General features: G+C 44.0%; 58 protein-coding genes (1 of these 58 running past the window's edge). 12 read left to right on the top strand and 46 right to left on the bottom strand.

Going from position 1 to position 57671, the window contains the following annotated elements; genetic code table 11:
- The 3 genes from ACMX2I_RS03920 to ACMX2I_RS03910 all read right to left on the bottom strand — a co-directional run.
- Positions 1 to 1007: the 5' portion of a glycoside hydrolase family 13 protein gene (locus ACMX2I_RS03920; RefSeq protein ID WP_414956232.1), read on the bottom strand. Its footprint begins 763 nt before the window's first position; the window shows 1007 of its 1770 coding nt (coding positions 1-1007); the start codon lies at positions 1005 to 1007; its stop codon lies beyond the left edge, outside the window.
- A 112-nt stretch (positions 1008 to 1119) separates the two neighbouring features.
- Positions 1120 to 2070, bottom strand: a complete 951-nt coding sequence (locus ACMX2I_RS03915; protein ID WP_414956231.1) for a LacI family DNA-binding transcriptional regulator — start codon at positions 2068 to 2070, stop codon at positions 1120 to 1122.
- Between the two features lie 245 nt (positions 2071 to 2315).
- Entirely contained in the window at positions 2316 to 2891 is a 576-nt protein-coding gene (locus ACMX2I_RS03910; RefSeq protein WP_414956230.1) for a TIGR00730 family Rossman fold protein, read from the bottom strand.
- A gap of 117 nt (positions 2892 to 3008) precedes the next feature.
- Between ACMX2I_RS03910 and ACMX2I_RS03905 the strand changes: the two genes are divergently transcribed.
- Positions 3009 to 3329 (top strand): MazG nucleotide pyrophosphohydrolase domain-containing protein, encoded by a 321-nt coding sequence (locus ACMX2I_RS03905; RefSeq protein WP_414956229.1) that lies wholly within the window; start codon positions 3009 to 3011, stop codon positions 3327 to 3329.
- A gap of 25 nt (positions 3330 to 3354) precedes the next feature.
- Here ACMX2I_RS03905 and ACMX2I_RS03900 read toward each other — a convergent pair whose 3' ends face one another.
- Both ACMX2I_RS03900 and ACMX2I_RS03895 read right to left on the bottom strand, forming a co-directional pair.
- On the bottom strand, positions 3355 to 4956 hold the full coding sequence (locus tag ACMX2I_RS03900; RefSeq protein ID WP_414956228.1) for a SulP family inorganic anion transporter: 1602 nt from the start codon (positions 4954 to 4956) through the stop codon (positions 3355 to 3357).
- An 18-nt stretch (positions 4957 to 4974) separates the two neighbouring features.
- Positions 4975 to 5568: a beta-class carbonic anhydrase gene (locus tag ACMX2I_RS03895; protein ID WP_087993784.1), complete on the bottom strand. Its 594-nt coding sequence runs from the start codon at positions 5566 to 5568 to the stop codon at positions 4975 to 4977.
- A 392-nt stretch (positions 5569 to 5960) separates the two neighbouring features.
- Here ACMX2I_RS03895 and ACMX2I_RS03890 point away from each other — a divergent pair, with 392 nt between their 5' ends.
- Positions 5961 to 6938: a 2-hydroxyacid dehydrogenase gene (locus ACMX2I_RS03890; RefSeq protein ID WP_414956227.1), complete on the top strand. Its 978-nt coding sequence runs from the start codon at positions 5961 to 5963 to the stop codon at positions 6936 to 6938.
- A 33-nt stretch (positions 6939 to 6971) separates the two neighbouring features.
- Here the strand turns inward: ACMX2I_RS03890 and ACMX2I_RS03885 are convergent, their stop codons facing one another.
- From ACMX2I_RS03885 to psdR, 4 genes are all read right to left on the bottom strand, one after another.
- A complete protein-coding gene (locus tag ACMX2I_RS03885; protein WP_414956226.1) occupies positions 6972 to 8918 on the bottom strand; it encodes an FtsX-like permease family protein in 1947 nt (648 codons plus the stop codon).
- Complete coding sequence (gene psdA, locus ACMX2I_RS03880; protein ID WP_414956225.1) at positions 8893 to 9672, bottom strand: lantibiotic ABC transporter ATP-binding protein PsdA; 780 nt, start codon at positions 9670 to 9672, stop codon at positions 8893 to 8895. The genes ACMX2I_RS03885 and psdA overlap by 26 nt, the downstream gene beginning before the upstream one ends.
- An 82-nt stretch (positions 9673 to 9754) precedes the next feature.
- The gene (locus tag ACMX2I_RS03875; protein WP_414956224.1) at positions 9755 to 10825 is read right to left on the bottom strand and encodes a HAMP domain-containing histidine kinase; all 1071 of its coding nucleotides are present in this window, start codon (positions 10823 to 10825) and stop codon (positions 9755 to 9757) included.
- Positions 10819 to 11532: a two-component system response regulator PsdR gene (gene psdR, locus ACMX2I_RS03870; RefSeq protein WP_253268589.1), complete on the bottom strand. Its 714-nt coding sequence runs from the start codon at positions 11530 to 11532 to the stop codon at positions 10819 to 10821. The genes ACMX2I_RS03875 and psdR overlap by 7 nt, the downstream gene beginning before the upstream one ends.
- 150 nt (positions 11533 to 11682) lie before the next feature.
- Between psdR and ACMX2I_RS03865 the strand changes: the two genes are divergently transcribed.
- Positions 11683 to 11892 carry a hypothetical protein gene (locus tag ACMX2I_RS03865; protein ID WP_148962687.1) on the top strand — a complete coding sequence of 70 codons (210 nt, stop codon included), beginning with the start codon at positions 11683 to 11685 and terminating at the stop codon, positions 11890 to 11892.
- 35 nt (positions 11893 to 11927) lie between these two features.
- Here the strand turns inward: ACMX2I_RS03865 and ACMX2I_RS03860 are convergent, their stop codons facing one another.
- From ACMX2I_RS03860 to ACMX2I_RS03745, 24 genes are all read right to left on the bottom strand, one after another.
- Positions 11928 to 12695 (bottom strand): arylamine N-acetyltransferase family protein, encoded by a 768-nt coding sequence (locus ACMX2I_RS03860; RefSeq protein WP_414956223.1) that lies wholly within the window; start codon positions 12693 to 12695, stop codon positions 11928 to 11930.
- Complete coding sequence (locus ACMX2I_RS03855; protein WP_003219835.1) at positions 12696 to 12953, bottom strand: HPr family phosphocarrier protein; 258 nt, start codon at positions 12951 to 12953, stop codon at positions 12696 to 12698.
- A gap of 23 nt (positions 12954 to 12976) precedes the next feature.
- Positions 12977 to 13927: a DNA-binding protein WhiA gene (gene whiA, locus ACMX2I_RS03850; RefSeq protein WP_333518095.1), complete on the bottom strand. Its 951-nt coding sequence runs from the start codon at positions 13925 to 13927 to the stop codon at positions 12977 to 12979.
- Between the two features lie 22 nt (positions 13928 to 13949).
- Entirely contained in the window at positions 13950 to 14903 is a 954-nt protein-coding gene (gene mgfK, locus ACMX2I_RS03845) for a gluconeogenesis morphogenetic factor (RefSeq protein ID WP_289349163.1), read from the bottom strand.
- Between the two features lies 1 nt (position 14904).
- Positions 14905 to 15792, bottom strand: coding sequence for an RNase adapter RapZ (rapZ, locus tag ACMX2I_RS03840; protein WP_087993775.1), 888 nt, complete (start codon positions 15790 to 15792; stop codon positions 14905 to 14907).
- A gap of 25 nt (positions 15793 to 15817) precedes the next feature.
- Positions 15818 to 16285: an 8-oxo-dGTP diphosphatase gene (locus tag ACMX2I_RS03835; RefSeq protein ID WP_087993774.1), complete on the bottom strand. Its 468-nt coding sequence runs from the start codon at positions 16283 to 16285 to the stop codon at positions 15818 to 15820.
- A gap of 328 nt (positions 16286 to 16613) precedes the next feature.
- The gene (trxB, locus tag ACMX2I_RS03830) at positions 16614 to 17564 is read right to left on the bottom strand and encodes a thioredoxin-disulfide reductase (RefSeq protein WP_087993773.1); all 951 of its coding nucleotides are present in this window, start codon (positions 17562 to 17564) and stop codon (positions 16614 to 16616) included.
- 218 nt (positions 17565 to 17782) lie between these two features.
- Positions 17783 to 19180, bottom strand: coding sequence for an NlpC/P60 family protein (locus tag ACMX2I_RS03825; RefSeq protein WP_414956222.1), 1398 nt, complete (start codon positions 19178 to 19180; stop codon positions 17783 to 17785).
- A gap of 380 nt (positions 19181 to 19560) precedes the next feature.
- Positions 19561 to 21015 (bottom strand): tetratricopeptide repeat protein, encoded by a 1455-nt coding sequence (locus ACMX2I_RS03820; protein WP_414956221.1) that lies wholly within the window; start codon positions 21013 to 21015, stop codon positions 19561 to 19563.
- A 125-nt stretch (positions 21016 to 21140) separates the two neighbouring features.
- A complete protein-coding gene (gene bmrA, locus ACMX2I_RS03815; RefSeq protein WP_414956220.1) occupies positions 21141 to 22910 on the bottom strand; it encodes a multidrug resistance ABC transporter ATP-binding protein/permease BmrA in 1770 nt (589 codons plus the stop codon).
- Positions 22911 to 23077: 167 nt separating this feature from the next.
- Positions 23078 to 23437 carry a hypothetical protein gene (locus ACMX2I_RS03810; RefSeq protein WP_289348325.1) on the bottom strand — a complete coding sequence of 120 codons (360 nt, stop codon included), beginning with the start codon at positions 23435 to 23437 and terminating at the stop codon, positions 23078 to 23080.
- Between the two features lie 14 nt (positions 23438 to 23451).
- The gene (locus ACMX2I_RS03805; RefSeq protein WP_414956219.1) at positions 23452 to 25359 is read right to left on the bottom strand and encodes a DUF6792 domain-containing protein; all 1908 of its coding nucleotides are present in this window, start codon (positions 25357 to 25359) and stop codon (positions 23452 to 23454) included.
- Between the two features lie 5 nt (positions 25360 to 25364).
- Positions 25365 to 26087: a lipoprotein YvcA gene (locus ACMX2I_RS03800; protein WP_087993989.1), complete on the bottom strand. Its 723-nt coding sequence runs from the start codon at positions 26085 to 26087 to the stop codon at positions 25365 to 25367.
- 443 nt (positions 26088 to 26530) lie between these two features.
- Entirely contained in the window at positions 26531 to 27226 is a 696-nt protein-coding gene (locus ACMX2I_RS03795; RefSeq protein ID WP_414956218.1) for a lipoprotein YvcA, read from the bottom strand.
- Positions 27227 to 27355: 129 nt separating this feature from the next.
- Complete coding sequence (locus ACMX2I_RS03790) at positions 27356 to 28066, bottom strand: lipoprotein YvcA (RefSeq protein ID WP_414956217.1); 711 nt, start codon at positions 28064 to 28066, stop codon at positions 27356 to 27358.
- A gap of 79 nt (positions 28067 to 28145) precedes the next feature.
- The gene (locus ACMX2I_RS03785) at positions 28146 to 29645 is read right to left on the bottom strand and encodes a DUF2339 domain-containing protein (RefSeq protein WP_414956216.1); all 1500 of its coding nucleotides are present in this window, start codon (positions 29643 to 29645) and stop codon (positions 28146 to 28148) included.
- 445 nt (positions 29646 to 30090) lie between these two features.
- Positions 30091 to 30714, bottom strand: coding sequence for a bifunctional phosphoribosyl-AMP cyclohydrolase/phosphoribosyl-ATP diphosphatase HisIE (hisIE, locus tag ACMX2I_RS03780; RefSeq protein ID WP_414956215.1), 624 nt, complete (start codon positions 30712 to 30714; stop codon positions 30091 to 30093).
- A complete protein-coding gene (hisF, locus tag ACMX2I_RS03775) occupies positions 30711 to 31469 on the bottom strand; it encodes an imidazole glycerol phosphate synthase subunit HisF (RefSeq protein WP_414956214.1) in 759 nt (252 codons plus the stop codon). The genes hisIE and hisF overlap by 4 nt, the downstream gene beginning before the upstream one ends.
- Positions 31466 to 32203, bottom strand: coding sequence for a 1-(5-phosphoribosyl)-5-[(5-phosphoribosylamino)methylideneamino]imidazole-4-carboxamide isomerase (gene hisA / locus ACMX2I_RS03770; protein WP_414956213.1), 738 nt, complete (start codon positions 32201 to 32203; stop codon positions 31466 to 31468). The genes hisF and hisA overlap by 4 nt, the downstream gene beginning before the upstream one ends.
- The gene (gene hisH, locus ACMX2I_RS03765; RefSeq protein WP_414956212.1) at positions 32200 to 32838 is read right to left on the bottom strand and encodes an imidazole glycerol phosphate synthase subunit HisH; all 639 of its coding nucleotides are present in this window, start codon (positions 32836 to 32838) and stop codon (positions 32200 to 32202) included. The genes hisA and hisH overlap by 4 nt, the downstream gene beginning before the upstream one ends.
- The gene (gene hisB, locus ACMX2I_RS03760; RefSeq protein ID WP_394715177.1) at positions 32839 to 33423 is read right to left on the bottom strand and encodes an imidazoleglycerol-phosphate dehydratase HisB; all 585 of its coding nucleotides are present in this window, start codon (positions 33421 to 33423) and stop codon (positions 32839 to 32841) included.
- Positions 33420 to 34703, bottom strand: coding sequence for a histidinol dehydrogenase (gene hisD / locus ACMX2I_RS03755; protein ID WP_414956211.1), 1284 nt, complete (start codon positions 34701 to 34703; stop codon positions 33420 to 33422). Before hisD ends, hisB begins: the two co-directional genes overlap by 4 nt.
- A complete protein-coding gene (gene hisG / locus ACMX2I_RS03750) occupies positions 34700 to 35341 on the bottom strand; it encodes an ATP phosphoribosyltransferase (protein WP_003219799.1) in 642 nt (213 codons plus the stop codon). Before hisG ends, hisD begins: the two co-directional genes overlap by 4 nt.
- Positions 35334 to 36509 (bottom strand): ATP phosphoribosyltransferase regulatory subunit, encoded by a 1176-nt coding sequence (locus tag ACMX2I_RS03745; RefSeq protein WP_148962673.1) that lies wholly within the window; start codon positions 36507 to 36509, stop codon positions 35334 to 35336. The genes hisG and ACMX2I_RS03745 overlap by 8 nt, the downstream gene beginning before the upstream one ends.
- 248 nt (positions 36510 to 36757) lie before the next feature.
- On the opposite strand from ACMX2I_RS03745, the gene ACMX2I_RS03740 reads away from it, so the two are divergent.
- Positions 36758 to 37504 (top strand): C39 family peptidase, encoded by a 747-nt coding sequence (locus ACMX2I_RS03740; RefSeq protein WP_414956210.1) that lies wholly within the window; start codon positions 36758 to 36760, stop codon positions 37502 to 37504.
- A gap of 254 nt (positions 37505 to 37758) precedes the next feature.
- Entirely contained in the window at positions 37759 to 38424 is a 666-nt protein-coding gene (gene pelC, locus ACMX2I_RS03735; RefSeq protein WP_414956209.1) for a pectate/pectin lyase PelC, read from the top strand.
- A gap of 21 nt (positions 38425 to 38445) precedes the next feature.
- Here pelC and hprF read toward each other — a convergent pair whose 3' ends face one another.
- From hprF to hprK, 5 genes are read right to left on the bottom strand one after another with little or no spacing between them, the layout of a single operon-like run.
- Positions 38446 to 38964 (bottom strand): heptaprenylglyceryl phosphate O-acetyltransferase, encoded by a 519-nt coding sequence (gene hprF / locus ACMX2I_RS03730; protein WP_087991506.1) that lies wholly within the window; start codon positions 38962 to 38964, stop codon positions 38446 to 38448.
- 3 nt (positions 38965 to 38967) lie between these two features.
- Positions 38968 to 39618, bottom strand: a complete 651-nt coding sequence (ppaX, locus tag ACMX2I_RS03725) for a pyrophosphatase PpaX (protein ID WP_414956208.1) — start codon at positions 39616 to 39618, stop codon at positions 38968 to 38970.
- Positions 39615 to 40553 (bottom strand): nucleoside recognition domain-containing protein, encoded by a 939-nt coding sequence (locus tag ACMX2I_RS03720; RefSeq protein WP_148962668.1) that lies wholly within the window; start codon positions 40551 to 40553, stop codon positions 39615 to 39617. The genes ppaX and ACMX2I_RS03720 overlap by 4 nt, the downstream gene beginning before the upstream one ends.
- A 23-nt stretch (positions 40554 to 40576) precedes the next feature.
- Positions 40577 to 41386 carry a prolipoprotein diacylglyceryl transferase gene (gene lgt, locus ACMX2I_RS03715; RefSeq protein WP_414956207.1) on the bottom strand — a complete coding sequence of 270 codons (810 nt, stop codon included), beginning with the start codon at positions 41384 to 41386 and terminating at the stop codon, positions 40577 to 40579.
- A 13-nt stretch (positions 41387 to 41399) separates the two neighbouring features.
- Entirely contained in the window at positions 41400 to 42332 is a 933-nt protein-coding gene (hprK, locus tag ACMX2I_RS03710) for an HPr(Ser) kinase/phosphatase (protein WP_010328731.1), read from the bottom strand.
- A gap of 181 nt (positions 42333 to 42513) precedes the next feature.
- Here hprK and nagA point away from each other — a divergent pair, with 181 nt between their 5' ends.
- Genes nagA through nagR form a run of 3 tightly spaced genes read left to right on the top strand, consistent with a single transcriptional unit; the run spans position 42514 to position 45178 of the window.
- A complete protein-coding gene (gene nagA, locus ACMX2I_RS03705; protein ID WP_414956206.1) occupies positions 42514 to 43704 on the top strand; it encodes an N-acetylglucosamine-6-phosphate deacetylase in 1191 nt (396 codons plus the stop codon).
- Positions 43701 to 44429 (top strand): glucosamine-6-phosphate deaminase, encoded by a 729-nt coding sequence (gene nagB, locus ACMX2I_RS03700; protein ID WP_414956205.1) that lies wholly within the window; start codon positions 43701 to 43703, stop codon positions 44427 to 44429. The genes nagA and nagB overlap by 4 nt, the downstream gene beginning before the upstream one ends.
- A gap of 17 nt (positions 44430 to 44446) precedes the next feature.
- Entirely contained in the window at positions 44447 to 45178 is a 732-nt protein-coding gene (nagR, locus tag ACMX2I_RS03695; RefSeq protein ID WP_414956204.1) for an N-acetylglucosamine utilization transcriptional regulator NagR, read from the top strand.
- 18 nt (positions 45179 to 45196) lie between these two features.
- Here the strand turns inward: nagR and ACMX2I_RS03690 are convergent, their stop codons facing one another.
- Positions 45197 to 49066 (bottom strand): metallophosphoesterase, encoded by a 3870-nt coding sequence (locus ACMX2I_RS03690; protein ID WP_414956203.1) that lies wholly within the window; start codon positions 49064 to 49066, stop codon positions 45197 to 45199.
- Positions 49067 to 49230: 164 nt separating this feature from the next.
- On the opposite strand from ACMX2I_RS03690, the gene ACMX2I_RS03685 reads away from it, so the two are divergent.
- Complete coding sequence (locus tag ACMX2I_RS03685) at positions 49231 to 49704, top strand: MarR family transcriptional regulator (protein WP_414956202.1); 474 nt, start codon at positions 49231 to 49233, stop codon at positions 49702 to 49704.
- A 38-nt stretch (positions 49705 to 49742) separates the two neighbouring features.
- Here ACMX2I_RS03685 and cypX read toward each other — a convergent pair whose 3' ends face one another.
- The gene (gene cypX / locus ACMX2I_RS03680; RefSeq protein ID WP_414956201.1) at positions 49743 to 50960 is read right to left on the bottom strand and encodes a pulcherriminic acid synthase; all 1218 of its coding nucleotides are present in this window, start codon (positions 50958 to 50960) and stop codon (positions 49743 to 49745) included.
- Positions 50961 to 50974: 14 nt separating this feature from the next.
- Positions 50975 to 51721, bottom strand: coding sequence for a cyclo(L-leucyl-L-leucyl) synthase (gene pchC / locus ACMX2I_RS03675; protein ID WP_414956200.1), 747 nt, complete (start codon positions 51719 to 51721; stop codon positions 50975 to 50977).
- Positions 51722 to 52157: 436 nt separating this feature from the next.
- On the opposite strand from pchC, the gene ACMX2I_RS03670 reads away from it, so the two are divergent.
- Positions 52158 to 52667: a MarR family transcriptional regulator gene (locus tag ACMX2I_RS03670; protein WP_148962659.1), complete on the top strand. Its 510-nt coding sequence runs from the start codon at positions 52158 to 52160 to the stop codon at positions 52665 to 52667.
- Between the two features lie 20 nt (positions 52668 to 52687).
- Positions 52688 to 53899: an MFS transporter gene (locus ACMX2I_RS03665; protein WP_414956199.1), complete on the top strand. Its 1212-nt coding sequence runs from the start codon at positions 52688 to 52690 to the stop codon at positions 53897 to 53899.
- Positions 53900 to 53926: 27 nt separating this feature from the next.
- Here ACMX2I_RS03665 and ACMX2I_RS03660 read toward each other — a convergent pair whose 3' ends face one another.
- Genes ACMX2I_RS03660 through ACMX2I_RS03645 form a run of 4 tightly spaced genes read right to left on the bottom strand, consistent with a single transcriptional unit; the run spans position 53927 to position 55938 of the window.
- On the bottom strand, positions 53927 to 54286 hold the full coding sequence (locus ACMX2I_RS03660) for a phage holin family protein (protein ID WP_414956198.1): 360 nt from the start codon (positions 54284 to 54286) through the stop codon (positions 53927 to 53929).
- 1 nt (position 54287) lies between these two features.
- Positions 54288 to 54485 carry a PspC domain-containing protein gene (locus ACMX2I_RS03655; RefSeq protein ID WP_414956197.1) on the bottom strand — a complete coding sequence of 66 codons (198 nt, stop codon included), beginning with the start codon at positions 54483 to 54485 and terminating at the stop codon, positions 54288 to 54290.
- A gap of 4 nt (positions 54486 to 54489) precedes the next feature.
- Complete coding sequence (locus ACMX2I_RS03650) at positions 54490 to 55587, bottom strand: DUF4097 family beta strand repeat-containing protein (protein WP_087991525.1); 1098 nt, start codon at positions 55585 to 55587, stop codon at positions 54490 to 54492.
- Positions 55588 to 55611: 24 nt separating this feature from the next.
- Complete coding sequence (locus ACMX2I_RS03645) at positions 55612 to 55938, bottom strand: hypothetical protein (protein ID WP_333518067.1); 327 nt, start codon at positions 55936 to 55938, stop codon at positions 55612 to 55614.
- Between the two features lie 217 nt (positions 55939 to 56155).
- Here ACMX2I_RS03645 and ACMX2I_RS03640 point away from each other — a divergent pair, with 217 nt between their 5' ends.
- Positions 56156 to 56386, top strand: a complete 231-nt coding sequence (locus ACMX2I_RS03640; RefSeq protein ID WP_414956196.1) for a hypothetical protein — start codon at positions 56156 to 56158, stop codon at positions 56384 to 56386.
- Between the two features lie 188 nt (positions 56387 to 56574).
- On the opposite strand, the gene hag is transcribed toward ACMX2I_RS03640, so the two are convergent.
- Positions 56575 to 57480: a flagellin Hag gene (hag, locus tag ACMX2I_RS03635; protein ID WP_414956195.1), complete on the bottom strand. Its 906-nt coding sequence runs from the start codon at positions 57478 to 57480 to the stop codon at positions 56575 to 56577.
- Positions 57481 to 57671 lie beyond the last annotated feature (191 nt).

Here is a 57671-nt window from a genome sequence, read left to right as displayed (position 1 = left end):
ACGTGATCCACTTCATTTGCCACATCCAAACGCCAGCCGTCAATGTCAAATTCGCGAATCCAGTACAATGCAATATCTAGCAAGTATCTCTGTACTTCGGGATTAGCCGTATTTAGCTTCGGCATATCGGGTGTAAACGCAAACCTATCATAATTGTCTTCTTTGACAGGAAAAGAGTGAATATGAAACCAGTCTTTATAACGTGATTGAGCTCCGTTTTTCACGACATCCTGCCACTGCGGAGAAGCGCTTCCTATATGGTTAAAAACAGCATCAAGCATCATTCTCATCCCCCGCTGATGAAGCTGGCTGACCAATGTGCGAAAAAGCTCCGGATCTCCAAAATGCGGATCAATAGAATAGTAATCCAGCGTGTCGTATTTGTGATTAGAAGGCGCGGAAAAGATCGGCGTTAAATAAATCCCGTTCACCCCTAAATCCTCTAAATAATCAAGCTTGTCAATAATCCCCTGCAAATCTCCTCCAAAAAAATCATTGACGTCCGGATCCTTGCTTCCCCACGGCAATGCATTCTCCGGTGACAAGTCTTCTCTTCCATTCGCAAAACGCTCGGGAAAAATTTGATACCAAACCGTTGATTTGGCCCACTGAGGCGCTTGGAATGTATCAGCCTCGTGAACAAATGGAAATTTAAAATAATAATGGATCGTCTCTAGCGTTTTTTCGTTATAAGGGCATACACCTGAACTTCCGAAAAAGATGTCTTCATGACGGTCTGTAACAATAAACGCATATTGCAGACGCCTAAATGGCGGCACCACTTCAGCAAACCAATAATCATGCCTGTCTGTTGCGGCAATTTTCCTCATCGGCTGCTCGTTTGCCGACCATCTGCCGCCGTTGTACTCATAAGGATCACCCCAAATGAATCGAATGTGATCTGCATCACCTTTTTTTGTCCGAATCTTGATATGCACCGTCCGCCCGTCATAAGAATAAGCATCAGAACTGAACGGCTGATGATGAATCGCTGCATATTCCATCATGTTTCCCCCTTTGAATTCCGTTGTAATTAGGCCGGCTCTTAGCTTGAAAGTATCATGATGAAATATCAGGAACAATCCTTTTCACCTTGTTACCGATAACAGAATAATTCGCTTACAGTGTTGATTCCCGTACAATCAACTCCGGCTCAAAAAATAGATTTCCTTGAGCAGCACCGTCTTCATTCATTTTTTTCAGTAACATTCTCGCACAGGCTTCCCCCATTTCAACAACAGGCTGTCTGACCGTAGTCAACCGGGGCGAGGAGATGCGATCAAGAAAAACACCGTCATTTCCGGTCACCGCGACGTCTTCCGGTATTCGTTTTCCAAGCGACTGCACGGCACGAATGACGCCGAGCGCGATCCGATCGGATGCGCAGACAAACGCGGCCTGATGATCCAGAGATTTCATCACTTCTCTTGCAAGGCATTCACTTTTCTTAGAACTGTTGTCGATCCGAAATATTTTCGTTTTTCTAAAGCTTTCATTCATTGCCCGAATGTATCCCTGTTCTCTTGAACGTTCAAAAGGCTCATCTAAATCAATACCAATAAAGACAATTTCCCGCTCCCCCAGCCCCATCACATGACGTGTTGCCATAAAAGTGCCTTTCTCGTTATTTACATCGATAAAGTCATAGCCCATTTCATTTTGTCCAAATATGACCAGCGGCTTCTCAAAAGCTTTGATCACACCTTCAAAATCGGTCTTCCTCAAGCCGGTGGCAATAATGCCGTCGCATTGGCCAATATTGAGAGAGTTTCTTGTCACAAGCTGCAGAGCATAATGATTGCGATCCAGCTCCCGGCTGATTCCGGTCAGCAGGTTCATGTAATATGGTTCTGTCGTATCCATTTCCTCAAGAATCAACAGTTTGACAACCTGTGTTCTGTTTTGCACGAGCGCTCTTGCCGCATAATTAGGGATGTAATTCAGCTCTTTCATCGCAGAATGAACAAGCTTTTTCAATTCATCTGTCACCGTCTCAGGATGGTTTATCACTCGTGATACCGTCATTTTCGAAACATTTGCTTTTTTCGCCACATCTGACAATGTTGCCATTTTCATCCCCTCCTTACCTGTGCATATTATCCAAACTAGTGAAAAAGTCCTTTATTTACAACTGAATAGACTAGCAGCAAAAAGAATAGAAAAAAGGAGATTTCCTTCAGGAAACCTCCTTTGTTGAAAAAACTCGATTTTCAGTTCATTCTCCACCTGAAATACTCCCATAGAATAGAGGATCAAGGCCGTGGATGCACGGCCAGACTCAGACCAAATACGGCAGGTGGCTCACTTGAAGGTTTTTAAATTTCCGTCCACTTTTTCTCTAAAATCGGATACGAGTAGTTCTGCATTTGCTCAATTAACTCATCCGGCCGTGAAGAGCTGTGGATCAGTTTAAGGTGCGAGTCGTTAGAAAACCCTTCCTGAATGCTGTATTTGATCATTTTCATCATCGGTTCAAAATATCCATTCACATTGTACAGTCCGATCGGCTTTTGGTGAATGCCGATCTGCGCCCAGCAAAGCACTTCAAATAATTCTTCATATGTACCGAAGCCGCCCGGCATGGCGATAAAGCCGTCCGCCAGCTCGCTCATTTTGGCTTTTCGTTCATGCATGCCGTTTACTTCAATCAGCTCAGTCAGGTTTTGATGGACGACCTCCCCGCTGAACAAACCGCTCGGCATGACCCCGATCGCAGTTCCGCCGTTTTCCATTATCGCGTCGGCAATCGCGCCCATCAAACCTACGCGGGAGCCCCCATAGACAAGGCCGATTCCCTGATCAGCCATGTATGCGCCTAGCTCTGCCGCTTTTCTTTTATACGCTTCATTTCCCCCCGGGTTTGATCCCGCAAATACACATATTGTTTTCATTTTGTCATCTCCGCATCTATATATCGTATCAAATGTTCAAAAAACACACTATATATTGTCCCACCTTCATGTGATAATATCAATATGAAATACATAAAGAATGCAGGAGTGATCATGTTGCAGCTGAATGATGCAGAGAAATGGATGAAAGATTTTTACGAAAAAAGAGGCTGGACAGAGTACGGACCGTTTATTCGAGTGAGCTTTTTAATGGAGGAAGCAGGAGAGCTGGCCCGGGCTGTCAGAGCATATGAAATCGGCAGAGACCGGCCGGATGAGAAAGAATCGTCACGAGCTGAGCAAAAACAAGAATTGATTGAGGAAATGGGAGATGTCATCGGAAATATCGCCATTCTTGCTGACATGTACGGTGTATCCTTAGAAGAGGTGATGAAGGCACACCAAGAAAAACTGACAAAACGATTTGAGCATGCATAAAAAAGCGGCCCAACGGCCGCTTTTTTTAACCTCTGATTTCATCGTGGTGATCAAAGAAATGCTGTTTCCCTATTTTGTGAAATAGGCCTGTTTTATGCAGCAGTTCCTTCGGCTGCGATTGCAGTCCTACAATCATCAGCTTTCCGTTATGGCGTTTAATTCGGTTCATAATGTTCCCTAGCACTGCTTCGGCCGACGTATCCATGTAGTGCACCTTATTCATGAGCAGAATAAGGGTCTTTGGCTTTTTCTGTACATGCTCCAGCAGTGAAGATTCAAGCGAATCAATTGACCCGAAAAACAGCGGTCCTTCTATGGCATACAAGCTGACAGATGAGTCTTCTCTCTTTGTTGTCTTCGCCAAAAAAGGATGCGATTCCTGATTGTGGATGCGGGTTGCTTCACTCATCCTTCTGATGAAGAACACAAATGCGAGCAGCAAGCCAATACCCACACCGACGATTAAGTCAAACAGAACGGTTAGCGCAAAGGTTGCTGCCAAAATAAAGGAATCAGCGGTTTTCAGTCTCAGCATGTTTGCGACTTCCTTCCGCTCACTCATATTCCATGCGACAACCATGAGGATCGGCGCCATACTGGCAAGCGGCACATGGGATGCATAAGGCGCGAATACGAGCAGGACAAGAAGAACGACTACACCGTGAACAACGCCTGAAACAGGCGACACCGCTCCGTTTTTAATATTGGTCGCCGTTCTGGCGATCGCTCCTGTTGCCGGGATTCCGCCGAACAGCGGCGCAGCCATATTCGCAATTCCCTGGCCGACAAGCTCCTTGTTGCTGTCATGCTTTGAGCCCTTCATATTATCAGCGACCATCGCGGACAAAATCGACTCAAGGCCGCCAAGAAGCGCGATGACAAGGGCTGCCGGAAACAGCATGACTATTTTATCGAATGTAAGCTCAGGAAACTGAAATTCAGGCAAATGGCGGGGAATTTCTCCATATGTTGACCCGATCGTTGCCATGCGGTCAGGGAAAAAGACAACCGCGACCAATGTCGAAATAAGAAGCGCCAATAAAGCGCCAGGTACTTTAGGCATCACCTTGGCGGATACAAGCAAAATGACGAGCCCGATCACCGCTGTCAAAATGGCATACACGTTGAATGTGCCGAGATTCTGTGCAATTTCAAACATGTTGTGATGAAAATTCTCATGTTTCTCAATATTACTCAAACCAAGAAAATTAGCGATTTGCTCTGTAAAGATCAGCACGGCAATCCCGGCTGTAAAACCGACGATAACAGGTTTCGGCACGAATTTCATGATCTTTCCGAGCTTAAACAGCCCGAACAGCACCAGCATGACTCCTGCCATAAACCCTGCAATCAACAAGTTCTCAAAGCCGTACTGCATCACAATGCCAAATAGAATCGGGACAAAGGCGCCTGTCGGACCGCCAATTTGATATTTGGAGCCCCCAAACAAAGAAATACAAATCCCCGCCACAACAACAGTGTACAGCCCGTATTCAGGCTGAACTCCCGAAGCAATGGCAAACGCCATCCCTAAAGGAATTGCCACGACACCTACTACGATACCTGCAATCAAGTCTTTCTGAAATTTCTGTAAATTATAGGACTTGAATCTCCCTGAGAATCGCATATTTTGCTATAACCTCCCTTATGATTGAGTGTTTATGAGCTCAGTTTCATAACCGTTAATGACGACATCAAGTTTTCCTGTTTCAGGGTGAATGACAAGTCCGTGAACCGGCACCTTTTTCGGCAGCAGCGGATGATGCTTGATCAAATTCACACTATGGGAAACGCTTTCTTCTACGCTGTGAAAACCAGTCAGCCATGTTTTCAAATCAAGTCCGGCGCTAGCCAGCAAGTTCAGGCAGCTTTCTTCCACTCCGCGTTCCTTTGCTTTCTCGAGAATCGAGGACGCATTCAGTCCCGACATCCCGCATTCATGGTGGCCGACAATGCACACCTCTTCAGCCTGCAATTCATAAATCGCGACCAGTATGCTGCGCATCACGCTTCCAAATGGGTGGGAAACGATGGCTCCCGCGTTTTTAACAATTTTAGCATCGCCGTTTTTAAGCCCCATTGCTTGCGGAAGAAGTTCGGTGAGCCTTGTATCCATACAGGTGACAATGACGAGCTTTTTTGAAGGAAATTTTGTCGTTTTGTACGGTTCGTACTTCTTCTCTCTGACAAACCGCTGATTGTGTTCCAAAATTGATGTTAAAGAAACCATTTGATTCATCTCCCATCCATATGATTTCGCAAGCCTTCTTACCCAGCTTACAGTAAGGAATTATAGCATAGGAATACGCCTCGAAAAGGCTTTCACAAAAAGACACTATAATTGAACTGTAGAATAAAAACAGAAACATTTATATCTTTCAAAGATAATAAAATTTATATTTATTGATCCCTATAATCTGGCTTTAACTCGATATGGATGATTTGTCTGACAAAAAATATAGGTGAATTCAGATAATTAAAAAACTTATTTAAGCCAATTTAGCTGTTCATCCGGTTTTCATATCCATTTTAAGTTCAAAAGAACCAGAAACCCAAATAAACATAGCTATATTTTTAACATCTATTTATTTCCGATATAATAAAAAAGACAACAGCCATAAAGGGGGAGCCTTGTTGAAACCATTTGTATTCATCACAAAACCGATTCCTGAAGAGATTGAATCATTCATCGATGAACATTGCCGTTATGAAATATGGCAGGAAGATACGCTTCCGAGTGACGTGCTATTTGAGAAATTAAAAGATGCGGAAGGGCTTTTAACTACAGGAACGTCCGGACCGTCCATCAATCGTGAACTGCTTGAACATGCGCCAAAGCTCAAAGTGGTCAGCAACCAATCCGTAGGCTATGATAACTTCGATATAGAAGCGATGAAAAAAAGTGGAGTCGCCGGCACTCATACACCTTATACACTGGATGATACGGTCGCGGATCTGGCCTTTTCTCTCATTCTATCTTCCGCCAGACGTGTTGCCGAACTGGACCGTTTCGTCAGAGCCGGAAAATGGGGAACCGTTGAAGAAGAAGAGCTTTTCGGTATTGACGTTCATCATCAAACGTTAGGCATTATCGGCATGGGCAGAATTGGCGAACAAGCCGCAAGACGCGCCAAATTCGGTTTCGATATGGAAGTGCTTTATCATAACCGCCATCGCAAACAAGAAACTGAAAACAGCATCGGCGTCGAGTACGCTGAGCTCGATACATTGCTCAAACAATCTGACTTTATTCTGCTCATTACGCCGCTGACTGATGAAACGTATCACATGATAGGGGAACGCGAATTTAAGATGATGAAGGATTCAGCAATTTTCGTCAATATTTCCCGGGGAAAGACAGTTGATGAAAAAGCGCTGATTCGCGCCCTGCAAGAAGGCTGGATCAGAGGAGCCGGCTTAGATGTATACGAAAAAGAACCTGTCACACAAGATAACCCGCTCTTACAGCTGGATAACGTGACACTGCTTCCTCATATCGGTTCCGCAACAGCAAAAGTGCGCTTCAACATGTGCAAACAGGCTGCCGAAAACATGATCGCAGCCATCCAAGGACAAACGCCGAAAAATCTCACAAGAGAATTTCAATAATAAAAAAACATCCGGTCTGAAACAGACCGGATGTTAAAAAGTGATATGCTGCAGAACAGCACGCTTATAGATGTAGCGGGTGACAAGATAGTATACTGCCTGAAACACAAAATAAATGATGATGACCAGTACAGCCTCCAGAAATAAGTTGGAATGCAGCATATTGCTTAACGCTGCATACGCAAAGCCTGCATGAATGGTACCCGCGATAAACGGGATGAAGAATAAAAATCCAATTTGTTTTCCAAGGATGGAGTGAATTTCTTTGTCCGTAATCCCTATCCTCTTTAACGCTAACACCTGCAATCTCGTATCCTCTATTTCCGTAAACATCCGCAAATACAGCATGCTTCCTTGCACGATAAAAAACAACACGCTGACAAACATTCCTATAAACAGCGTTAATGCTACGGCCTGCTTTACAATCTGATAACTTGGAGCACGTGTTTGAAAATCAGATGTATGTTCTTTCGGCACCATGTTTTCAAGTTTTTCAGAGACATCCACCGTCTCCTGCCAATGCTCGAGCTCGTAACCTACCACTCTCATCTGTTCCTTCAGCGGCACATCCCGTGTCAGACTGTCAAAGCTTTTTTCGCTGACGACCAATAAACGGCTGACTCCTCCGACTGACATCAATACCCCTTTGTTTTGCTGCTTTTTCATGACATAGGAAAGTGTTTTTTCTGACTTCATATGAAATGCTGCTGTTTCCCCTTCTCCAAATGTATCTTTCACCATCATCTGAAAAGGAACATTGATAAACGCTTCATTTTCTTGTAAATGAATAACAGGGTAACCTTTTTCCTTTGCGACTTGATTATAGATTTTCTCTGAAATCAGCAAGGCTTCCGCTTCCGTTTTCTTGTTTCCATACGGCAGGTTTGATTGAAAATTGACAGGAATCCCTGTGGCATTCACCTTATACTTAATCTCAGCATCTGCTTTTCTCAGTGTGCTCTCCGCTCTCGCAGGCTCCATCACCTGAAAACGGGAAGCGTCTTTTTCCACCCATGCAACAGACTGAGGAATGCTTTGCTCCTCCTGCCTTTGCAAATCGGCATAAAACATATAGATGACACCTGTAGCTGTGAGTATAACCGCTGTAATGATAGAGGTTAAAAACAGCATGCTGGCGTGATCCTTCAGCCGGAAAATCATGTTGGAACGCACAATGATATTGGTGCCTTTATAGAAGCTGTGTTTTTTTCTGTACAGCATCCGGAAAAACGCTACACTGCTTTGGGTAAAAAAGAAATACGTGCCAATTAACACTAAAATCAGAATCGGAAAGACCCGAAACACCATGTCGATCACATTTGCAGTCGCAGCGAGATAATAACCTCCGCCGAGGCACAGCAATGACAGCACAGTGAGCCATTTCGAATAGGCCGGCAAGCTTTTCGGCTTTTGAGCCGATTTCATCAACTCAATGATTTCCAGCTTGCGAATCCGCCCCAGCGATAAAATGAGCAGCGTCTGAAACAGGATGAGAAAGCCCGCAGCCGTCAGCACAAACGCTTTCGGCACAATGACAAACGAAATCGGCACCTTCACGCTGAGCATCCATGTCATGATCATAAAAAACAGCTTTGAAAATAACAGCCCTGCTCCAATACCTGTCGCAATCGCCGCAAGAGAGATCAGAGACTGCTCATAATAAATCATCTTGCGGAGCTGCTGCTTTGATGTTCCGAAAAGTGTCAGCAGCCCAAACTCTTTCTTTCTCGCCTGCAAAAACGCCGAATTCGAATATGAGATAAAAAATAGACAAAACACAATGATGACGACAAGGGCTGCGCTTAAGCACGTTTTGACAAGGCTTCCGCCATATATATTGTCTTCATTGACATCCGGATGAAAAATGAAAGATGTGAAGACAAAAAACACGGAAACGGCAAACACACAGCTTAAAAAGTAGGCGACATACCGTTGCAGATTCCCAAGAATGTTTTTACGGGCGATGGTTCTCAAATTCATGAAAATCGCCTCCCAACACACTCAAGGTATCCAATATACTTTGATAAAACACCTGTTGATTTGTCCCTCTGTGAATCTCTGAAAAGAAACGGCCATCCTTAATAAAAACAATCCGTTTACAGAAGCTCGCCGCTGTCGCATCATGCGTGACCAATAATATCGTCGCTTCCTTTTCTTCATTCAGCTGAGCCAGCGTGTTCATCACTTGCTTTGCCGATTTTGAATCAAGATTTCCTGTCGGTTCATCAGCTAGAATGAGCGCCGGATTGTGAATAATAGCTCTGGCGCAAGCGGCCCGCTGCTGCTGCCCGCCCGACACCTCGTATGTCCGGTGATCGAGAATATGCTTGATTTGCAATGCATTGGCCAATTCATCCAGACGGGCTTCCATTTCTCTCAGCTTTACCTTATCCAGTGCGAGCGGCAGCAGAATATTTTCCCGAACCGTCAGCGTATCAAGCAGATTAAAATCCTGAAAGACGAAGCCGAGTTCTCTTCTGCGAAACAGAGCCAGATCCTGATCCTTTAACGCTTTCGGCTGAATGCCGTTAATCATCATCTCACCCTGGGTCGGCTTATCAATGGTGGCCAGCAAATTCAGAAGCGTGGTTTTTCCGCTTCCCGACGGCCCCATAATGCCGACAAATTCTCCTTTTGCCACACTGAGGTCAAAGTCGCTGAGCGCTTGATATGATATCGTTCCTTTATTTGAATAGTACGTTTTCGATAGGTTCGTTGTTTGTAACACGTTCATGTTCTGCTCCTCCTTTTTCTTTATTATAAAAAGGAAGTCAGCAGCCTCCCATCGAACTTTCTTGCAATTCCGCGCTCCAACCTTACAATGCTGTCACATTCATTAGGGTGTCACTTGAAAACACGATGGTCATCACCGTGCCAGCCCCTTCTTTTGATTCCGCATACAGCTGGTGGCCAAGCCGGCTGCATACCTGTTTTGCTAAATAAAGACCCATTCCCGTTGCCTCTTTCATGCTTCGTCCGTTTTCCCCGGTGAAAAACGCGTCAAAAATCCGCGGCAGATCCTGCGGCGGTATGCCGATGCCTTCATCAGCAACCGACAGACGTGTCTCACGCCCCTGCGTTTCTATCCGGATTGTAATATGGTCTCCCACCTCTTGCTTTGAGTATTTCAAGGCATTGAAAAGGATTTGCTCGACGACAAAGGAAAGCCATTTTTGATCACTGGAAATCTGAACGGCGTTTGGCGGCACAAGTAATGTTGGAAAAAGGCACCGTTTGATAAACTGCCGTTTTTCCTGATTAATAAGTGAACGGACCAGCTCGGCCAAATCAAAGGTTTGGGGCTTTACATCAAATGCAAATTCCTCCAGCCGGGCTGTTTGCAGCATCATATCAAGACCGTGGCGAAATCTCTCATTTTCATCCTCAAGCTCCTCTAAAAACGTCGGAAAAGAAGAAGAGGCTCCGTTTTTTCCTTCTTGAATCATTAAGGAAATAACAGAAACCGGTGTTTTCATATGATGGACCCACTGATTGGTGAAAGTATAATGCTGTTTTTGCTGATTCATATATTGTAAGAGCCTGCCTTCGTATTGCTGCCCGAGTGTGTTGATCATTTTCGTCCAAAGCGCCTGCTCTCGAGTTCTTGGGTTTCGGGCTTTCAAAGCCTGTCCGAAATCATTCGAAGAAGGCGCTTGTTCTGAAAGCTTTTTGACATAAGTCAGAAAGGAAAATTGCCGAACATAATCAACAGCAAAACCGGCGGCTAAAAGAACACCGGGCAAAACCCATATGTACATCATATTTTCTGCGGGAGGTTCTGCGCCGCTCTCTATGATGCTTAAATACGCAATCAGCATGGCGGTCCCTATCCCTAATAATGAAAATAAAATAATGGCTAAGCGGTCGATGAGATACGTCTTTAACACTCCGGTTCATCCTTCCGATTGACTTGAAATTGATAGCCTTGTCCCCTTATCGTTGAAATGCAATCTTTCAGTCCTGCATTCTCCAGTTTTCTCCGCAGCCGATTGACATTGACAGTTAACGTATTATCATCGACAAAATCAACGTCATCCCACAACGCCTCCAATAATTCATCACGAGAGACAATTTTTTTATGTTTTTTCACGAAAATGGATAGGAGCTGAAATTCTTTTTGTGAAAACAAAATGCGGGTGCTGTTCCACTCCGCCTCGTTCTGTTCCGGATAAATCGTGAGCCCGCCCAGCTCCATTATTCTTGATTCCTGTGACAAAGAGGGCGAGTATTCACCATATGTGCGGCGCAGGACGCTTTTGATTTTGGCCACCACTACCTCTAAATGGAATGGCTTCGTGATATAATCATCGCCGCCATTTTCAATCGCCATCACCTGATTCATCTCATCGGTTCGTGCCGATATAAAGATAATCGGCGCATTGGAAATGGTACGGATTTGCCTGCACCAATAAAACCCGTCAAAAAAAGGAAGATTAATATCAAGCAGCACAAGATCCGGCTTCATTTCTATAAATTCCAATTTTATATCATTCAGCTGTTCAGCAATTTTCACTTCATATCCGTATTTTTGAAGATGACCGCCCAGCAAAGAAGCAATGCGTTCATCATCTTCCACAAGCAAAATCCGATACACGTTTATCCCCCCTTACATGTATTTCGTGATGACTTTTCTAGAAGATTCCAAAATTCATTATAGCATGTGTCGGGATCGTAAATCGGTCTTTTTCTATTCGTTATGGTAGAATAAAAAAAGGAAAAAACTTCTTGATAAGTAGGTGTCATTATGAAGAAAATCATGCTCTTTGTCACCATAACGTCAATTCTTTCAGCATGTCAGCCGAACTATACCGGGGAATACATAGAAATTGGAGATTCACTAACTGAATACACCAAACAGTGCTTTAAAGAGCATCAAATTCCTTATCAATATGAAAAAGGGAAACTGTATATCCCGGAAGATGCATTTGATGTAGTAATCAATACTTGTTCATAAGAAAAAGCTTGCAGTATGTCTGCAAGCTTTTCATGTTACAAAAAATGAGTATTTAATTTCTCTTCAAACTCTGAAGAAACAATATCACTTTTTTGGCTCTCTCCGCCGTTTTCCTGAATCGTCAAATGACGGTCAGACATGACCATCCGTCCGTTCGGTGTCAGCTTTGAAGCGAGCAGTGATTTGTTAAAAGGAGATTTTTCATGAGAGTGAATCATGTCCTTCATGTCATCTAAATCACCGGCATCGCTCTCATCAAGGGTAAAGGCGTAACCAATTTGCCAGCCTTCGCCCTTGTCCATCCACAGAACATGACTGCCCTTTTCTGTCTCTTCTTCTTTGATTCGGAATGACCCGACAGGTGATTGTGCCGTTTCTCCGGAAAGCGGTATCGGCTGGAGCGCCAGGTTGATGCCGAAGCCGATATCTAAGATATAATCACCTTTTTCCGCAGACAGCAATACAGCGGCATGCGTTCCGTCTAATGCCCACTCTTCTTGATGATGTCCTGCATAAACCGTCCCCCGAATGAGCTTTACTTGAAACCCGGCCTCACGCAGGACAAAATAAAGGAAACCATTTAAATCGTAGCACAGGCCGCCGCGTTGTTCTTTGACCAGACGGCGCCACAGCTCTTCTTTTGTTACCTTATAATCCTCATTTGCGAGTACGGCACGATTTTCAAATGGGAAACGGTATGCCATTGCTTCGAGAAAAAGGGGGAGATCGCCGAAGCTGACATGGTCTTTCTCCCAGCCGATTTTCTGAAAGCAGTCATTTAGAAAGTCACTCATCTTTATCACCTAAACTTCTTCTTGAACATAAGCAGCCAGCTTTTCCAGCGCCTCTTGTTCGTCTTCTCCCTGGGCAATCAAGGTCACCTCAGTGCCTGTGCTTACCGCAAGGCTCATCAGTCCCATGATGCTTTTTGCGTTTACTTTTTTCCCATCCTTCTCAAGAAACACATCTGACGTAAACCGGTTTGCTTCTTGCACAAACAAAGCAGCAGGACGCGCCTGCAGTCCTGTCTTTAATCGAACTTCCACTTTCTGTTGAACCATAAGATCTCCCCTTTTCTTTACGGTTATTTTAAAGTGACGGTTTGCCCTGTCCGCAGCTGTTCCGCGATTTCATCAAGTTTTCTCAGCCTGTGATTGATCCCTGATTTGCTGATTTTTCCGCTTGTTACCATTTCCCCTAGTTCTTTCAGCGTCACTTCCTGATAATCAACCCGCAGCTGCGCGATTTCCCGAAGTTTTTCAGGAAGTGCATCCAGGCCAATCCGTTCATCGATGTATTTAATATTTTCCACCTGTCTGAGCGAAGCGCCGATCGTTTTGTTTAAGTTGGCTGTTTCACAATTAACGAGGCGATTGACCGAATTTCTCATATCCCTGACGATTCTGACATCCTCAAATCGCAGAAGCGAATTGTGGGCGCCGATTACGTTAAGAAATTCGGTAATCTTTTCAGCCTCTTTTAAATAGGTGATATAGCCTTTTTTACGTTCGAGCGTTTTGCTGTTTAACTGAAACTCATTTAACAGGTCGCATAATGAATCGTTATGCTCCTTATAAAGAGAGAAGATTTCTAAATGATACGAGGAGGTTTCCGGGTTATTGACCGAACCTCCCGCCAAAAATGCCCCTCTCATATAAGAGCGTTTGCAGCATCTCTTTTTGACCAGCTCTTCCGAAATACTTCGTTCAAACACAAAATTCTTCTCAAGTATTTTTAAATCCTCTAAAATCGCTTTTGCATTTTCGGAAAAACGCACAATATAGACGTTATTCTTTTTCAGCCGCATTTTCTTTCTGACCAGAAGCTCGACCGACACATCATATTGTTTTTTCAGCAATGTATAGATGCGGCGGGCAATCGCCGCATTTTCGGTTTGAACATCAAGTACGAGATGGCGGTTTGTAAATGATAATGCTCCATTCATCCGGATAAGAGCAGACAGCTCTGCGTTAATGCAGCAGTCTTTCACTTCCAGATTCGTTAATTCTTTTTTTGTTTCCGATGCAAATGACATATAGCCACCTCATTTCAAGGCTTCATTCTTTCAGTAAATCGACAAGAAGAGAGGCCACTTTATGTGTATCGTGACGAATTACGTCATTTTTATACGTTACGATTTGATCTCTGATGACTTCCAGCTCCATCGCTTTCAGCTCTTCGATATCAAAATCAACAGGGCGCGCCGATTCCATTTCATACTTACGTTTGATTTCGTCAGGAATGTCTTCGCTGTTCACTAATATCGTATCAATAAAACCGCAGCCCATATGCTGATTGAGCGCTTTCACGTGATCAGCAGCGGTGTAATGGAGCGTTTCGCCGGGCTGAGTCATCACGTTGCAAATGTATACCTTTTTCGCCTGCGCCTTTATCACTTCTTCCCCGATTTTTGGGACGAGCAAATTGGGAAGAATGCTTGTATAGAGGCTTCCCGGGCCGATGATAATCAAATCCGCTTCCCTGATTACGTCTATCGTTTCCGGCAGCGGGTCAATATGTTCAGGCGTGAGAAAAACACGCTTAATGCGCTGTCCGTAAGCCGGAATCGTGGACTCGCCTGAAACCACGCGGCCGTCTTCCATCTCAGCATGCAGAACGACACTGGCATTGGCAGCCGGCAAAACTTTTCCTCTTACATTCAGCACCTTGCTCATTTCTGTGACAGCGTGAAAAAAATCACCGGTTATATTTGTCATCGCTGCCAAAATCAAATTCCCGAGAGAATGGCCTGTTAAGTCATTCCCCTTATTGAAGCGGTGCTGAAAGAGATCTTCAACAAGCGGCTCCACATCGGATAAAGCGGCAAGCACATTTCTGATGTCTCCGGGAGGCGGAATTTTCAGTTCATTCCGCAGACGGCCAGAGCTCCCCCCATCATCGGCAACTGTCACAATGGCCGTAATGTCAACAGGTTTATGCTTTAAGCCTCGAAGCAATACAGAAAGACCCGTACCCCCGCCAAAGATTGCGATTTTCGGTTTTTGTCCCATCTTATTTCCGGCTTCTCTTTTCAATGTCCCGGTGAGTAACATGAGTATAGTAATCCTTCTTGAAATAATCAGCTAAATGTTCGGCAAGTGTCACAGAGCGGTGCTGGCCCCCTGTGCAGCCGATCGCAATGACGACCTGGCTTTTTCCTTCTCTTTTGTAAGATGGAAGCATAAAGCTCAGCAGATCGATCAATTTTTCATTGAACTTCTGCGTTTCATTCCACTTCATGACGTAAGAGGAAACCTCTTCATCCTTGCCAGTCAGCGGCCGCATGCTTTCGATATAATAAGGATTCGGCAAAAATCTGACATCAAAGACGAGGTCTGCGTCAATCGGGATACCGTATTTAAAACCAAATGACATGACATTCACAGTAAATGTTTCTCCTTGGTTTGACGCAAAGTGATTTACGATTTTTTCACGCAAATCACGCGGCTTCATGTCTGACGTATCATAAATCATTTGAGAGCGGCCTTTTAATTCCTCAAGCAGCTCACGTTCCAGCCCGATGCCTTCAAGCGGAAGGCCAGTCGATGCCAGCGGATGTGAACGTCTCGTTTCTTTATATCTCGTAACGAGAATGGAATCCTTCGCGTCCAAGAATAAAATTCGCGGTGTAATCCACGGATTTTCCGCCATTTCATCCAGCGCTTCAATCATTCGGTCAAAAAATTCACGTCCGCGCAAATCCATCACAAGCGCAACCTTGCTCATTTTCGAATTTGATTCCTTCATCAGCTCTAAAAATTTCGGAAGTAATGAAGGCGGAAGATTATCGACGCAGAAATAGCCGAGATCTTCAAAGCTTTGAATGGCGACAGTTTTTCCCGCTCCCGACATTCCGGTTATAATGACAAGCTGAATATCATGTGATTCACTAACACTCATCTTACTCCCCCCTGACTTGTACTTTCTATTTAATATGCTGCGGGTCTAAACGATAACTGAGCAGCTTAAAGTCCGGTGTATACGTAAATGTACCGTGCAGCAGCCCTTGTCCCTTCATCATAAAATCAAGAATATGGCCGTCTCCCGGGGCCATTGGGAGGTTTTGAATCTCCTCGACATTGTGCCACTGCAATTTGCCTTCCTCTGATTCAGATACATTTTGTCCGGTATAAGAATCAGCGACAAACGTAAACATCATCCACTCAGAAACTATCTGGTCACCTTCTTTAATGATAAAGGTAAAAACGCCTTTTAACTGAGGGTTTATGATATAGATACCAGTCTCTTCTCTGTACTCTCTGATGACGGAGTCTCGGACTGATTCCCCGCTCTCCATTTTGCCTCCCGGCGCGACCCACCAGCCGCGTCTTGGCTTTTGAAGCAGAAGGACTTTGTCATCCGTCTGAAGCACACAATTTGTCACTCTTTGCAAGTACGTTCACCTAACCTTCTCGTCCTGTCATCGTCTCTTTATTATACCGCTTCAAGATGCCTCCCACAATGAAGAGACATTGACAATCTTTCCTTCTATTTTACAGCATATTCATTTCTGAGCTCAGGTGATTTTGCTGTAACAGGCATCCGCCTTTATTTTCAAACAAAAAAAGGACACGGATAACTGGAGAATCCGTGCCAAAAAAGTGTATTCATTATAAAAAGGGGGTCAATTACTTTATTAATCATAACCGAAAAGCATTACACATGTGTTACAGCGGAATTAAAACCCAGTAACGTAATATGAAACTCGTATGACAGCCTTTTTATTTTAAGGTTTTCAGCGTTTCTTGGAGCTCTTCGACATAATGCTGGACGCTTTGTGCCGCAATGCTTCCGTCTCCTGTAGCTGTTACTATTTGGCGCAGTGATTTTTCGCGAATGTCTCCGGCAGCAAAAATCCCTTCAACCTTTGTTTCCATCCGGTCGTTTGTTTCGATGTAGCCCTCTTCATTCGTAATGCCCAGATTTTCAAACGGTTTAGACAGAGGAAGCATGCCGATGTAAATGAATACGCCGTCTGTTTTGAATTCACTTTCTTCACCGGTTACCGTATCGACAAGCGTTACGTTACCGACTTTGCCGTTTTCTTCATGAATTTCCTTCACAGTTTTGTTCCATAGGAAGTCAATTTTTTCATTATCAAATGCTCTCGCTTGGAGAATGCTTTGCGCACGGAGTTTATCACGTCTGTGAACAATCGTTACTTTTGAAGCGAAACGTGTCAGATACACGCCTTCTTCCACCGCGGAATCTCCCCCGCCAACAACGACAAGCTCTTTGCCTTTAAAGAAAGCGCCGTCACATACTGCACAATAAGAAACACCGCGGCCGCCTAATTCTTTTTCGCCAGGCACGCCTATTTTCTTATACTCCGCACCTGCGGAAATGATGACTGCACGTGCTTTATATTCTTTTGAACCGGCTTTCACCACTTTGTACTCTTTGCCGTCAACGACTTCTTTAATATCGCCATAAGCGTATTCAGCACCAAATTTTTTCGCGTGTTCAAACATTTTGTTGGAAAGCTCAGGTCCGAGAATGCTTTCAAACCCAGGATAGTTTTCTACATCTTCCGTATTTGCCATTTGCCCGCCAGGAATTCCTCTTTCAATCATTAATGTCGATAAATTTGCTCTTGATGTGTATACAGCGGCCGTCATCCCAGCAGGACCCGCGCCGATAATAATCACGTCATATACTTTTTCTTCTGACACACTATTCACTCCTTAACACGTCTTTTTCAAGTTGGGGCGCTTCTTTATATGATAAGAGTCCCCATCTAACGTATTCCTTACCCATATCCTATAAAATCTCAGGATGATACGCTATTTTTTTGCTCATTTTTTTCTGATCATGATTAAATGTTTTTTTAAGGGGTATATGTATTAATAAAGAAAGAGCCTTCTGTTCAAGAAGGCCCTTGTCTTATTTATTATTGAACAACACGTCTTACATTGCCATTGAAATATTTTTTCCAGTAAGGGTTACTCATAGAATCAATTGAAACACCATGTGAAGAATTGTCGTTAAGGAATGTTCCATTTCCTAAATAAATTCCAACGTGGCCATTTGTTTTATATGTGTCAAAGAAAACTAAGTCTCCGCGCTTCATTTCTGACGCGCTGACAGCTTTTCCTCTTCCAACTAACGTGTCAGTTGTTGTTCCGCCGACAGGTCCAAGGTTGACACCTGCAGAAGCGTATGCCCAGCGTACGAATGATGAGCAGTCAAAAATACGGTTGTTGATATCAGACTGAGAGCGGCCGCCGCCAAATTTGTACGGAGATCTTCCGACAATGCTTGAACCAACGCTGATCGCGCCTTCAATTCCGCCTGAGTTACTGATGACAGTGCCGCCTGAATTGCTGTTTGAACCGCTGCTCTTCTTAGAAGATGAGCCGTTAGACGAACTGTTGGATGAACCCTTAGAAGAATTGTTTGAAGAATCATCATGAGATGAGCTTGCTGTTGCTGTTTCAGTTGTAGCTGTTTGTGTCTCATCAGATGCTTTTTGCGCTTCTTCCTGCTTTTTGATCAAAGCAGCCGCTGCTTCTTGTTCTTTTTTGATGCGTGCTTGTTCTGCTTCGGTATCTGCTTTTTGGTTAGCAAGCTCAGACGCTTCTGATTTTAATTCAGAAATCGCGTCAGCCGTTTTCTTCTGGCTTGCTTTTGCTTCTTCAAACAGCTTGTCTTTATCATCAAGCTGTTTATCAAGGTCTTTTTGCATGGTTTCTAATTTAGCCAATGCAGCTTGAACTTCTTTCAGCTTGTTATTCAAATCCGCTTCAGAATCTTCAAGCTTCGCTTTATCCTGCTCTTGCTGCTTGATTAAATCTTTGTCTGCATCCACAATAGATGAAACCGCAGTCGCGCGAGAGATAAAGTCACCAAAGCTAGTTGATCCTAAAAGGACATCTATGTACCCTTGAGATCCGCCGCTTTCCTGTAAAGAACGAACACGTTTTTTCAAGATTTCGTTGCGCTTTTCAATGCGGGCTTCTGTCTCTTTAATCTCTTTTTTCAGTTTTTTGATTTCTTCTTTTGTTTTATCGTTTTCTTCTTTTTTATCTTCGATCTTGTTGCTTGTATCAAGCGCCTTATCGTTAATGTCTTTCAGTTCTTTTTCAATCTTTGATTGATTTTGCTGAAGCTCAGTTAATTCTTTTTCCTTCGCTTCGATGCTGGAAGCAACCTCAGATTGCTTGCTTTCGATATTTTCTTTCTTTTCATCTAATGTTTCCGCCGATGCAGTTTTACTTGTAAATGGGATCAAAAAACTGCTTGTACCGATGACGGAAGCCAAACCAAGTGTCAATAAACTCTTTCTCACTTTTTATATCCTCCCTTTACTGTGAACCTGTTCTCATGTGGAATCGTATTTTAAACATCAAGTTTCGTTCCTCATACTCTACGAGGAATGATGGTTGTTTATGGTTAATTATTCTGCGCATCTCTTATTCTGGCTGTATAGCGTTTATTTCACATCATATGTAAAAAACACTAATTCCTTATGTACGAGAATCATTATACCATCAAGTTTCGACAAATTAGCGATAAATTTTATTACATTTGTGTTTCAAACTGATGTCAAGTCGTTCATCATTTGTCATTTTTCTTAAACGAGTAAAAAAACTGTCGATATTATTTTCTTAATATAATCTATCAAACCAAAAAAAGAGTCGATTCTAAGAATCAACTCTTTAAAATATTCTATTCTAGAATATCATCAATATATTTCATATATTTCGTCAACGTTGCCGGAGAGATGCCGAATCGAGCTGCTGTTTCTTTTTTCGTATCATGTTTGCCGTGCGCTTCTTTCCAAATATAACAAATCGCGGCTGCCCAGCCTTTCTCATTTTTCAACGGAGCGGCTGCGCGGATTTGCTGGATGACATGGAACACCCAGCAGCTCATGACTTCTGTTTTCATCTCTTCTTTTTCAGCTTGCTCTAATAATTTGACGGTTTGATAAGCGAAAAGTGCATCCTCTGATACGTCAGCAGCCGCGGAATCTCCATTCAAGAGCAGCTGCACAAAATGATTTTCGAAAGGAGCGGTCATTCTCTTCGAGTGTATCACCGCTTCTAGATGCTCCGTTTCACCCTTTGTGCTGCTGATATAATAGGCTGCGAGACGTTGTTCTACGGATGAAGGAAGTGCTTCCCTCCGCTCAACCCAGGGAGCCGGGCGGTCCTCTCCGGGATATTGCGACTCGGCTTTTCTCCAGATCGTCTCGGCAAATTCAGTATGCCCTGTAAAATAAGCGGAGCACGAGAGCCAGTAAAAGAATGTATCATCACCTTCAAAGCCGCTTTTATATAATGATTTGAGCCATTTATACCCGAGCTCATAACGGCCGACAAGCGCCAAAGTCGCCCCCAGTTTGTATCGCTGTTCCAATAGCATCGGATACACATTGGAAAGCCGGTCACTCAATTCCGCCACTTTTTCGTCTTCTCTTTCATAATAGTAGAAAACGAGAAGATTGCATAAGGCGTGAAGGTTTCCTTCATTATGACTGAGCACTTGATAAGCGGTTTCCTTTGCTTTAACAATGTTGCCTGAATAGAAATAGGCGAGCGCCAGATTGTTGTATGCTGACCAAAGCTCCGGATATTCAGCTGTGATTTCCTCAAGCGCCGCCACCGCTTCAGCAAGCTGGCCGCTTTCCAGCAGGGACTTTGCCCGATCCTGTTTCACCAGCAATTCATCCTGATCATACAAAGAATCCTCAGGCCCGCCGTCTCCTAAATCTAGCAATTCAAGCAGACTATCGTTTTCTTCAGCGAATTCACCGTCCGGATCCGCATCTGAATAAGCGGCCGCTTCTTTATAAGCTTCTTGAAAGAGCCCCAGGTGGGCAAAGTTATTCGCTTTAAAGTAATGGCACTCCGGCATTTCGATCTCCAGATTTGCCATAATATAATCAAGAAGATCGTTCGACTCTTGATATTGGCCCATTTCTGAATAAATGACCGCAAGCTGCGAAAGCATCTCTGAATCCTCCGGCTCCAAATGAACCGCGCGCTGAATCAGTTTGCTTGCCCGTTTCAGATTGCGCTCTTTATACGCTTTCAAGCCTTTATGAAAAAAATATTGTCCATCTTGAAGCAGCTGGACAATTTGTGCGTGATTTTTATGTTCAGAAGTGTGTTTTCCCACAACTACCCTCCGTTTTATACAATGTTACCGTCAGTAGTATACCATAAATCATCAGCTCCTCAATAGTTCAAAAGGAAGGATCGGGAAAATCCCTCCGTTTTTTTACTGGCTGATTCGACCAAAATTTACCCGGCTTTGTTTTCTAAATCCGCGTTCATTTTGAGCTGCTGTTCAGCAAAATCTTTATATAGATCATGCGAAGCCATTAATTCATGATGTGTGCCCCGTCCGGTAATTTCTCCTTTTTCAACAAACAAAAGCTGGTCCGCGTCTACAACGGTAGAAAGGCGGTGAGCGATGACAATCGTTGTGCGGCCCTCCATCAGCACCTCGAGCGCCTGCTGTACTGATTTTTCAGATTGGCTGTCAAGACTAGAGGTCGCTTCATCAAGCATGAGAATGCTCGGATCTCGGAGAAGCGCTCTCGCAATCGCGATTCTTTGCCTTTGTCCGCCTGACAGCATAATGCCGCGTTCGCCCACCTCTGTATCAAACTGATTCGGAAGCTCCTTTATAAAGTTGAGCGCATATGCCATCTCCGCGGCTTTTTCGATCTCGGCATCCGTAACATCACGTTCTAACCCGTAACAAATATTTTCTCTGATCGTTCCTGACATTAACGGGCTTTCCTGTGATACATACCCGATGTGCTCCCGCCACGATTCAAGCGAGTAAGTATCAACCGGCTTTTCCCCCAGCCGAATGGTCCCCGCAGTCGGTGAATAAAAACGTTCAAGCAGCTTAAACAGTGTTGTTTTCCCTCCGCCGCTCGGACCGACAATCGCTGTGACTTTCCCTGCTTCAATGACGGCGCTGATCTCTTTCAAGATCAGCTGATCGGGCTTATATCCAAAAGACACGCGATCAAGCTGAATAGGCAAATGCGCGTCTTCGATTTGTTTTCCTGTGACTGTATCTTCCTCTTCTTCTGCCAAAATCTCAATCATCCGTTCTGTTGCGCCGATTGATTTTTGCAGCTGTGTGAAAAACGTTGTAATCTGGCCCATCGGCATAATAATTTGAAACAAATATAAAATAAAAGCCACGAGCGCTCCGGCGGTAAGCTCGCCTGATGAGACCTGCATGCCGCCGTATCCGATGACTGCCACAAGCGCTGCCATTAATACAAGTGAGATGAGCGGACTGACAAGCGACTGAACCTTGGCTTCACGAACTCCCAGCTTAAATAATGAAGAAATCCCCAGTTTCCCCCGCCCATATTCGACAACCTCCGCATTTGAAGCCTTGACGAGTCTGATTTCCGGAAGAATTTGATTCAGCAGGCCGGTAAAACGGGCTGTTTCATCTTGCGTTTCGCGGGAAATGGTGAACATCTTCCGCCCAATCGGGATTAAGATTAGAGCGGCAAGCGGAACAACAACTAATACAAGCAGTGTCAGCTTCCAATTCATAATAAACAAGATTGTCAGTGATCCAATGACCGAAATGATGCCTGTAATAAACCCGCTGATATGGGTTGTGATCAGTTCTTTGACCACCATCGTATCATTTGTCACACGGCTGACGGTTTCTCCGGAAGCGTTTGTATCGAAATAAGGGACAGGGAGCTTAATTAATTTCTTCCATAATAAATCCCGCAGCCCGGAGATGATTTTTTGCCCATTATAGTTCAGCGCATAGGTGGCATAGGCGCTCAAAGCGGCCTGAACGAAAAAAACAAGCGCGATCAGCCCGATTTGTGTCCCTGAAAGAGCTGACATGGAAAAGCCATCGACAAGCTGCTTCGTTAGTAATGGAATGAGCAAGCTGACCAGTGTCGTTACAATACTGAGAACCAGCGCAAAAGCAAGCTTTCCATAAGAAGGATTGGTCTGCTTCACTAATGCAAAAAAGGGTTTTAATTTACTTTTCGATTTTTGTTGCTGGGTTGGCATATACTTTTTCCTCCTGTTTCAGCGTTCAGAAAGGTGAAATGTCGTATCAAAAGGATGATTTTTACTCTTTCTCAATCATATCAATGGAGAGAGACTTTTTCAGTATATTTTTGCCATGATGAAAATAAAAATCTCCCACTCATGATTTGAATAGGAGAGGTATGATCTTATACATCCTTAACAGGCTTCTTTTTCCTGTAAGTCAATGTCACATCCTGCTTTCGCAGGTCTTCAACTATCATTTTGTACCGATCCACTTTTGCTGTATGTTCTTCTTTTATCATTTGAAGTGCGGCTTTTTGTTTTTCACTTTTTGATTCAAGCTCTTCTTTTATTTTTTTAACAATCAACCCTTTTTGTCCTTTGATTTCTTCTTTTAGCGAAGACTCAAATTTCTTTGTCAGACTGAGTATGTCGTTGATCGGTTTATTGAGGCTGCCTGCTTTCCCCTTCATTTCATCTTGGGTAAGAAACATATAGGTGGTTGATACAATTTCTGTTTCACTTTCTGAAAATAAGGAAGTCACTCTTCATATTCCTCCTAAAGCTGAAAATCAAATAACTGAGAAATCATTTCTTCTTTTTCAAACAGCTTTTCAATACTTTCGCGGATGTTTTTGATAAAATCTCTTTTTTCTGCTGTCTGTTTTTTTAATTCAGCAACAATCCCATCGTTAGCAGGGAGCGCACCTGTGTGGAACGATTCATGAACTGAGATTTTCTCCAATTTATCAAATGTGTGACTGAAACCGGCCGCAAGCCGGAATTGAAGATCGAAGGCATAATGCGAAGGATTTTCTTCCATGTGATGAATAGCCGTGATGATCGCCTGTTTTTTGTCTATAAAGTCTTCATTGATTTCCTGACTGTAAACCTTCTGGTACTTAGAAATCGCATCTTCCATATCTTCAACGATCCTCATACCGTTTTGATAGATTTTGACAGCGGATGAGATATTAACTTTAATCGTTTCTCCCGAGCCGCTCTTCCCTGTAAAGTAAATATCGGAGCCTTTATAGCTGAAGCCTTTTTCCTTTGATAATGCGTTCAGCATTTGCACGATGCTGTGGCCGTCGACGATGAGTTTTAACGCTTCTTTTGTTTCTGTGTCGAGTGTTTCTATAGAGGACAAAATTGACTTTACGTAATCTACTATTTCACCAACATCTTTTAAAGCGTGCGTAAATTGACCATGCTTTAGATGATCAATAAAATGTTCATACCGTGATTCTATGCCTCGCATACTCGCATTAATATTCGTTAATTCTTTTTTGAACACTTTCTTTTGCATCTCATCAATATACCCATTTTCAGCTAGCTGATCTACGACCGGTCCGCTGTTTCCCAATAAGGTATGGAGAAAACCTAAAAACGCTGGCAAATTCTCTTTAATTCGGCCATACATTTGCTTAACGTCATCAAAGTTTTCATAAATGACACTCGCTTTCGCTAAAGCACCATCTGTGTACTTCACTTTTTCTATCAGCTCTATGTCAATCCCGCTTGCAGCCTTTACAAAACCGTTCAAGCCGTCTTTTTCATAGTCATCCTTATATTTTTGAAGGAATTCTTGAATCGCTCTCACGTCTTCATCAGGGATCCCATCCATAATGTTTCGGATGCCTTCTACACTTGTATTTGTATCCGCCATCTTCACATCGCCGAATGTAATGAAGTCCGCCTTGCCGCTCGCACCGTACAGCGGGTCATCTTTTGAGATGCGCTGAGTGATATTTGCTGTTACGCCTTTGTCTTTGTAGTATTTTTGGATCTCTTTTTTTAGCTTTTCTGGTGGGATCTCATTAATATCTTTTAAGCGTCTAATATGAAATTTATGCATTATCGTATCTCTCAAATTCAAATCAGTTGCTAAAAGATGATCAACGCTTATTTGAGCTCCGTTAACTCCATATACTTCATCAAATTCTCCATCAATTAATTGAACCATCACCTGATTATTATTAGCCAGTGAGTGACCCATAGCAAAGGTCTTTAAATCATTAGAGTCATTTGTTTCTTTTTTTGCATTTCTTGTAAACTCTTTTGTCGCTTGATACTGGCTGTCATCCATCCCTAAAAAAAGACCAAAAAAATTGTATGACCAGTCCTCGTTATCAGCACTGCCCTCTGAAATAATATGAAGCTGATTAATGTGTTGTTTATCGTCCTTAATATAAATAGCTGTACCATCATATCCGGACTCTCTAATTGATGTATCTACTTTTGAATTTTTTTTAATAAGTTCATTAGATGTGTATATTTCCACATTTTTTGGAAGATCTTTATGTGTTTCTTCTTTGTATATTCGGCGCACATCGGCTTCAAAATCTGTTTTAGCTTTCTTTATTTCACTTTCTTTATCAGAAGCAAATCTTTCTTTATAATCGTACTCTAAGTTAATTAAACGCAGTTTTACATTTTCATTTTCAAATATATTCTTATGTTCCATTTCTTCTATTTCTCCTTTTTAACTTTTAAAAAGGTAATAGAGTCTATTATTTTTTGAACTTTTTTTCTGGCATCTTCTTCTTTTAGTGAACAAGACTCTTTATCTTTATAGCAGGCAAATCGAAAAGAATACTCTATCCCCAGATAATCCTCTTTTGTCGATTTAACATAACCAAAAAATCTATAAGAAAAATTATTCTTTCCCTCTACATCATCAAAAACACTTTTCTTTTGAGCAGAATATACAATTTTGTCAGATAGCTCTCTTTCTTCGTATTTTCCTTTATAACTATTTCTACCGCTTACAATATCCAGCATTGTATCCTTGTCATTTGCAAAACTTTTGTCTTGATGATAATCCAGTTGACCATCATATTGAATGTCAGTTTTTTTATTAAAACTATCAAATACTATTGTTTCTTCATTTTCTCCTGTACTCGAAAGATCAGGTGCGTACTCCCCATCCTCCGGAAACAACATCCTAAATCCTTTCAGCTTTGACTCAAGCAAATAATACCCTGGCTCCTCTTCTTTCGTTGACACCATGTACTCTCTCGTTTTTTCGTCCTGAAATGCCGGAACTTGCGGCAAGTCTTTTGGATCCATGTCTTTTGGTTTTACGACTTCCGTTTTATTATCATTTGTGCTGTTTTTTTCATTGTCGTTCATACTGCATCCTCCTGTCAGAGCAAGTAATAAGCTAAAACAAATAAATAGGATCTTTTTCATTACGAACCTCCACGGATTTTTAAGCTGATTTATCAAAATCATACTAATGACCCTGTCAAAAAGTGATTATTTTATCCTTGTTCATGTTACAACATGGAATAAATTTGATAAATAGGGAATTGGACTTGGTTTACACTAATAAACATAAGGGAGGACTTAAGAAATAGGCTAAATAACTCACATACCAAAAGACCACTGTGTTCCCTCGGCAATCTTAGACAGTCATTACTGTTCTTTTTTCAAAAACATCTTTGAGATAAACAAACCTTTGACCACTAACAGGATCACAAAACAATCACAATGGAACAGCCACGACAAAACTGTTTTAGCCTCTTTTGTAGTTACCCTAATACTATCGAAAAAAGTTTCGGGTAGGTGAACACACGCATATCGGGAATCTTCAACTATCTTCTAATATTTAATACATCAGTGTTTGTATTTTTTTACACATCGCAAAAGATAACAGAGTTTAATATTTTTCTAACCTTTTCTTCATTGTCTTTTGAATTTTGTTTACAGGCCTGAGCATTTGCAGAACAGCTAAACATAAAAGAGTATTCCATCCCTAAATAATCTTGTTTTTTTGATTTTATATAACCAAGATAGATATAAGATGGTTTTTCTTCGTTGTCAAAGTTTTCTTGTTTTAAAGCAAAATAAATATCCTTATCCTTTGCTTCTAATTTTTCAAAATTACCTTTGTATTCACTTTTACCGCTAACGATATCCAACATAGTCTCCGGATCGTTTATAAATGATTCATTTTGATAAAACTTTACTGAAGCATTCATTACTATATTCGTTTCTTTATTCATACTGTCAAAAAATAGTGACTCGTTTTTCTTTGAAGTTTCAGAGTCTGAGTACTCCCCATCCTCCGGAAACCACATCCTAAATCCTTTCAGCTTAGATTCAAGCAAATAATACCCCGGTTCCTCTTCTTTCGTTGACACCAAGTACTCTCTCGTTTTTTCATCCTGAAACGCCGGAACTTTCGGCAGGTCTTTTGGATCCGTGTCTTTTGGTTTTACGGCTCCTGTTTTATTGTCATTTGCCGTATTTTTATCATTGTCATTTATACTGCATCCGCCTGTCAGGGCAAGTAATAAGCTGATGCAAATCAAGATGATTCTTTTCATGACGAACCTCCATGGGTTTTCGGCTAATTTACCTTAATCAATTTATGACCTTATTACAAAGTGATTTTTATTCTTAATTTTACATTCTCATCTTCCAATATATTTTTGTTTTTCGTGTTATTTCTCCTGTTAATGATTTAAAAAGGTGATGGATTTTACGTGCTTTTTAACCTTATCTCCTAAATTGTCTTTATCTAACGTACAAGGCTTCTCATTATTTGGACATCTAAACATAAACGAAAATACGATACCTGCTTGTTTTTTCTCGGGTGACTTGATATAGCCGAAATATCTGTATGAAAAGCTGTATTTATTTTTATCGTTTTGAAAATGATTTTTCTTATGAGCAATATAAATATCTTTATCTTCGTTCTCTAGCTTTTCAAAACTGCCATTATACCCATTTTCATTCCTAACTTGCTCTAACATTGTCTCAGGATTATTTATAAAGGATGTTCTTTGGTAATACTCTATTTGTGCATTTAGCATTTTATTTTTTGTTTTTTCATAACTATCAAATGCTATGATTTCTTCATTTTCATCACGACTAGACAAATAGCTTGAATATTCCCCGTCCTCTGGAAACAACATCCTAAATCCTTTCAACTTAGACTCCAGCACATAATACCCCGGCTCTTCTTCTTTCGTTGACACCATGTACTCTCTCGTTTTCTCGTCCTGAAACGCAGGAACTTGCGGCAGGTCTTTGGGGTCCATGTCTTTTGGTTTTACGGCTTCTGTTTTATTGTTATTTGTGATGCTTTTTTCATTGTCGTTCATACCACATCCGCCTGTCAGGGCTAGTAGTAAGCTGAAGCTGATCAAGATGATTTTTTTCATGACGAACCTCCATATCGTTAACTGATAGAATCAAACGAACAAAAAACCGCCGGGTTCTCTCGGCAGTTTTGGCCAGGCATTATGGCTTCTCTTTTTTCGTATAAAATATTCTGGAGATAAACAGTCCAATGACCCCTAACAAGATGAATAAGACCGCTCTCCAAACAATATCAATCGAAGCAGAATCGATTAAAATCATTTTGGCCAGTGTAATAAATAAAAATATCAGCCCAATTCGGTTCCATGTCTTGTCTTTGGTTGCGTAATAAACAACATACATCACGATGACAAATATAAACCAAGACAGGGATACTCCTACATTATTGGATACGCCGTCAATCTTATCCGTCATCCATATGGATAATTTGCTGAAGAATACAAGCATCAGGAATGAAACAGCGTACGAAACAACAATCGTGACTTGTTTATATTGTATTTTTTTCGAATACAGATAGGCGGCAAATAGTGAGCTGATCAGCAGCAGCCAAGAGACAATGCTGAGAATGTGTAATGAGCGTGCCGGGTATTGCATGAGGCCGCACGATGCCTGTAGTACTACAATCGCCCCGGCAATGCCGATCAGCCAGCTTTTTTTGCGGTATGACACGTAACACATCATGATTCCTTGTAACGTGAATATGATGTACAGCAAAATCTCATTTTCATCTAATACATCCGCTGCCAATATATTGAAATAAATCATAGAAATGAGAAAAAACGTATGTTTGATTTCGGCAAATTCTTTTCTTTTCCATAAGCTTAACAACAGGTAAAACACAAAAGCAGCAGTATAAAAGGCGTATAACGCCGTATCGTTTTTTAGATACAGGACTAACCCTGTGATGAAAACGACAAAAGCTCCGATTGAAACGGCTGTGAGATAGACGGCTTTTTTAAATGGGCTGTGCGATCGTAAAGCCGAGAAGATCATGATCGCCTGCTGCATCGTAAATACAGCAAGTGTCCAAACTGATACCTGTGCATCGGTAAATGATAAGAAAGCAAAAATCGCGAACGCATAGTTTGCTATATTCCATGCCACACTGTACTTTTGTTTGACTGTCTCATACATTAAGCCTGCGAAAACCAATGACTCATATACATAAAAGGTGTATTCGTTTCCTTGTTCCCCGCCAAATAAAAACGGATACAGGTAAACACCTGCGCCGATAATCGCAATCAGTGTTTGTGACTGATATTTTCTTGATATGTACACACCGCCCGCAACGCCTGCAGCAAGAAGGATCACTGTAAGCGGGGTCGGGATAATCTCGTATAGCATGTTCCCCGCAAATAAGGAAACGATGTAGACAATATTACTGCCCGCCAATAATGAAACGCCCAGCACATTGGCATTTTTCTTATATTGCCTGCTGCCGAGAACATATAGCACAATGGAGACCATGAGTCCTGCCGCCACCCTCATATATGTGTTGATCCAACCTTTTTCAGCAGCCGCTGTAAACGCCCAAATCATGCCAAGAAGAAAAACAAAAATAAAGATTTTCGGAAGCCAATTTCCTGCCATGTTTTCTAAAGTGCGGTTCTCTTTTGGCGGAGCCGGTGCCTGTTTTGGCACTTCGGTTTCTTTGCTGATTTTTGGATGCTCTTCCGTTTTGACTATAGCTTGTTCTTGCTTGCCTGCCGTGAGATATGCGATCTCTTTTTTGACATTGGCCAGTTCTTGTTCAAAACGTCCAACTCTTTTGTTCAGTTCATCAATTTTTTAGTTCACCATTCTCTCCCCATTTTCGAATGTACTTCCTTTTTCATGATATGCCTTTTTTTGCTCTCCTTACCGGCTTCCACAAAATCATGCTAAAGACCTGCTATCCAACAGGGATTTTCATCCTTAGTTATGTTACATCATGGAAAATTTTCGATGAATAGGGAATTCGATTGGTTTTTTTATGTAATTTTTTGTGAACATTGCTTTTTTTCATTTCATTTACTGGAACACGACAAATGGATCAGGCGAAAAGATGCATAAAAAAGGAGCTGCCATATGTACAGCTCCAATCCTCTTACTTTTCAGAATGGCGTTTTTTCAAAACGTCAAGCACATCATCCAGCGGCAGAGCTTGTTCTCTGAGCAGGACAAGCAGGTGATACAGCAGGTCTGCCGCTTCCCATTTGAGTTCCTCGCGGTCTCGGTTTTTCGCGGCAATGATCACTTCGGATGCTTCTTCACCGACTTTTTTCAAAATCTTATCGACACCTTCACGGAAAAGATAAGTGGTGTAAGCTCCTTCAGGCATTTCCGCTTGGCGTTCCGCGATCACGCGCTCCAGCTCGTTCATAATGTCAAATCGGCCCGCAGCCTGTTCTTCTGATTGTTCCTTTGTAAAACAGCTGTAGCTGCCTGTGTGGCATGCCGGGCCGGATGGCACTACGAGTACGATCAACGCGTCTTGGTCACAGTCATACCGGATGCCCTTAACGGCTTGCGTGTTCCCTGAGGTTTCTCCTTTATGCCATAACGCTTGGCGCGAGCGGCTGTAGAACCATGTTTCTTTCGTTTCCAATGTTTTTTCGTAAGATTCCTTGTTCATATAGGCAAGTGTCAGCACTTCTTTGCTTGCCGCATCCTGCACGATGGCGGGAATTAATCCATCCTCGTTAAAACGCAGTTCATCTGCCTGTTTCATCTCACATTCACCCCGTACTCTTTCAAGTATGATTTCACTTCTTTAATCGACGTTTCTTTATAATGAAAAATAGAAGCGGCCAGCGCGGCGTCGGCTTCTCCTTTTGTAAAAGCCTCAAGCATATGCTGCGCGTTTCCCGCTCCTCCCGAGGCGATAACAGGTACGGGAACAGCTTCAGAAACTAGCTTTGTCAGCCTGTGGTCAAAACCTTTTTTCTCACCGTCAGAGTCCATGCTTGTCAGCAATATTTCTCCTGCTCCGCGTTTGACGCCTTCTTTTGCCCATGCGGTGACTTCCCAGTCTGTTTTCTTTCTGCCGCCGTGCGTGTAGACCTTATATGTGCCAGATTCCTGGTCGTACTTGGCATCAATGGCAAGTACGATGCATTGAGAACCAAAAAACTCGGCTCCTTCTGTAATCAGCTCAGGGCGGAGAACAGCTGCCGTGTTCACCGAGACTTTGTCCGCGCCGGCACGCAGAATCGTTTTCATATCGCTGAGCTGATTGATGCCGCCGCCGACTGTAAACGGAATCGCAAGCTTCGCGGCAACCTGCTCCACCACGTCAACCATCGTTTTACGGCCTTCGTGCGAGGCGGAGATATCAAGAAAAACCAGTTCATCCGCGCCTTCCTGGTCGTACACTTCCGCCAGTTCAACAGGGTCACCGGCATCCTTTAATTCGAGAAATTGAATTCCTTTGACAACGCGTCCTTCTTTGACATCAAGACATGGAATAATTCGTTTTGTGATCATTTGCGCTTCACCCTTTCAAGCGCCTCGCTCAGTGTAAACTGATTGGTATATAGCGCTTTTCCGATGATCGCTCCAGAAACGCCATCTGCCTGATAGCAGGCAAGGGCTTCGAGATCCTCGACCGAGCTGACGCCGCCGGATGCAATCACAGATTTCCCCGTTGCATTTGCAAGCTCGACCGTGCTTTCAATATTAGGGCCTGACAGCATTCCGTCTGTCGAGATGTCTGTAAAAATAAAGACCTCCGCTCCTTCATTGGCAAGCTCTTTGCCGAGTTCAGTTGCTCTAAGGCTTGATGTTTCCAGCCATCCTTCAGTTGAAACAAAACCGTTTCTCGCGTCCAGGCCGATTGCAATTTTTCCCCCATATTGTTTCAGCATTTTTTTGACAAACGGGGGGTTAGAAACAGCTGAGCTTCCGAGGATCACCCGATCGACTCCTGCCGATAAGTATTCATAGACGTCACTTTCGGAACGGATCCCGCCGCCGATTTCCACCTTCAGCTCTAGCTTTTGCGCAATTTCGATCACGTGGCGGTGATTTACTCTTTTTCCTTCTTTGGCACCATCAAGATCAACAAGATGGATCCATTCGGCACCCTCACGCGCAAATAACGCGGCCATGTCGTACGGTGAATCGCCGTATATCGTTTCCTGACTATAATCTCCTTGAACAAGACGGACACATTTGCCGTTTCTCATATCAATTGCCGGATATAATGTAAAAGCACTCATTTTTTCACCTTCTGTTCTGCTGCCATTTTCGTGAATTGGGTTAAGATAGACATTCCGACCGTGCTGCTTTTTTCCGGATGAAATTGGGCGCCGAAGACATTTCCTTTTCCGACGACAGCAGGCACTCGCACACTATAATCAGCGCTTGCCAGAAGCGCATCCTCCTCCATCCCGTCAATGTAATACGAATGCACAAAATAAGCGTAGCCTTCTTCTGTTTCAGCCAGCAGCGGAGATTCAGTATGAAAGGAAAGGCGATTCCAGCCCATATGCGGAACCTTCAGCTTGTTTCCTTCCTCATCTTCTGCTTTCAGCCTGACTGCTTTTCCTTTTAACAGCCCAAGGCCTGACGCGGTGCCGTTTTCTTCGCTTTCATCAAATAAAAGCTGCATGCCGAGGCAAATCCCGAGCAGCAATCGCCCCTCTGAGACCATATCGTGAATCAATTGATCAAGCTTCGCGTTGCGCAAATTGTCCATCGCGTCTCCAAATGAACCCACACCCGGCAAAATAAAGGCATCAGCTTCTTTCAGCTCCTCCGGCTTTTCAGAAACAAAGTACGGGACGCCGACGCGCTCAAGCGCCTTTGAGACACTGTATAAATTGCCCATTCCGTAATCTATTACGCCGATCATTTACAGCATCCCTTTCGTTGATGGGATTCCTTTAACACGCGGATCAATCATTGTCGCTTCATCAAGCGCACGTCCAAGCGCTTTAAAAACGGCTTCTATCATGTGGTGGGTGTTTGTCCCGTAATGAACGATGACGTGCAGGTTCATCCGAGCTTCAAGCGCCAGCTTCCACAAAAATTCATGTACAAGCTCCGTATCGAATGTTCCGACTTTAGCCGCAGGGAAGTCCGCGCGCATTTCCAAGTGCGGCCGGTTGCTTAAATCGATGACGACTTGGGCAAGCGCCTCATCCATCGGCACAAACGCCGATCCGTAGCGTTTGATTCCTTTTTTATCGCCCAAGGCTTCGAGCAGCGCCTGTCCTAGGCAGATGCCGATATCTTCAGTCGTGTGGTGATCATCTATATCAACATCGCCTTTGGCGTTAATGGAGAGATCGAATTGCCCGTGTTTCGTGAATAAATCCAGCATGTGCGTCATAAACGGCACGTCTGTTTTGATATCAGCTTTTCCCTCGCCGTCTATTGCGAATGCCAGTTCAATATCTGTTTCGTTTGTTTTTCTGGCGCGTTCCGCTTTTCTCATTTTGAATTCCTCCGTTCTCTCGCTTCAATTGATCTGGCATGGGCGTCTAACCCTTCAAGTCTGGCAAAAGCCGCGATGCTTTCGGCATGTTCTTCAAAGGCTGTTTGACTGTAAGAAATAATGCTCGATTTCTTTTGAAAATCCGTTACGTTTAATGGACTTGAAAATCTGGCTGTTCCGTTTGTCGGAAGCACATGGTTCGGCCCGGCAAAATAATCTCCGACAGGCTCAGGGCTGTATCTGCCTAAGAAGATCGCACCCGCATGTTTGATGCTGCCAAGCAAAGCTTCGGGAGACTGTGTGATAATTTCTAAATGCTCCGGTGCGAGCGTATTGACAGTATCAATCGCTTCATCCATTGTTTCCGCCACATAGATACAACCGTAATCGTTCACTGAAGCTTCCGCTATTTCTCTTCGCGGCAAGGTTTTCAGCTGCTCGTTCATCTCTGCTGAAACCGCCTCGGCCAGCGCCACGGAATCTGTGACACACACACATGAGCTGAGTTTATCGTGTTCCGCCTGTGACAGAAGATCGGCTGCGATTTCGCTCGGAATCGCAGTTTCATCAGCCAGCACGACGATTTCACTCGGTCCGGCAATCATGTCAATATCGACATCACCGAACACCTCTCGTTTGGCAAGCGCGACATAAATATTTCCCGGACCTGTGATTTTATCCACCGGCTCAATGGTCTCTGTTCCGTACGCCAGCGCCGCAATCGCCTGAGCGCCGCCCATTTTGTAAATGTCTTTTATCCCTAGCTCGGCAGCAGCGACTAAAACCCCTGAAGACAGCCGCCCGTCTTTCCCCGGAGGCGTCACAAGAACGATTCTTTCCACACCCGCTGTCAGCGCCGGGATGACGTTCATCAAAACAGATGAAGGATATGCGGCTGTCCCCCCCGGCACATATACGCCCGCGGAATCTAACGCCGTCACTTTTTGTCCCAGCATTGTGCCATCCTTTCTGTGATAAAACCAGGAGGATTGCAGCTGTCTTTCGTGATATTCCTTTATATTTTCAATTGCCTGCCTCATCACCTGAAGCAGCTGTGAATCCAGCAAGGTGTATGCTTCCTCAATTTCTTCTTTTGTGACCAGCGGGCTGTCTATTTCGATGCCGTCAAATCTCGCCGTGTAGCTGCGGACCGCCTGATCACCGTTTGCTTTGACATCTTCAATAATGGATCGAACCGCTTTTCTTTGCTCTTCCGTTCCGGCATCTATGGACCGTTTGAGAGAAAGCCGTTCTGCGCCGCTGATGGATTTGATCTTCATTTTGCCGTTTCTCCTTCCACAACAAGGGATAAGCGGGATGCCATTTCGTCTATCACATCGTCTTTCATGCGATAGCTTACCGGATTCACGATAAAGCGGGAAGTAATGTCACAAATGTGCTCCGTTTCAACAAGCCCGTTTTCTTTCAGCGTCTGCCCTGTGGAAACGATATCCACAATCCGGTCTGCGAGCCCAATGAGCGGGGCCAACTCAATTGAACCGTTGAGCTTGATGATCTCGACTTGTTCTCCCTGCTCTCTAAAATAGCTGGAAGCCACATTCGGATACTTTGTCGCGATTCTCGGGGCTACGCCGCTCCAGTCTGTATTCGGAAGTCCGGCGACCGCTAAGTGGCATTTGCTGATCTTCAAATCCAGCACCTCATACACATCGCGTTCCTCCTCCAGCATGACATCCTTACCCGCAATTCCGACATCGGCCACGCCATGCTCCACATATGTGGTCACGTCCATCGGCTTAGCTAATATAAAACGGAGATTTTCCTCCGGCACATCGATGATCAGTTTTCTTGAATCTTCAAACTCCTCAGGGAGCTTATAGCCCGCCTGACGAAGCAGCCCTGCCGCTTCTTCAAATATCCGGCCCTTCGGCATCGCCATTGTGAGTAACTTACCCATTTTGCTCTTCCTTTCTGGCACCGATAAAATAGGTGACGTTTGCAAAAGATTTTGTCATCTGATCGATATTTTCGATTCCCGATAAATCTTGAAGAACCACTTTGTTCCCTTTCATACGTTCTTCATTCGCATAAGCGATGGCTTGTGCCCGCTGCTCTTTGCTGAAAATAACAGCGTCTATTTCACAAGCTTCGTCTTTCATATGGAGCGCTTCAATCAGCCGGTCGACCCGAAGCCCGAAGCCTGTCGCCGGCGCGGGTGAATCAAAATAGCCGAAGAGCTTGTTATAACGGCCCCCGCTTCCAATGACAAAGCCGACATTTTCGGCGTACACTTCAAATAAAATCCCCGTGTAATAGCTCATGTGGCTGACCATATTCAGATCCAGACGGACATTTTCCGTACATCCGTAATCCTCAAGAATGTCCCATAGCGCCTTCAACTCGTCAACAACGCTTTTTCCTTGCGCGGAATCGACGATTTCCTCAGCACGTCCGCATACTTCTATGCCGCCCCGCAACTCAAGAAGCTCAAGCAGCCTGCTTTTATCAATGGAGGAAAGCGGGAGAGACTTGACATGTTCTCTGTAGCCGACGTAGTTCTTCTCGTACAAAAACCTCCGCAGCACATCGGCACGTTCAACGTTTCCGAGCACCTCAACAAACAAAGCATCCGCAATGCCGGCATGGCCGATGGCAATTTTAAAGGAAGCCAGCCCCGCGCTCTTTAAGGCGCCGACGACTAAGGCAATGACCTCCGCATCCGCGCTTGTCGTGCCGTCACCGATTAATTCCACTCCGACCTGCTCGAATTCGGCGGGACGTCCGCCTTCGCGTTCCTGAGCCCTGAAGACATTTGCCGCATAGCCGACTCTGAGCGGATGATCGTGTTTCAGAAGCTTGGATGCCGCCACCCTTGCAATGGGCCCTGTCATATCCGGGCGAAGCACCAATGTTTTGCCGTCCTGATCAAGAAGCTTGAACAGCTGCTGCTCTTCAATCGCTGACTGCACACCAACGGTATCGTAAAACTCCAATGTCGGCGTTTCCATAAATCGGTATCCCCATTTATCGATCAAATCGGTTAACGATTGTCTCACCTTTTTTTTCGTTTCGTATAAACCGGGCAGTGTATCTCTCATGCCGTGCGGTTTTTCAAACATAAACATCAACCCGTGCACCTCCGTTGCCATCGTTTGAAGGAAAATTCCAAATCCTTTAGTTCGCTAATATGATAATATGTTAGCAGATGAAAGAGCGAAAATCAATGCTTAACTTTAGTCAGGATATGTTATCTCAGTTGTCCTCCTCCTAATTATGAAAAAATCATGAACAAATCATTAAAGGTGTGTCATATCTCAAATTCTTATGGTTGGCATGCTATAATACAAATCAAATAGAGAACAAGGAGATAAAGATGAAAACACTGCGAACTCTATGTGTCCTGATTATTCTTTCAGGCGTCGTTTTTTTCGGACTTAAGATATATGCAAAAGATATAGATATCCCTTTTTTCAATAGCAATAAAAGAGAGGCTGAAAAAGAATCAACAGCCGCAAACAGCACAAACGAGCTGAAAGGAAGCGCGGAACCGCTGGATGTCGTCCTTTACAATCAGATGGACGCACCTCGGCTCTATAACGGCTGTGAAGTAACAAGTCTTGCGATGGTGCTGAATTACGCGGGATACAACGTGACAAAAAACACACTGGCAAACCAGATTGCCACAGTGCCTTTGACGTACAGCAGCGGATTAAAAGGGGATCCGAATGATGGATTTGTCGGGGATATGGCGAATGGCCCGGGTCTCGGTGTCTATCACGGACCGATCTATCAATTGGCGAAAACCTATGCCGGAGACAAAGTGTCTGACCTGACTGGAAAAAATATTTCTTCTGTTTATGAACAGCTTGAGAAAGGCAATCCTGTTTGGGTCATTACAACTGCCAACTTTACGCCAGTTGACAACATGCAGACGTGGAAAACACCAAACGGAACGATCGATATCACGTACAGTGTACACAGTGTCGCCGTTACGGGATATGATGAAAAATACGTGTATCTCAATGATCCTTATGGCTATAAAAACAGAAAAACCGACAGAACCAGTTTCGAAAAAGCGTGGGAACAAATGGGCAGCCAGGCCATCGTTATTCAAAAGTAAACAGCTGGTAACCTCCCGCCTTCCCAGTGCCTATGTTCTATCTTGAGCAAATACGACAATATTCATGGTTTTTGTTTCAATCGGTCATATCGATTCATTTTCCATTTATCATCCAAAATTGTCTTTACTTTCAGGCTGTCTGTTTTTATGATTAAAGCAGATTCAGCCTTGCCCCGATCTATGTGAGAGAAGCCGGAGCAAGACGCTGAGGCTTCTCTTACAAAAATCATAGATATCCGGGGAGGATTTTATCTTTGAAAAAAATCGTGTCTATCCTATTTATGTTCAGTTTGGTTATCGGTTTCAGCCAGTTTCAAACATCAACTGCTTTCGCAGCTGACAAAGTTGTTCACGAAACAATTATCGTACCCAAAAATACAACATATGACGGGAAGGGACAGCGGTTTGCAGCAGGGAAAGAATTAGGTGACGGAAGCCAGTCCGAAAACCAAAAACCTGTTTTTCGTGTAGAGGATGGCGCAACTCTGAAAAACGTGGTGCTCGGCGCACCTGCTGCTGATGGCGTGCACACTTATGGAAACGTTAACATTCAGAATGTGAAGTGGGAAGATGTTGGGGAGGATGCGTTAACGGTAAAGAAGGAAGGAAAAGTGACCATCGACGGCGGCTCTGCCCAAAAAGCGTCGGACAAGATTTTCCAAATCAATAAAGCCAGCACATTTACAGTGAAAAACTTCACGGCGGACAATGGCGGTAAATTCATAAGACAGCTTGGCGGTTCAACCTTCCACGTTGATGTGATCATTGACAAGTGCACCATCACGAATATGAAAGAAGCGATATTCCGGACCGACAGCAAAACAAGCACGGTCAGAATGACAAATACACGCTACTCCAATGTCGGCCAGAAATGGATTGGCGTTCAGCATATTTATGAAAATAACAATACTCAATTTTAATATAAAAAAGTCCGCTGATGTTTATTCAGCGGGCCTTTTCAATCTTTCTTTCATTTCTTCCTTCGTATAGATGATCCGCATCGGGTTTCCGCCGACAAATGCGCCGGCAGGCACATCCTTATGGACAAGCGTTCCGGCGGACACAACTGCGCCATCCCCTATTTCCACCCCGGGCAAAATGGTCGTGTTGGCACCGATCATCACTTCGTCTCCGATCAGGACTTTGCCGGTCCGGTATTCCTGAATCAAATATTCATGGGCCAAAATGGTCGTATTGTACCCGATGATTGAATTTGCTCCGACTGAGATCTTTTCCGGAAACATAATATCCGGCATCACCATCAGGGCAAAGGATGTCTGCTTCCCAACCTTCATCCGCAGAAACGTACGGTACAGCCAGTTTTTCATCCCTATAAACGGTGTATATCTCGCCATTTGAATGACAATGAAATTTTTGACAACTTTTAAAAAAGGCACCGTTTGATAGACATGCCATAGTGAGTTAGCCCCTGAGACCGGATGACGATCAGTTTTTCTCACAGATTATTTCACTCCAACGATTTGTAATAGATCACTCATTTTCTCAAGCATATAATCTGGCTCATGCTTCGCCAGCATTTCCGGCCCTTTAATCGTCCATGCGACTCCGGCCGTTTTTGTTCCGGCGTTTTTTCCTGCCAACACATCGTGGTAATTATCTCCGACCATAATGGCTTCCGCAGGCTCGCTTCCAAGCTGTTTCAGCGCTAACAGAACCGGCTCGGGATCAGGCTTTGCATTTGTCACATCATCTAGGGTGACGACCGTTTCAAAGAACTCGCCGATTCCCGTCAGCCTGAGACCCATATTGACAGTATCTCTTAATTTCGTTGTTACAATCCCTAATGTAAACCCGGCTTTTTTCAATGCATCCAGGGTTTCATACACGGTTTCATATTCAGTCACAAGTGAATCATGCATGTCATGATTGTACGCTCTGTACATGGCGATCATATCATCGCATTTATCAGCGTCCATCGAAGAGAATGTGTCAAAAAGAGACGGTCCGATAAAGGCGAGCACATCTTCTCGTTTATACTTGCTCGGGTAATAATGCTCCAGTGTATGTAAAAAGGACGCGATAATTAATTCATTCGTATTAATTAGAGTTCCGTCTAAATCAAATAGAATCGCCGTTACTTGTTTGTGACTCATATTGCTTCCTTTCCAACCGCTGAGGGTTTCCATTTTTTCCATGTGCGCGCAATGACAATTGTCAGCAGCACTGCTGTAGTGACACGTATCAGAAGAAGAGGCCAAACCGGTATGCCGAGCGGAATAAAGACGAGTGTATCTTCCACAACCGCGTGGCAGGCGACGAGAAAAATAAATGCCAATGTCATATCCCGTCTGCTCACGCCGTCATCCTCGACAGCTTTGATCATGACACCCGCTCCGTAGGCCAGACCGATCGTCAGTCCCGCCACCATCGTCATGGACGTATTTTTATTCATGCCAAGCAGCTGCGTAAACGGAGACAGCCACCTCGAAAACCGATGCAGCCAGCCTAAATCTCTTAAAAACTGAATGATGATCATCAGCGGGATCACAATGGCCGCCAGTTGCAAAACACCAAGTCCGGCTTTCATTAAAGCCTCGGCCAGCATTGCCAGCCAGCCGTCAGGCGCCGTGCTCTTCGCGGCGATAAAACCGTACTGCGCCGTTTCCTGTCCGCCATGCCAAATGAGATTGATGACAATTGCTGACACAGCGGCCAAACCGATGCGCACCGCCAAAATAACGCCAATTCTGATGCCAACCTTTGCGGCGACTGTCGATTCGATAATCAAGTTATGACAGAATGAAAGCATCACAGCTAAAATAAAGACTTCCTTCACAGATAAATCCAATGTTAAAATCCCGGCAATTCCAGCATACAGATTCAGTATATTCCCCAGCACAAGCGGAATGGCCGCTTCACCAGAAAGCCCGAACAGGCCCATAACCGGTGTGATCAGCCGTACCAGCCAATCCATGACAGGCGTATGCTGAAGCAATGTAACCAGTAGTGTTACCGGGAAAATGACTTTACCGAGTGTCCATGTTGTTTGAAGACCTGCCGCTAGACCGGCCAGAAAGATCTTCTTCATCCCTCATCCCCCTTTGTTGGCGTCTACTCCGTGTACCGCTCCTTCGAGTATCCTTTGGCCCGTCTGAAAATGATGGCTGCCACAGCCAAAACAATCAATACGATTGAAATCACCTGAGCGATGCGAAGCGCATCAGTCAGCATTAAGCTGTCCGTCCGCATTCCTTCAATAAAGTATCTTCCGATTGAATACCAGATGATATAAATCAAGAACATCTCGCCTCTCCGCAAGTTGGCTTTGCGCAGGAACAGCAAAACAATGACGCCGACTAAGCTCCATAGTGATTCATATAAAAAAGTAGGGTGATAATATTGTCCGTCGATATACATTTGATTGATGATAAAGTCAGGCAGATGCAGGTTTTCCAAAAAGGCTCTGCTGACTGCCTCGCCGTGTGCTTCCTGATTCATGAAGTTTCCCCAGCGGCCGATCGCCTGTCCGAGTAAAATGCTTGGCGCGGCAATATCCGCAAGCTTCCAGAACGAAAGATTTTTTACTCTTGAAAACACATAACCTGTTAAAATGGCCCCGATTAACCCGCCGTGAATGGCAATGCCGCCCTTCCAAATCTTAATGATTTCTCCCGGATGAGCCGCATAATAATCCCATTCAAATGCAACGTAATAAATTCGGGCACAAATAATCGCAATCGGAATGGCAAACAGGACAAGATCGATAAACGTATCTTTCTGCAGCCCCAGTTTCTCACTTTCCCTCATCGCAATCCAAAGTCCAAGCAAAGCACCGAGACCGATAATGATTCCGTACCAATGGACGGCTAACGGCCCCAGCTGAAAAGCTATTGGATTGAGTGGTTCTATCGCTTCATTCATTTAACGCCAACTCCTATTCGTCTTGTTCACCGTCTTCAATGACGTCCGCCAGCTTAGTGGTAAATTGCTCAGCGGCATTCAGACCCATCCGTTTCAATCTGAAGTTCATTGCTGCCACTTCAATAATGACTGCGAGATTTCGGCCCGGACGGACGGGAATCGTCAGTTTTGTCACTTCCGTATCAATGATTTTCATGGTTTCTTCCTCAAGTCCGAGACGGTCGTATTGCTTGCCCTGCTCCCAGAGTTCAAGATTCATGACAATCGTGATTCGTTTATTGCTTCTGACAGCGCCGGCACCAAACAGCGTCATCACGTTGATAATGCCGAGCCCCCTGATTTCCAGAAGATGCTCAATTAATTCCGGAGCGTTTCCGACAAGGGTATCCTGATCCTCCTGCCGAATTTCAACGCAATCATCGGCAACGAGGCGATGTCCCCTTTTCACAAGCTCCAGCGCGGTTTCACTTTTCCCGACACCGCTTTTTCCTGTGATCAGCACGCCGACACCGTATATATCAACAAGAACGCCATGAATCGCCGTGGTAGGCGCCAGCCGGCTCTCTAGAAAGTTGGTTAAACGGCTTGACAGCCTAGTCGTTTTCAGAGGCGATCTGAGGACAGGCACACCGTTTTTCTCGGAAGCGTCAATCAGCTCCTGCGGGATAGGCATATCTCTAGAAAGAATAATAGCTGGTGTTACATCCGTACACAGAGATTCCATTCGCTGCTTTTTATCCTCTTCCGGCAGCTGCTCAAAGAAAGAAAGCTCTGTTTTTCCGAGAAGCTGCACGCGTTCTCTCGGGTAATATGTAAAATATCCGGCAATTTCAATGCCTGGTCTTGATAAGTCACTCATGGTAATCGGGCGGTTAACCCCTTCTTCTCCGCTGATTAGTTCCAAATTGAACTGTTCCATTACGTCTTTTGTGCGAACTTTTGCCACGATCTGTTCCTCCTGTTCCGGGCTGCCCCGAGCTTGCTCACAATACTTTCATTTTATCACTTTCGGGCTTGAACCCAAAACAGATTTTATAAAAGACAGGAAAACACCTCAGCTGGTCTAGATCACTAGTCTGAAAAGGAGTAAAATAAGTGTATTCATATTCCAGAAAGGCGGATGACCTATGGCAGAAAGTCTTCTTATCAAAGACGTCGCGATCGTGACAGAAAATGAAGGAATCAAAAAAGGCTATGTCGGAATCAATGACGGAAAGATCAGCACAGTCACAACAGAACGGCCTAAAGAGTCTTATTCAAAAGAGATTCAAGCACCGGCAGATTCCGTTTTGCTTCCCGGCATGATTGACATTCATATTCACGGCGGCTATGGCGCAGATACGATGGATGCAAACTTATCCGCCCTCGACACCATGTCGTCGAGACTGCCCGAAGAAGGAACGACGAGCTTTTTAGCAACAACCATTACCCAGGAACACGGGCACATATCTCGAGCTTTGGTGAATGCAAGAGATTGGAAAGCAGCTGAAGAATCCTCTTTATTAGGTGCGGAACTACTCGGCATTCATTTAGAGGGACCCTTTGTTTCACCTAAAAGAGCCGGAGCGCAGCCAAAGGAATGGATCAGGCCTACGGATGTTGCCCTTTTCAAAAAGTGGCAGCAGGAGGCGGGCGGACTGATCAAAATTGTCACACTTGCGCCTGAAGAGGATCGGCATTTTGAACTGATCCGCTATTTGAAAGACGAATCGATTATCGCGTCTATGGGGCACACAGATGCCGACTCCGCATTACTGTCGGAGGCTGCGAAAGCAGGCGCGCGCCATATGACTCATCTTTACAACGCGATGAGCCCGTTTCATCACCGAGAGCCCGGAGTGATCGGAACGGCGCTTGCCCATGATGGGTTTGTGACAGAGCTTATTGCCGACGGCATCCACTCCCATCCTTTAGCGGCAAAGCTGGCTTTTTTGGCAAAAGGCAGCAGCAAGCTCATTTTAATTACTGATTCAATGAGGGCGAAAGGCCTGAAAGACGGTGTATATGAGTTCGGCGGCCAAAGTGTGACGGTAAGAGGAAAAACAGCTCTTCTTTCAGACGGAACACTTGCCGGTTCAATCCTCAAAATGAACGAAGGCGCACGGCATATGCGTGAGTTTACAAATTGTTCTTGGACGGATATAGCTAATATAACTTCTGCAAACGCGGCCAAACAGCTGGGCATCTTTGACCGTAAAGGCAGTGTGACAGAGGGAAAAGATGCGGATCTTGTGGTTGTCAGCAGCGATTGCGAGGTCATTCTCACCATCTGCCGCGGAAACATTGCATTTATATCCAAGGAGGCTGACCAGATATGAAACTAATGGAATGTCAAACATATGAAGAGCTAAGCCAAAAAGCAGCCAAAATAACGGCAGACACGATCACGGAAAAACCTGGCGCCGTTCTCGGTTTAGCGACAGGCGGCACACCCGAAGGCACGTATCGCGAGCTGATCCGCCTGCACCAAACTGAGAACCTCTCATTTCAAAACGTCACTACGGTTAATTTGGATGAATACGCCGGACTTTCAAGTGATGACCCGAACAGCTATCACTTCTATATGAATCATCGTTTTTTTCAGCATATTGACAGTCAGCCAAGCCGGCATTTTATTCCCAATGGAAATGCAGACGATCTGGAAGCCGAATGCGGGCGGTACGAACAATTAATCGAATCTCTCGGCGGCACTGACATTCAGCTTCTCGGCATCGGCCGGAACGGACATATCGGCTTTAACGAACCGGGAACGCCTTTCAAGTCGCGAACACACATTGTGACATTAAATGAACAAACCCGTCGGGCGAATGCCAGATATTTTTCTTCAATAGACAGTGTGCCGAAAAAAGCGCTCACAATGGGCATACAGACGATTCTCTCAAGCAAACGCATTCTGCTGCTTATTTCCGGCAAAAGCAAGGCAGCTGCCGTGAAAAAGCTGTTAGAAGGAGACATAAGCGAAGATTTCCCCGCATCTGCTTTGCACCTGCATTCTGATGTTACGGTTTTAATAGATCGTGAAGCAGCGGCATTAAGATCTTGAAAGGAACATGCTGACTTATGAATATCGATAAACAATCGCCCATTCCGATTTATTATCAAATTATGGAGCAATTAAAAGCCCAAATGAAGAGCGGAGAGCTGCAGCCGGATATGCCTCTTCCCTCCGAGCGTGAATATGCCGAACAATTTGGAATCAGCCGGATGACGGTTCGACAGGCGCTTTCTAATTTAGTCAATGAAGGCTTTCTCTATCGCCTCAAAGGCCGGGGCACCTTTGTCAGCAAGCCAAAAATGGAACAAGCACTACAAGGTCTGACAAGCTTTACCGAGGATATGAAAAGCCGCGGGATGACACCCGGCAGCAGGCTCCTTCATTATCAGCTTATTGATTCAACGGAGGAGCTCGCCGCTATATTAGGCTGCGGGCACCCCTCCCTTATCCATAAAATCACTCGGGTGCGGCTGGCAAATGATATTCCGATGGCGATTGAATCCTCGCATATTCCGTTTGAGCTTGCGGGTGAGTTAAACGAATCGCATTTTCAGTCGTCAATTTACAAGCATATTGAAAAGTACAACCGCATACCGATTTCCCGCGCAAAACAGGAGCTTGAACCAAGCGCTGCAACATCGGATGAAGCAAGCATTCTCGGCATTCAAAAGGGGGCGCCTGTCCTCTTAATCAAACGAACAACGTATTTACAGAACGGAACTGCTTTTGAACATGCAAAATCTGTATACAGGGGCGACCGTTATACATTTGTCCATTACATGGATCGGCTTTCATAAAAAAATCTCCAATCCTTTTTAAGGATTGGAGACATGGCGTAAATCAAACTGGTCTGGCGCGGGACGATAGGTCTCTTTTTTCGTCTTGAACTTCCAGATCGGTGATTTCGTTTTGCCGTTAAAACTGTCTTCCACAATGGTGTACCAATAATAAACAGAGTGCGGCTCAAGATGATCCCAGCGGAACTCAGCAGTATCCCCGCTCTTCACTTGCTCCCGTTTTCCGAGCTCTTCATTGGTATATACATTACATTCAAAATAATCGGTTTCCACCTTTTTGATCCTCGGCTTCAAATCAAGCGAAAGAGAAAACTCATCCTTGTTTCCGTAGGTATCCGTATCATAGTAGTTCTTATCATGTAAATACGGAGAGTACGTCGACACATGCACCATATCATTCGCCTGGTCAAATTGCAGCAAACGTAAATATCCTTGTCCGCCTTCCGGTCCGCCCTGATAATCGGCCAGCATTTGATGCACGAGGCGATCCGGCTTTCCATCACCATCATCATCAAGCTCATCAGTTTTTCTCATCGCACTATGATAATGCCCGCTCAACACCATCACGACATTCGGATTCGGCTTAACCACTTTTTTGAATATTTTCTCTCCGATCGGGCTTCTGTTTCCGCTGACCAGCAAATACTCATGAAAAGCTAACACAGCCATCCGGTCAGGGTGCTTCTTCAGTACCTGATTCATCCACGCGATGTCTTCATCGGTAATGCCCCACCCCATGTACAGCATGATATAATCATTGCCGTTGCTCGAAATCAAGTCATAATGTCCGCGGTTATTTTTATAGGAATCGCCATAATGCAATTTTTTATCAAAACGGTGGCTGCCAAAGTATTTGCCAAATGCCCTGTATGAGCCGTCCTTATGCCCGACATCGTGGTTACCAGCCAGCACGCCGTATGGAATTCCGTTCTTATCCAGAACAGACATTGACCGATCAGCGTTTTTCCACTGTCTGATATCGGCAGAATCATCTACTATATCACCCGTGTGAAACACATATTTGACATTGAGTCGCTTTTGATTATTTTTGATCCATGCGGTCTGTTTATCAAAAATATGCGGATAGCTTTCGGCGTAATACTGTGTATCAGACATCCAGACAAATGTATACATATCCTTCGCTGGAGGAATTTCATCCTGGACAATCACATTCATCTTCGACTGTCGTACAAAATCTGAGACGATCACAGACGCCTTCAGCGTAAACGGTTTGTCATCCTTGGCAACGCAGCTGTCAACCGTCTGCCACTCGTTTGTCCGATAATTCCAAGCATACATCGTCACCTTTCTCCCCGATAAAGAACTCCCCTGCCAGACCGCTTCCGCCAAGTCATTCTCATCAACTGACGGATCAACCGTCACTTCAAAGCGATGATAAGGGAAAAGCTCCTTCTTTTCTGTCGATACTGTTTTTCCGTCAGCGGCTGATACCCGCTCCAATTCTTGATTCGTAAACGGGGTCTCACTTTCCGGCACAAAGCTTTTCGGCGGTTCAGTCAGTGACGCGTGCTTGAATATTTTCACATTGTTTCGCGCTGTATATTGAAATCCTCTATAAAAAGCGACATTCATGGCGTCATTCGTCGGGTCCTTCACCCGTACAGAAAGCTTTGCCCTATGTGTATCGGCTTCGCTGTCTATGACCTCCGGCTGATCCGGATGCTCCCGTTCTGTTTTAAACGTCCGCTCTATGACAGTTTTATTGCCCGCGAGGTCCGTTGCTGTCACTTTTAGAGAATGTTTTCCCGGCGAAAGTTCAGAAGATGACGTATGGTATGGGAGTGTAATGCTATCACCATCTAAAGACGCCTCCGCTTCCTCAATTTTGCTCCATTTATCATACATATCCGCCTGCAAGATAAGATTTCCTTTATACGTTTGTCCCTCGGTGACATTCGGCTCAATGTGAGGCCCTGAATTATCCACCCGTACAACCAAACTTACATTTTCCTTGCCGTCGCTTGCTTGAATATGGTGAGCGCCTTCAGAAAGTTTTGATGTATCCCACTCCAGCAGCTGTGACGTAAACAGGCTGTCAGGCAGATTGAATTGAAATTGCCAGCTTTTTTTCGAGCGCTGATTATCCCCAATAAAGAGTTCCTTCTCGGGAGAAACCCTCGGATCCCTGATAACCGTCCCATCCGATAACACCAATCGGGCGTTTTTGACTAAGAAATCATCACGGTTTTCAGCCGTATCAAATGGAGACACCTTCGAACCTGAACGTATGGTAATACGCTGCAGCTGCTTTCCTTTCCGAAGCAGCGTTTCTGGCAATGGAACAGAATAGGTGCGGTATTGATTTGTCGTATCATCAAACACCTTTAGCACTTTGCCTTCCATTGTGACTGCGTTTTTAAAGTAGAGATTTGTTTTTCTCGTATCGAACGCAAAATACACTTCTTTTTCCATAGCAGGCTCTGGCACTTGTTTTTTTCCGTCAATCCATAGCTTAATGCTGTCAGTGTGCCCGTCTGTTGTCGCTTTGAGGAAGTGGGTTCCCGACAGCGTGTCTCTGTTTTCAATGTTCATACGCAAACCGTGCGATTTGCTTGTTTGTTTAATATCAATCATTTTGACCGGCGTTTTCGCTTCATTGCTCCCGTCCCCCGCCGCCACGTAATACTCAAGCTGATCCTTCCCGATCAGTTCAGGCGAATACACAATATAATGGTAGAGATTGTCGTTGCGGTCTTTTTCAGCGAGAATGCGCTTAAACGGTTTATTTTCATCTGTCCGATAGTAAAAGGCCGCGGTTTTCACAAGATTGCGGTCCCGAATGTCAGCCCGCAGCTCAATGCTTTCAGCAGGACGGACAGGCTTACGGTCAGTCAAATCCTCAATAACCGGCTTTTCTTTATCATGCTTGATTTTTCGTTTCTGCTCAGGCACCTGCGCCTGTAATACGGTTCCCGGAGACGGATTCTTTTCTCCGATTGAAATATTGAGAAGTTCTGCGGTTCCGTCAAGCGGATATTTGTAAAGCACAGATGAGAGCCGGCGAAGCGCATGTTTCCGATAATGCGCAACCGAGATATCTTTTCCTGTATTCGTTGATATCACAACTGCCCGCGGCCTGGTATTGGCCATGCCCTCTGTCTCTTCTATCACCGCCAGATTTTTCCCTTCCGTTAATTGTGTCTGGTAATATCGATTGAAATCCCCCGCCGTCAATTCTGGATGACCGGCAGGCTTCAGCCAAACCACAAACGTTTCGCCGGATGGAATCGTGATCCTTTCTTCAGGTCTCCAAACCAGATCCGAATCAGGCCCTTCTTTCGGATAGCGGTAACGGATGTGATAGTCTTTAAAATCAATCGTTCTGTCAGTCGTATTGTAAATCTCAATAAATTCATAACCATCTGTACGTCCCGTATTCTTCGTATCAACCGCCAGCTCTGTGATCAGAAGCTCCGGAATATGGGCAAGATCCGCTTGATAGCCTTCAAGCTTCAGTTTTTTCGTCCCCGACTCGGCCCGCTGCTTCCCATTCGAAATCACAATGTAATACTCAAGCTCGCTGTTCCAAATCAATCGTTTTGGAATTTGCGCCAAAAACTTGTGAATCGCTCCGGGTGTCGGGTCCATCGGCACCATTTTGTAGCCCAGCTCATTACTTTGTTTATAAAAAAGAAAGGCAGAAAATGCTTGATACTCATTGTCACGCACTTGAGCCTCAATCATCAGATTGCTTTTCATTTCAGCTTTCACATCGATTTGAGGAGGATTTTCAAGCAAGGGTATGTAATGAGGCGTTTGGAATGGTTCCTGTTTTGTAACAGGGAAAACTTTCGGTTCATGATGGCCGCCAGACAAAACTGAAAGAAAAGACAAGAATAAAGAAGCGATAACTGTGTATTTCCTCATCAAAGCACCTCCCTTTTCATGTATTTTGCGTCTGAACAGGGAAGCTTATGAGTTCATTTTTGTGCAAAAAGAACAAAAAAGCATCTGCCTCTTGAAAATCCCACTATTACCCAGTAAACTAAGAATAGTTAACCAGTTAACAATTAAATCAGAGAGGCAGATTGATGAACAACAGCATTCATGATGAATTATTTCAAGCGATACAACAATTCGCATTTAAAAGGGATAAACACGTCTTGCAAAAGGTGCAAATACCGTCCAGCGATATGTCCTCAGAACATCTTGGTCACCTCAAAAAAGACTGGACATTGACCCAGCTTCATATTGTTTCCTGCATACACACCAGCCAAAATGTGAATAACAGCTTTCTGGCATCCCGCTTACATATCTCAAAAGCAGCTGTTTCAAAAGCGGTTCAAGCTTTGTTGAAACACAATATTGTTACAGTGAAAAAAAAGCCCGGCAATAAAAAAGAAACTTTTTATACGTTAACTGAAAGCGGCAGAGAACTGGCGGCATTCCACGAACAGCTTCATGAAAAAGCTAAGGAGCAGTACAAGCGGCTCTTCAATGAATTTTCGATTGATGATTTAAAAACAGTGACTGCGTTTTTCAACTTATGGGTAAAACATATGTAAAAAAGCCTCGCCCGCATGGGAGAGACCTTTGAATCTTATTAAACTCTGTCAAACGTAATATGAAGTGAAACGGGTCCGCGTGTATACAAACCGGACTCAGCATAACGAAAACCTTCCTCTAATCGGATATTCCGCATGTTATCCAGTACAATATTGGCTACAATCTCGATTTCGGTTTTGGCAAAAGCTGCTCCTACACAGTTATGGATGCCGGATCCGAAAGCAAGATGCCGGGCGGCGCCGCTAAAAGCGCTCTTGATACCGAGGTCTTCCCGATGAATATTAAATACGTCAGGATGTTCAAACGCTTCAGGGTCCCGGTTAGCTGCTCCGATCATACAAAAAACAATCGTATCTTTTTTGATTTCTATACCGCCGACCGCCGTATCTTGGGACAGCTGCCGCGGAATCAGCTGAACCGGCGGTTTATAACGCAACGTCTCCGCAATGGCTCTTGACACTAACGAACGGTCAGCCAAAACATCATTCATCTGCTCAGGATTGTTGAGCAAATGATAGATCATCAGCGCCAGCGTCTTATCCGCCGGTTCCGTTGCCGCTAACAGCACATTGAGAATCAGGGCCAGTATATCCTTGTCCGACATCGCCATGCCTTCATATTCAGAAGTACATAGGATAGAAATTAAATCTGATCCCGGATTGAGGCGGCGTTCTTCGATGACAGGCATCAAGTATTGGGAAAGCTGTTCGCTGCACCATAAAGAATGCGCCCGCGCTTCAGGAGTCTGAGAGATACTCGTAATAAAATCGGCAACTCCGCTGTGCCACTCGGCGATTTTTTCATGATCTCTTTTATCCAGCCCGAGCATGTCCATCGTGACACACACCGCAAACGTCTTTCCAAAATCATTGACGAGATCGATTCTCCCTTTTTCAAGATAAGGAGCTAACAAGGTTTCTGCATTTTGTTTAATCAATGGAGATAGATGATCCAATGCGTCCCCGACAAAGCTTCTCACTACAATTCTTCTTTTTGCGGAGTGTTCTTTTCCATGCATTTGGGCGAGCACAGGGCCGCGCATGACCGGTTCAGCACGCTCAACAAGTGATTTTGTCGTAAAGATATCCGGATGCTGAAGGATATAGCGGACATCGTGATAGCGGCTGATAAAATAGCTGTCTATCGACTCTTCATAATGAACAGGATCTTCCTCCCGCAGCTGTGAAAAATAAGCATATGGATTTTCTTGAAATTGATCAGAAAGCACACTAAACAATTTAATGGATTGACTCATGTTTACTCCCCCTATCATCCTTCAGATGTGATCCGTGATTCAGAAAGCATCTGCTCCATTTCCTGCACAATGAGATATCCTTGGTTCGGCCGCATACGAATAAAAAATTCATGATTACTGATCTGCTCACCCAGCTTCCACGGACGATGATAAGCAAGGAGCGTCTCTTCCACCTCTAAAACATCCGGTGCGCCAATAAAAAACGGCATCTCTGCTATGACATATTCCACAGCAAGATTCAGCATATCCTCACTGACTTCTTCCATCATCAAGCTGATGCCGCGCGCACGCCCGATCATCGCCTCACGAGACATGTCCAAACAAGCCTGCCGAAAATGAGGCTGTTCAAAAAACGCATGTTCAACTTCTTGTCTCATCAGCTGGTAGGCTTTGTTTTCCGTGAAATCAGAAAATGTATGAATCGCCTTCGGGTCCCCGCCATGAGCTGCAAGAGCCCTTTCTGCAAACCTTCTGTTTCGCGATACCTCTTTCCTTACTTTTCGTTCCGCCTTGCCTCTGGGAGTTCCGAGCGCTTCAAGAAGATTAGCCGCCTCATGCCCCGCAAGCAAAACAGAAACACTCTTAAATTCAGCGGTTGCCCAACCAATCAATCTGTAAATATAATCCTCAGAAAATCTGCTGTTAAACGGGCTGATACCCACTAAAACATGCCGGCGCCGTTCAAATATTTCTCTGCAGTTTTGTGTCAGAGACTCAGCAGTAAAATACACAGGCTTTTTTTCCGTCAACATTTCAGTCATCTCATTCACCCCTAAAAAACTTATCCCGCTTTAAGTCTTCACCCTCAAACATGGGATGGAACAACTGGTACAACTGAACAAGACGAATGGCAGGCAGCACTTAAAGTTTCAAAGTGAATTTTGTTCAGATTTCAACTTCTTTTTGGATTCATTACAATGTACGCCTAATAAATGTTTACTAGTAAACATTAGTTATTTTATCCCTTATTTTTCCTTACGTCAATACAATCAGTACCCAAACAATTGAAAATAAATGTTAATGTCACATTTTTCACACACTTTTTACACTTATATTCAGCATGACTAACAGCAAATAAAGTTTAAACACCAGCAATTGACAACGAAAACAAGAAAAGATAAAATTGAATCGTTCACCAGTAAACAATATTATTATTATTTCTTTGTAAACTATAATTTCTAAGAAAGAAGGTTGCCTATGTCTAATTTGACAAAGCAGATGATATACGACATATACGTGAGGCTGTTGCACCTTAATGAACAAAAAGCGAACACTTCACTTCAGCAGTTTTTTAAGGAGGCCGCAGAAAAGGATGTGATGGATGTTCCTAAAAACATGACAAGCATTCATGTCATTGACTGTATCGGCCGGCATGAACCCATTAACAACGCAGGAATCGCCAGAAAAATGAATTTATCGAAGGCAAATGTAACGAAAATCAGCACAAAACTGATTAAGGAAGAATTCATTAACAGCTATCAGCTGACAGATAACAAGAAAGAAGTGTATTTCAAGTTAACTCGTAAAGGCAGACGGATTTTCGACTTGCATGAGAAACTGCATAAAAAAAAGGAACTGGCTTTTTACCAATTCCTCGATTCATTCTCACAAGATGAGCAAAATGCTGTATTGAAATTTTTAGAGAACCTGACGTCTTCACTTGAAGCAGAACAAACCAACGAGACTCCGGACAAACCTGTAAAGTAAACAAAAAGGCGGTGTACACAGTGGCTCAAACGAAATCAAAGGCAGTATTGATCTTATATATTGTTTGCTTCAGCGCATTTTTTGCGTCTTTAAGCCAAAACATTTATTCACCTATTATCCCGATTATTAAAGAATCGTTCCACGTTTCCGCAGCAATGGTTAATCTGTCAGTCTCAGTCTTTATGATTGTGACAGCGATTATGCAAATTATATTAGGGACTATCATCGATTTTAAAGGCGCGCGGTTTGTATTGATTGCCGGTATTCTGGCAACGGCAGCCGCCAGCATCGGCTGTGCGGTGACCACTGACTTTACTTTGTTTCTGATATTCAGAATGATACAGGCAGCCGGGTCCGCAGCACTGCCTCTTATTGCTGCCACAACGATCGGACAGCTTTTTACAGGCAGGGAACGCGGAAGTGCCATGGGAACGTATCAAATGCTCCTTTCCGCCGCGCCGGCTATCGCACCTGTCCTCGGGGGATTGATCGGCGGAGCAGCCGGGTACGAAGGGATCTTTTGGATGCTTACGGCCATCTCTGTCATTATGCTGGCGGCAAACAGCATGATCTTTCCCAAAGATTCTCCCGCTGGTTCTAAGCAGCAAACTAAGGGCACTGTTTTTACCCATTACAAATCAATATTTACAAACCGAACAGGAAACGTCATTTTAACCTTAAGCTTTGTCCTCTTTTTCATTTATTTTGCGGTGATCGTCTACCTCCCGATTTTACTGACGAAGCATTATCATATTGATGTGAGCATAGCAGGGCTGTTGTATTTGCCACTGGCCTTAAGTACAATCGCAGGTACGTTTCTGTTTAAAAGAATACAGGCAAAAGTCACGCTGAACACCTTGTTTATCGGCAGCAATGTAATAGCGGCCTGCAGTATCATTTTGTTCGCCGTTACACATTCCGTTTCTCTCATTCTCATGGCACTCACACTGGCATTGTTTGGCATCTCAATGGGGGTCATCCCTCCCTTGTACTCCACAATGATCACCAATGAATTTGAACACAACAGAGGGAGCGCCATCGGAATGTTTAACTTTATCAGATACACAGGCATGGCGGCAGGTCCGATGATATCTGCTTATCTGCTCACAATGATGCCGTCTGCCATGTCGTTTGGCCTCTTAGGCCTTATATTTGCCGCATTGAGCTTTTGCCTTCTGCCGCAACTGTATCCGCCGCAGAAGCGCATGAAGCAAAAAAAACACCACATGTAAAAAGCTGCCCTTTGATGGCAGCTTTTTTTATTTCTTTTGCAGAGGTTCTAAAATCCCTTTTTGAATCAGCAAATGGAACACCGATAGGATAACGGATGCCCATATCGCTGTGCCGAAGCCGCCAATTTGAAAACTGTCACCCATAATGGACGCGGTCATCATAAGCGTAATGGCGTTAATCACAAACAAGAAGAGACCAAACGTCACCATGGTGACTGGCAGTGTGAAAATAATCAACAGCGGTTTAATCAGCACGTTTAAGACCGATAATATGAGGCTGGCGATGACCGCTGCCCCGATGCTGCTGACGTGGATGGAGTCAATGTATCCATCAATGACGATTAATAACAATGCATTGACTAAAATGCTGACTGCCCATTTTATCATGTCATTTCATTTCCCTTTCTGACGGGACGATAAAAATCCAAATGATATATATCAGCAAAACAGGGAAAACACTTGTCACAACCGCTAAAATGACAGTTATGACTCTGAGGAGTGATGCGTCCCAATTGAAATATTCCGCGAGACCGCCGATGACACCGGCCATTTTTTTGTTTTTCTCTGAACGATAAAGCCTATTCATTCGATCACCTCTGTGAGTACTTTAGTTTGATGGCGCCTGTTAATGATTCTGAGAAGACGGTGATGTTTTGATCATGTGCCTGATTTGAAGTGAACATCATTTCTTTTTGAATGGTATCATTTTTTTCTTTCAGCATCTCAACATCCATTAATTCATGAGACAGCGAACCAAGATTGCTTTTCAGCTCTGCCTTCACGGCAAGATCGTCCGGAATCGCAAGCTCCACATTTCCAGTCGTCGTTTTTGCATAAATAGAGCGGCAGTCTGATTCTGTTACGTTCATCGCAATATTTCCGTTAAAGCTTTGAACGTCAATCGATTCGCTTCTCCCGCGGAGATCGATCAATCCGTTAATGGTTTCCGCTTCTATCGTGCCGCAGTTGTGGCTTGCAAGCTTAATTTGCCCGTTGGCCGTTTCCGCTGTGGCTTTTTCAGCTGTTAAATGCGAGAACGACAGCACGCCGTTTGTCGTTTTCGCCGAGAACTCTTTTACATGTAAATGTTCCCCTCTGACAGGACCATTAAACAGCTTCACCCGAATCTTATCATACTCCTTCTGAGGAATATATAAAGTCACATTGGTTTTCATCGTTTTCTTCTCAGTACGGATAAAAAATTTATTTCCTTTGATTTCACATTCAATATGCTGAAGAAATGCATGTCTCGCCGCATCCTGGCTGTCAACGCGATATACCTTCGCCTGACATTCCGCTCTGATATCCTCATCATCCCAAGGAACGATATTCACACTGCCGTTGGCGATTTGCAAGTCAACACTGGAAAGGGCAGTATCTTTAAATTGAAAAATGTGCTGAACATCATACGCATGGCCAAAGTTCAAATCAAGGTCAACTTCCTTGACCTTTTTCACCGCAGAATCAATCCAGTCAAACAGCTTGGCTCCTAAAGACGGCTTGCCGCTTTCTTTTTTTGCTGCTGTAAACGGCTCTTCCTCATCATGTACATAAACTGAGAGCGCTGTGATTTTTTCTTCTTTTTCCTTGTAGTCGCTGTCAAGCTTTTCAATCAGTGTCAAAGCCTCTTGTGCTGTCAGTTTCCCTTCTTCCACAAGCTTAAGGATTCGTTCCTTTTCTTGCTTCATTGCGATCTCCTCCCCATTGTCTACTTATGCTGCGCGCAGCACCTTAATACCCTGAATCACATTCCAAATCATAATGCCAATGACAACTAAGAAATAAATCACCGCTCCCCCAATAATCACAAATACAGGCAGCAGGCTGTCTCCATCAAACGCAATGGCTCCGCCCAGAAAAGCGATAAAAAGGACCAGCCAGCCGGCAAAAGGAACGATGTGAGAAATAAGCGAACGTATCGCATGACGTTTTGTTTCTCTCTCATCTACAACAAAATAAGCGACAATCGGCACAATGATCGGCGCGATGAACACACTGAAATAACAAAGTGATGCAATAATAGCTTGATTACGGTTCAATTCATTCCACACTCCTATAGTGAATTACCCATGACAAAAGGTCAGGGACGTTTTACTTATTCATACGTTTAAAACCTCTTAAGGTTTCACATTCATTCTTTAGACATGCTCCGATTTACGGAAATTGGATTTTAAAAAGTTTTAGAAGTAGAATCTTAGAGCTGTACCGATTACAATATGTAAAAAGCTTACGGCAATCAAGGAGGCTGGACAAGCAATGGATAGAGATCCCAGTGACTATACAGTAACACAAGAATCGGTGTTAAAGCTGATTCATGAACAAAAACGAATGAATCGTGAAATGATCGCTGAGCTTGAACAGATTCACGGACCCCTTCCGATCTCTCACGATATTCAATATATAAAAGTGCTGCTCGACAGCAGCAATACGCATATTGTTCAAGATTTAATGAGTGTAAGCAGGCAGTTGTATAAGAAGACGTTGTAATGTCAGAAAAAGCTGCAAATGATTATAACTGAAACAAAGAAAGGTTAGATGGCAATATCTTGCCTTTTTTATTTTGAAGAAACAAGTGACACACAATGATTATAACAAAAAAAGCCTGCCGGCATATCCAAAGAATGGACACTGCCGGCAAGCTGTGACTACCAGAAAGAACGATAGCCGTTCAGAAATTAACGTAATAATTGAAGTACGTTTTGCGGCTGTTGGTTCGCTTGAGCAAGCATCGCTTGAGAAGCTTGAGAAAGAATGTTGTTCTTTGTGAACTCGCTCATCTCTTTCGCCATGTCAACGTCACGGATACGAGACTCAGCAGCTGTCAAGTTTTCACCAGAAGCGCTCAAGTTGTTGATTGTGTGCTCTAGACGGTTTTGTACCGCACCAAGTTTAGAACGTTGGTTAGAAACTTGAGTGATGGCATTATCAACAATATCTAATTGATCATTGAAACCACCAGCATCACCTGCAGCAATTGTTGCAAAATCAGTTACTTTCAGAGCCGAAACGGTTTTAGTTGGGTCTGCTGGGTCTGTTCCAAGTTTGTCAGCAGACATTGCTTCAATGTGGACAGATAATTGTTGAGCGCCGTTAGCACCAATTTGGAAAGTCAATTCTTTTGGAGTTGCTCCATCTTTGCTGTAAGTACCGTCAAGTAATTTCTTACCATTAAATTCTGTACGGTCAGAGATACCATTCTTGTCAGATCCGCCACCAATTTCTTGAACTAAGTTACTGATCTCTTCTTGAATCGCACCAAGATCCGTATCGTCTTGTGTACCAGTGTTTCCTGCTTGAACAACTAGTTCACGAACACGTTGAAGAATTGAGTGAGTTTCAGTCAATGCACCCTCAGCTGTTTGGATAAGAGAGATTCCGTCTTGAGAGTTTTTAGAAGCCATTTCAAGACCTCTGATTTGTCCTCTCATTTTTTCAGAGATCGCAAGACCTGCTGCGTCATCTCCCGCGCGGTTGATACGAAGACCTGAAGAAAGCTTCTCCATGTTTTTTGAGCTTGCATTGTTGTTTGAAGACAAACGGTTCAGTGTGTTAAGCGCTGCGATATTGTGGTTAATTCTCATGTGTAAAATACCTCCATGTGTATATGTTTTTGAATTCAAAGACTTCCTTTTCTTCGATTTCTGGCGCACTGTGATTCCAGTAAAGCTTCTGGCTGTTATGTAGATCATTCACAAAGGATACCTTAAAATCCCTTCATGCAAAGGGGTTTTTTGCTTAATATGGAATACATTGCACGACCATCAACGGCAGT

Source organism: Bacillus sp. SW14, assembly GCF_047608225.1.
In the GTDB taxonomy this organism is placed as follows: domain Bacteria; phylum Bacillota; class Bacilli; order Bacillales; family Bacillaceae; genus Bacillus; species Bacillus subtilis_G.
This window is presented reverse-complemented; position numbering and strand designations above follow the sequence as displayed.

Bases quoted from the DNA above. Each gene is read 5' to 3' on its own strand.
- whiA (WP_333518095.1), bottom strand. From the start codon at position 13,927: ATGTCATTTGCATCGGAAACAAAAAAAGAATTAACGAATCTGGAAGTG.
- hisF (WP_414956214.1), bottom strand. From the start codon at position 31,469: ATGATCACAAAACGAATTATTCCATGTCTTGATGTCAAAGAAGGACGC.
- nagA (WP_414956206.1), top strand. From the start codon at position 42,514: ATGGCAGAAAGTCTTCTTATCAAAGACGTCGCGATCGTGACAGAAAAT.
- ACMX2I_RS03900 (WP_414956228.1), bottom strand. From the start codon at position 4,956: ATGCGATTCTCAGGGAGATTCAAGTCCTATAATTTACAGAAATTTCAG.
- lgt (WP_414956207.1), bottom strand. From the start codon at position 41,386: ATGAATGAAGCGATAGAACCACTCAATCCAATAGCTTTTCAGCTGGGG.
- ACMX2I_RS03655 (WP_414956197.1), bottom strand. From the start codon at position 54,485: ATGAATAGGCTTTATCGTTCAGAGAAAAACAAAAAAATGGCCGGTGTC.
- hisH (WP_414956212.1), bottom strand. From the start codon at position 32,838: ATGATCGGCGTAATAGATTACGGAATGGGCAATTTATACAGTGTCTCA.
- ACMX2I_RS03855 (WP_003219835.1), bottom strand. From the start codon at position 12,953: ATGGTTCAACAGAAAGTGGAAGTTCGATTAAAGACAGGACTGCAGGCG.
- ACMX2I_RS03865 (WP_148962687.1), top strand. From the start codon at position 11,683: ATGAAGAAAATCATGCTCTTTGTCACCATAACGTCAATTCTTTCAGCA.
- hisB (WP_394715177.1), bottom strand. From the start codon at position 33,423: ATGAGAAAAGCGGAACGCGCCAGAAAAACAAACGAAACAGATATTGAA.
- ppaX (WP_414956208.1), bottom strand. From the start codon at position 39,618: ATGAGTCACAAACAAGTAACGGCGATTCTATTTGATTTAGACGGAACT.
- ACMX2I_RS03910 (WP_414956230.1), bottom strand. From the start codon at position 2,891: ATGAAAACAATATGTGTATTTGCGGGATCAAACCCGGGGGGAAATGAA.
- ACMX2I_RS03640 (WP_414956196.1), top strand. From the start codon at position 56,156: ATGGATAGAGATCCCAGTGACTATACAGTAACACAAGAATCGGTGTTA.
- ACMX2I_RS03660 (WP_414956198.1), bottom strand. From the start codon at position 54,286: ATGATAAAATGGGCAGTCAGCATTTTAGTCAATGCATTGTTATTAATC.
- hisA (WP_414956213.1), bottom strand. From the start codon at position 32,203: ATGAGTGCTTTTACATTATATCCGGCAATTGATATGAGAAACGGCAAA.
- nagR (WP_414956204.1), top strand. From the start codon at position 44,447: ATGAATATCGATAAACAATCGCCCATTCCGATTTATTATCAAATTATG.
- ACMX2I_RS03685 (WP_414956202.1), top strand. From the start codon at position 49,231: ATGAACAACAGCATTCATGATGAATTATTTCAAGCGATACAACAATTC.
- bmrA (WP_414956220.1), bottom strand. From the start codon at position 22,910: ATGCCAACCCAGCAACAAAAATCGAAAAGTAAATTAAAACCCTTTTTT.
- ACMX2I_RS03690 (WP_414956203.1), bottom strand. From the start codon at position 49,066: ATGAGGAAATACACAGTTATCGCTTCTTTATTCTTGTCTTTTCTTTCA.
- ACMX2I_RS03800 (WP_087993989.1), bottom strand. From the start codon at position 26,087: ATGAAAAAGATCCTATTTATTTGTTTTAGCTTATTACTTGCTCTGACA.
- pchC (WP_414956200.1), bottom strand. From the start codon at position 51,721: ATGACTGAAATGTTGACGGAAAAAAAGCCTGTGTATTTTACTGCTGAG.
- hisIE (WP_414956215.1), bottom strand. From the start codon at position 30,714: ATGAAACAGGCAGATGAACTGCGTTTTAACGAGGATGGATTAATTCCC.
- ACMX2I_RS03745 (WP_148962673.1), bottom strand. From the start codon at position 36,509: ATGTTTATGTTTGAAAAACCGCACGGCATGAGAGATACACTGCCCGGT.
- ACMX2I_RS03885 (WP_414956226.1), bottom strand. From the start codon at position 8,918: ATGAATTTGAGAACCATCGCCCGTAAAAACATTCTTGGGAATCTGCAA.
- ACMX2I_RS03650 (WP_087991525.1), bottom strand. From the start codon at position 55,587: ATGAAGCAAGAAAAGGAACGAATCCTTAAGCTTGTGGAAGAAGGGAAA.
- psdA (WP_414956225.1), bottom strand. From the start codon at position 9,672: ATGAACGTGTTACAAACAACGAACCTATCGAAAACGTACTATTCAAAT.
- cypX (WP_414956201.1), bottom strand. From the start codon at position 50,960: ATGAGTCAATCCATTAAATTGTTTAGTGTGCTTTCTGATCAATTTCAA.
- hisD (WP_414956211.1), bottom strand. From the start codon at position 34,703: ATGAAGATCAAATCCATCAGCGGCGCAGAACGGCTTTCTCTCAAACGG.
- ACMX2I_RS03895 (WP_087993784.1), bottom strand. From the start codon at position 5,568: ATGAATCAAATGGTTTCTTTAACATCAATTTTGGAACACAATCAGCGG.
- ACMX2I_RS03805 (WP_414956219.1), bottom strand. From the start codon at position 25,359: ATGGAACATAAGAATATATTTGAAAATGAAAATGTAAAACTGCGTTTA.
- ACMX2I_RS03740 (WP_414956210.1), top strand. From the start codon at position 36,758: ATGAAAACACTGCGAACTCTATGTGTCCTGATTATTCTTTCAGGCGTC.
- ACMX2I_RS03790 (WP_414956217.1), bottom strand. From the start codon at position 28,066: ATGAAAAAAATCATCTTGATCAGCTTCAGCTTACTACTAGCCCTGACA.
- ACMX2I_RS03915 (WP_414956231.1), bottom strand. From the start codon at position 2,070: ATGGCAACATTGTCAGATGTGGCGAAAAAAGCAAATGTTTCGAAAATG.
- hag (WP_414956195.1), bottom strand. From the start codon at position 57,480: ATGAGAATTAACCACAATATCGCAGCGCTTAACACACTGAACCGTTTG.
- ACMX2I_RS03720 (WP_148962668.1), bottom strand. From the start codon at position 40,553: ATGAAGAAGATCTTTCTGGCCGGTCTAGCGGCAGGTCTTCAAACAACA.
- hisG (WP_003219799.1), bottom strand. From the start codon at position 35,341: ATGGGTAAGTTACTCACAATGGCGATGCCGAAGGGCCGGATATTTGAA.
- ACMX2I_RS03670 (WP_148962659.1), top strand. From the start codon at position 52,158: ATGTCTAATTTGACAAAGCAGATGATATACGACATATACGTGAGGCTG.
- nagB (WP_414956205.1), top strand. From the start codon at position 43,701: ATGAAACTAATGGAATGTCAAACATATGAAGAGCTAAGCCAAAAAGCA.
- ACMX2I_RS03795 (WP_414956218.1), bottom strand. From the start codon at position 27,226: ATGAAAAGAATCATCTTGATTTGCATCAGCTTATTACTTGCCCTGACA.
- rapZ (WP_087993775.1), bottom strand. From the start codon at position 15,792: ATGAGTGTTAGTGAATCACATGATATTCAGCTTGTCATTATAACCGGA.
- mgfK (WP_289349163.1), bottom strand. From the start codon at position 14,903: ATGGGACAAAAACCGAAAATCGCAATCTTTGGCGGGGGTACGGGTCTT.